Source organism: Nesterenkonia sandarakina, from assembly GCF_003003175.1.
GTDB classification, from domain to species: domain Bacteria; phylum Actinomycetota; class Actinomycetes; order Actinomycetales; family Micrococcaceae; genus Nesterenkonia; species Nesterenkonia sandarakina_A.
Map to the genome: position 1 here is coordinate 1 of NZ_PVTY01000014.1, position 55,820 is coordinate 55,820.

Here is a 55,820-nt window from a genome sequence, read left to right on the forward strand (position 1 = left end):
CGTTCCGGGACTTCCATTCGTGGGGAGTTTGCCAACCGCGGTGGCAACAAGCGGCTGAAATCGAGCCTGTATAACTCAGCGTTCGCTGCCCTGCAGCACCCGCCCTCGAGGGCGTACTACGACCGGAAGATCTCCGAGGGCAAGCGGCATAAGCAGGCCATCATCGCCCTGGCCCGCCGCCGGCTGGACACTCTCTACGCGATGCTGCGCGACGGGACCCTCTACCAAGACCCCGCCGCCCCGATCGCAACTGAGCACTCCCTGGCCGCTTGACGAAAACCATAGAGGCACCCCCCGCCAGCGATGATCACGGCCGAGGACAACAACTGAAGAACCCCGGAGACGACGGCACGTCGCAATCTCGACCAGGGTTTTGCATGCGTGCGAGTCACCCCCTTGGGGCCTTTTAGGTTCGAGTGATCTCCCCGTTCCCCCGTGGAACCAAAGTCGGTTCTGCGCCCCATTCCGGCCCCACCTGACCGAAGGTCCAGCCGAGCCTTCTGCTGTTCTTGGTCGCAGATCTGCTCACTCGGCTATCAGGAAATTGAATTAATTCTGGATGAGCTTGAACGCTGGCCATATTCCTCGAGTAACCACTATTGGTCAGACCTTCTGCATGACTGTTGCGTGCAGAACTCGAGACGAGAGATGAGGCAAATCCTGCCTCCTCCTCGATGAAGCAGCAAGGGGTTGGATATGGCTCAGCGGGTGGAAGTCGTGCTCGTCGATGATCTTGACGGCAGCGAAGCGAAAGAGACCGTGTCTTTCGGTCTAGATGCGCGGTATTACGAGATTGACCTGAGCGAAGAGCACATCAAGGAGCTCCGTGAGACGCTCAGGCAGTACATCCGCAAGGGGCGGGTCACTGCCCCTCCATCGCCGCAGAATGAGGCTCAGCAGGTTCGAGAGTGGGCGATGAACAACGGATACCAGGTCGCCTCGAGGGGCCGGCTGCATCGAGACGTCGTTGATGCGTATCGCAACGCCAAGAAGCGCTAGGCGCCCACGACCGGGTCGCTGGGTGGAGCCTGCACCGAGGCACGCAGGCTCCACCCAGCTTCCATGGAGTCGTCATTCCAGCCGATGAACCGAACGCGGCGCGGCCCGGTCAGAGCGGAGCCCGCGTGGACCTGGCGTCACGTTCCCGCGAGTTCAACAGCTCGGCGAGGTGCATGGCGGGGACGTCGGCAAGGTCATCGAGCTGGATCCGGCAGGACATCCCGTCCGCGAGCACCACGGTGTCCCCGCCACGCTGCCGCTGGTCACGCACGGCCGGCATCAGGTAGGTCTCGGCCACCGCGACGGACGTCTCGTAGTGACCCTTCTCCACTCCGAAGTTCCCGGCGAGTCCGCAGCATCCGGCGACCTTGGTCACTGTGGCGCCGGCGCTCTCCAGCAGCATCCGGTCGGGCTCCCACCCGATGATCGCGGACTGGTGGCAGTGCGGCTGAGCGACGACGTCGACCCCGCTCAGGTCCGGCAGCCGCACCCGACCCTCGCGCTCCAGACGAGTCAGCAGCTCGGCGAAGCTGAGCACCCCCGCGGCCACGATTCTCGCTTCCTCGGTGTCGGAGAGCTCGAGCGCGTCGCTGCGCAGCGTGGCCAGGCAGCTGGGCTCCAGTCCGATCACCGGCACCCCTGAGCTGACATAGGGGGCGAGCACCTCGACGGCCTGGGTGATCCGTCGCCGGGCCTGGTCCAGCTGGCCGGTCGAGATCCACGGCAGCCCGCAGCACCCCTCCTTCTGGATCAGCCGCACGTCAAGCCCCTGCGACTGCAGGTATTCGATTGCGGCCAGCCCGGACTCAGGGAAGAAGTGGTTGGTGAACGAATCCGCCCAGACCCATACATCGGGCTGTCCGGCCCCGGTGGCGCGGGTTGCACTGGTCGCACGGCTGGCTCCGGGGACGTGGGTAGCACTCCGCGGCCTCGCCGAGCTGCCGGTGGCGTCGAGGGGGCTCAGCTGCTGCGCTGCGCGTCGCAGCGTGCGGCGCGCGAACCTCGGCACCGACCGGCGCTGATCGATGCCGGCGACCCATTTCGCCGCCGCGGCGAGCGGGGTCAGCTGCATCATCAGGTTCGCCAGCGGCGCCACGGGGGCGGCGAGCTTCGCCCAGACCGGGAGCCGCCCCAGGACGTAGTGGCTGCGCGGCCGCAGCCGGCGCCGCGGGAGGCCCTCGGCGTCGCGGTCGTACTTCTGGTGCAGCGCCTCGGCCTTATATGCGGCCATGTCCACCCCGGCGGGGCAGTCCGAGGCGCAGCCCTTGCAGGACAGGCACAGATCCAAGGCTTCGTGCACCGCAGGGTCGCTCAGCCCATGCACCAGCGTGCCGTCCATGGCTTCCTGGAGGATGCGGGCCCTCCCCCGGGTGGAGTCCTTCTCCTGGGTGGTCGCCAGGTAGGACGGGCACATGACCCCGGTCGTCCTCGGCGCCACACAGCGTCCGACGCCGGAGCACCGGTGCACGGCGGCACCATAGTCGCCGGCGTCGTGCGCCATCAGGAGTCCGGGCCAGGGCAGCGTCTGCTTCGGCCGGGTCGGCCGGATGTCCTCGGTGTTGACCCGCGCGCCGGTGCCGCCGGGCTGACCGGCGCGGGCGCCCTCGAGCTGCGGACCGATGATGATCCCGGGATTCAGCAGGTTCTGCGGGTCGCAGATCCGCTTGGCCTGCGCGAAGAGGTCGAGGGAGGTCTCGTCGTACATGAAGGGCAGCAGCTCGGAGCGCACCCGGCCGTCGCCGTGCTCGCCGGAGAGCGATCCGCCGTAGACCGCCAGGCGTTCGGCACAGGCCAGCATGAAGTCCCGGAACACCCCGGTGCTGGATGGGTCTCCATGTTTGAAGGGGAAGTCGATCCGGCAATGGATGCAGCCGTCGCCGAAGTGGCCATAGGGGTAGCCCTGCAGGCCGAACTCCTTCAGCAGGGACTCGAAGTCGCGCATCCAGGCGCCGAGGTGCTTCGGCGGCACAGCCGAGTCCTCCCACCCGGAGTGCGCCGGAGTCTGCAGGCTTATCCCGGCCAGCCCGGCTCCGTCCTCTCTGATCTTCCACAGCGCGGCGGCCTCGGCGGAGCTCTCGATGAATCGGGTGTCCACTGCGGAGGAAGCCGTCTTGACCCGCTCGATGACCGCGTCCGCCGCGTCTCCGGCGGCCTCCACGAACAACCAGCTCTGACCCTCGGGGAGCTGCGGGACCGGCTTGCCGGCCGAGCGGACCAGGGCCACCAGCCGGGAGTCCATTCCTTCGCACGCGATGAGGCTGTTGGGGCCGAATTCACCGTGCGCCGCGTCGAGGATGTGCGGGACGGCGTCCGCGGCCTCACTGACCGTGTCGTATCCGAGCACCAGCAGGAGCCTGCGGGGGTCGTCCACGACGAGGCGGACCTCGGCTTCGAGCACGGTGGCCAGCGTGCCCTCGCTGCCCACCAGGAAACGCTCGATGCGTCCGCGGTTCTCCGGCAGCAGGTGCTCGAAGCTGTAGCCCGAGACCTGGCGGCTGAACTGACCGAATCGGGTCCGGACATGGGCCAGGTCGCCCTGGGCGAGTCCAAGCAGCTGCCTCGCCGTCGCACCCTGTGCGGCGCCGCTGCGGGAGTCGAAGCTGCCGACCTCCCCGTTGCCGAAGAGCACGGTGGCCGCCTCGACGTTGTCCGCCGTGCGTCCGTAGCCCAGGGCGCGGGAGCCGCAGGCGTTGTTGCCGATCATTCCGCCGATGGTGCACCGCGAGTGGGTCGACGGGTCCGGTCCGAAGCGCAGCCCGTGAGGCGCCGCCGCCCGCTGCAGGTCCGCGTGCACCACGCCTGGTTCCACCGTGGCGGTCCGGGCGTCCACGTCGATGGCGATGATCCGCTTCAGATCCCGAGTGTCGACGACGATCCCCTCGCCCACGGCGTTGCCGGCGATCGAGGTGCCGGCCCCGCGCATCGTGACCGGAACGGCCGAGAATCGGGAGACCGCATGCACCGCGTGGAGCTCGTCGACGTGCTGCGGGCGCACGACCACCTCCGGCACCACCCGGTAGAGGCTCGCGTCGGAGGAGTACATGCCTCTGGCAAGCACAGAGGAATCGACCTGGGAGACGCCCGCGCGGAGCAGCTCCTGCACCAGGTCCTGAGCGGCGTCGGTCGTCAGCGTCACTGCGTCCCCTTCCGTCCCACGAATCATCCGGCGCGCATCGACAAGGCAGTTGCCCGTTTCAACCGGGTACCTGCATTGTGTCCGACGAATCCGCCACCGTCACCCCCTGAGGAGAACTTGCTGTGAAGTCGGCAGGCCATGGCGCCTGAAGGGGCCTGCCGCGCCTTCCGGTGATTCCCCTGGCCTGTCCGGCCCCTGCGTGGTTCGATACAGCATGACTCTCACCACGGGACGCGTCTATGCGGTCACGGGCACGCTGCTGACCCTCACCGGGATGGTCTGCGGCTTCACGATGTTCCTGAAGCCCTGGCGATCCTGCCCGGAGATCGATGACGGCTCCGCGGGCTGCCCGGGAACGTCTGCGGAGGCGGCGCTGCTCGCAGGTGCATTCGTCGTCTTCGCCGTCGGGACGGCGGTTCTCCTGATCGCACTGAAAAGCAGCACCGCTCTATTCGATATTCATGACGCCCCGATTAAACCCAACCGAATAACAATGGGTAGCGGCAGTCTATTGCAATCATTAGACTCCGCCAATGGGAGAGACCAGCAAGAAATTCTGGACGGCCGCGGTGCTCGTGCTCGGGATGACCGGATTCACCCTGAGCATCCTGGGCGCAGATGACCAGACGGTGACCACCTTCGCCGTGGTCGCCGCACTTCTGGGCATCATGGTCGGCGCGCGGAGCAGGTTCGACAAGCCCGCAGCTCAGCCGCTGGCCAGCGAGAATGCCGCTCATCTGGAGGATCGCCGCAGCGAGGTCACCGCGGGAGACCCCTATGGCCGCTGGTGGCGCCAGGGCCGAGGCTAGTCCTCCCGCCCTGGGCACACCCTCGAGAACCTGCCACTGCCGGGCTGAGGAGCTCAGTTGCTAATCTTGGCGCATGCCTTGGATCGCGTGGGTCGCCATTATCGCCATCATTGTGTTCGGCCTCACCCAGATCGTGAGCATGGCCACCGGAAGGCCCCTGCCCTGGGGCTCGGATTCGGAGGAAGAGATCGAGGCGCTGCGCAAACGGCTGAAGAAGCTGGAGAAGCGGGGCAACCCCGAGCTCGAGGGCCCGACGATCCCCACCAAGTCCGAGGAGAACATGTCTGCCGAAGACCGGTGGCGCCTGGACATGCTCGAGGCCCGTCTCGAGGAGCTGGAGAAGCGCAGACGGGATGAGCAGGACACGAAGGACGACGGCGGCAGCTGAGGTGCCAGAGACCACCTCCCCGACCGACACCTGGGTCCCCGCGGCACTCTCCGCGCTCCACACCGTCCTGGGCCCGGCCCCGGACCCCGCGGCGAACCCACGCACCTCCGCCGAGCGAACCTCCGACGCTGCGGCCCCGCTGGAATTTCATCCAGCCGACGCCACCGGCATTCCCACCTGGACCTCCCGGCACGAGGTCCCTGCGGAGACCGCGGCAGTGATCGTGCGCACCTCCGGCTCCACCGGCACTCCGAAGCAGACCCTGCTGCCCGCCGCGGCCATCCACGCCTCGGTGGCCGCCACCGCGCAGGCGCTGGGTGGGCACGGTCAATGGCTGCTCACCCTGCAGCCCAGCTACGTGGCGGGCCTCGCCGTGCTCGCGCGGAGCCTCGGCGCCGGCACGACTCCGGTGCCCCTGCTGCACCACGCCACCGACCCCCGGACCTTCACCGAGGCCGCGCAGCGGCTCACCGCAGACCGCCGCTTCGTCTCCCTGGTGCCCACCCAGCTGCAGCGGCTTCTGGACCACGTTCCGCAGGATCAGGCCCTGAAGGCGGCCCTCGCGCGGTTCGACGCGATCCTTCTGGGCGGCGGCGCCTCCTCTGGCGAGCTGCTGGACCTCGCGGCGGCCCATGGGCTGCAGGTGGTGCGCACCTACGGGATGAGCGAGACCTGCGGCGGCTGCGTCTATGACGGACGACCGCTGCCGGGCGTGCGCCTGGAGACCGTGAGCACCGATGGCGGATCCTCCGGGCGGGTACGGATCACCGGACCGATGGTCGCCCGCGGATACCTCAACGATCCGGACCTGACCGCCGCGCACTTCAGCCAAGATCCCGACTCTGGGGAGCGACGCTTCCTGACCGATGATCTCGGTGAGGTCCAGACCGACGCCGGGGGCCAGCTGCTGGGCATCGCCGGTCGTGCCGATGACGTGATCAACACCGGAGGTGTCAAGGTCTCCGCCGAGAGCGTCCGCTCCGTTCTGCTGGACCACCCGCAGGTCAGGGACGCCTTCGTGGGCCCGGTCCCGGACCCGGAATGGGGACAGAAGGTCTGTGCCGCCGTCGTGCTCACCACGGCGACCGATCCCGGTCGCCGCGGGCAGACATCGGGCGCGGACCCCGACCAACCGGGCGCAGCCGCGGAGGAACCCGATGCCGAAGGAATCGAGCGGGAGCTGCAACGGCTGGTCCGTGGCTCGCTGGGCCGCGCAGCTGCGCCCAAGCGCCTGCTGATTCTCCCCGAGCTCCCGGCGCTGACCAGCGGAAAGCCTGATCGTCAGCGGCTGTTGCAGCTGCTCGGGGCTCCGGTGCCGCCGAGCGGCCAGTCCTAGAGCCTGCCACCGGGCAGGGTGAAGCTGGTGCACCCTGCCCGACACGGGGCCGCTCAAGATGAAATACCGACATACTCACGCATGACGCGTAAGAAGACAGTAACGAGAGGACACGACGTGGCAACTGTGAAGGAATGGGTCGCTGGTGCGCGACCCCGGACCCTGCCGCTGGCTGTGGCCCCGGTGATCATCGGCGCTGCCGCGGCATATGCGCTTGAGCGCTTCGACCTGCTGATCGCCCTGCTCGCGCTTGTCGTGGCGCTGGCCCTGCAGGTCGGGGTGAACTACGCCAATGACTACTCCGACGGCATCCGAGGCACCGACGACGTGCGGGTGGGTCCGATGCGGCTGACCGGGTCCAAGGCGGCGAAGCCTCGGCAGGTCAAGGATGCCGCCTTCGTCAGCTTCGGGCTCGCCTCACTGGCCGGGCTGATCATCGTGATCCTCACCGGCATGTGGTGGATGCTCGCCGTCGGCGCGGCCTGCGTGCTCGCCGCCTGGTGGTACACCGGAGGATCCAAGCCCTACGGCTACCGCGGCCTGGGCGAGATCATGGTCTTCGTCTTCTTCGGGCTGGTGGCCACGCTCGGCACCACCTGGGCCATGGCGGCCGAGCTCAGCACAGGTGCAGGCATCGGCGCGGTGGGCTCGGGACTGATCGCGTCCGCGCTGCTGATGGCGAACAACGTGCGCGACATCCCCACCGACCGCGAGGCGGGGAAGGTGACGCTGGCGGTCCGGCTCGGTGAACGCCGTGCCCGGTTCAGCTATGTGGCGATGGTGGGCGTCGCCCTGGTGCTGCCGCTGGCGCTGCTGGTGCACAGCTGGTGGTTCCTGCTGGTCCTGCTGGCCTGGCCGCTGGCCCTGGGACCGGCGCGGATCATGCTCTCCCCCGAGAAGAAGGGCCCCGCGCTGATCAAGGTGCTGCAGCTGACCAGCCTGATCGGCCTGGCCTTCGCACTGACCTATTCGGCGGCGCTGATCCTCAGCTGATCCCGTTGATCCTCAGGTGACTCTCGGGAAGTCCCGGGGCGGGCCGTCTGGTGCGACCGGCTCAGCTCCGAGGTGCCGGCGCAGCGCCGTCGTCGTCGTCATCTGAGGACTTCTTATGGGTCTCCCCGGCGTCCTCCCCTGCGGGCCGGCCGTTGCTCGGCGAGCCACCCTTGGGCTCGACGGGGTCGGCGTCCTGCGCCGCGGAGTCACCGGAGACCGCCGCGTCGGCGGCGTCGCCGAGCTCCTTCTCCCGTTCGTCCCGGGTGCGGGCATCGAGCTCGCGCTCCTTGCGGCGTGCCTCGGCGTCGCGCTGGCGCTGTTCCTCCGCGCGCTGCCGCTGGCGGCGCTGGATCTCGACCTGACGCAGGAAATCGGGGTCATCATCGGGTGAGCGGGGCCGGCGCGAGGCTGCGGCGCCCTTCTTCGGGGCGCGGACACGTCCAAAGCCCAGCCAGAGGCTGGCGCCGATGATCGGCAGCAGCACGATCACCGCGATCCATGCCACCTTCGGCATCACGCGGATCCGATGGCGCGGGGTCTGCAGGCATTCGACCAGGCTGTAGATCAACAGCCCCAGCCCCACGATTCCCAAGCCGATAATGATCCTCAACATCCCTCCAGCGTAGTTGATTCGTCAGCTCGGATTCACCAGCGGGCAGACCTACACTGGGGGCATGTCTGTGCTGAAATACTCGTTGCTCCGCCTGGGTGCCTTCTTCATCGTGTTCGCCGCCTGCCTGATGCTCGATCTGGGCCAATACACGATCTTCTTCGCGCTGATCGTGGGCCTGATCGTGTCCTGGGCGATGGGCTACCTGTTCTTCAATCGGCTGCGCCTCGAGGCCGGCCAGGAGCTCGCCCGGCGCTTCCGCGGAGACCGCAGGCTGGGCAGCTCGGAGCTCGACGACAACGCGGCAGAAGACGCCCTCGCCGAGGACTTCCACCTCACCCAGGAGCAGCTTCGCGCGCAGCAGCGCGGCGCCGAGGGCAGCGGACCGCAGACCGAGTCCCCCCGCTAGCCGGGCGGCCCGCTCACGGCCGGCCGCAGGAGCCTACTCCGGCAGACCTGCGTAGGAGTGCAGTCCGGGGAAGTAGATGTTGACCACGGCGTAGTTGAAGATGATGCAGCCGTAGCCGATGATCGAGAGCCAGGCGGCGCGGTTGCCGGTCCAGCCGCGGGTGGCGCGGGCGTGGAGGTAGCCGGCGTAGACGACCCAGATCACGAAGGTCCAGACCTCCTTGACGTCCCAGCCCCAGTACCGGCCCCAGGTCTCTTCGGCCCAGATCGCGCCGGTGATCAGCGGGCCGAGGGTCCAGAACACGAAGCCGACGGCGTTCATCCGGTAGGCCCAGTTCTCTAGCGAGGTCGCCGAGGGCGCCAGCCGCAGGAACTGCCAGCCGCTGCGCCGGGTGGTCTCCCCGGCTGCCTGGGAGAGCTCGCGCCGGTGCTGGATCAGCTGCAGCACGTTCATCGCGAAGGTCAGTGTGAACAGCGAGATCGCCAGCACGGCGAGCGAGACGTGGATCGCGATCCAGGGGCTCTGCAGGGCAGGCTGGACGTGGGCCACCGGGGTCGGGAACCCCATGGTAGCGGCGGCCATCATTGTGACCACGAGACCGAGCGCGAAGGTGCCCAGGAACCGGACGTCCTTGCGGGTGAGCACCAGCAGGTAGACCGCGGCGACCACCAGCGCACTGGTGGTCAGGAATTCGTACATGTTCGCCCAGGGCACCCGGTTCGCGGCGATCCCTCGGGCCGCCACGGCGAAGGTGTGCGCGGCGACGCCCAGCACTGTTAGTGCGACCGCGACATTCGCGAATGGGCGCCGGGTTCCCAGGTAGGCCATCTCCTCGTCGACCAGCTCCTCCGCCGGGGCGGCCTCAGGCTCTCCTGTCCCGGGGTTGTCTGCAGGCGCGCCGTAGCTTACCAGCGTGCGTTCTGCGGCGTTCTCCGCGGCCAGCTCAGCCTCCACCCTGCGGATGGTCGCCGAGCTGCGGATCATGTCGACCGCGAAGAGCATGAAGGCGCCGGTGTAGATGAACCCGGCGATGAGCATGAACAGTTCGCTGTACTGTGCCAGCTCCATATTGATGGATTGCATCAGGATTCCTTTTCTGGGGCGCGCACCGGCCACTTCTTCTCGAACTGGGTGCGAAGGGCTATGTTCTCATCTCGGATCTTGAAGTCTTCTCCGCGGGAAAGCAGGCCGTAGCGTACCAGGGTGCGTCCGGCCGGTGTGGTCTCCACGGTGACCCAGGCGCGACGACGGCGCAGGAAGAGCGAGAGCACCAGACCGCCGAGTGCGGTCAGGGCGAAGATCAGCACTCCCTGCTGCGCCGGGTTGTAGTGGATGTCGATGGCGATGTAGTCCTTGACCCCGTCGAAACTGATCGAGCCCATGCCTTCGGGCAGGTCGTAGGTCTCGCCTGGGGAGAGCACGATGCCGCCGGCGTCGAGCTCTCGGGAGTTCAGCGTCTCGAGGGATTCGGTGTCGAGCACGTAGACGTTCTGGGCGAGCCCGTCGTCGAGTCCGAGGTCGCCGTAGTAGGAGTTCAGCTGCAGCTCCGGGTTGCCCAGCTCGGGGTCCACCGAGACGGCCAGACCGTCGCCGGCGTCCTGGGAGGTGGGCAGGAACAGGCCCACGAAGCCGAGCTGCTCGGGTGAGGCGTCGGGCGCCTTGATCACCGCCATGGAGGTATAGACACCGTCATCTGGACGAGTGATTACGGGTCCGGAGAAGGCGACCTCGCCGTCGCCGTCGCGCACCGTGACCTCCGGGGCGTAGCCGTTGCCGACGAGGAAGACCCGTGCGCCGTCCATGGTCAGCGGCTGGTTGACCTTCAGCTCCTCGGTCTGCGGCTCCCCGTCGGCGCCGAGCCGGGTGGTGACGTCAGCGGTGAAGTCCAGGGCCTGGCCGAAGTGGGTGGTCGACTCCCGGTCGAAGACCCGCTCGAAGGCGTCCAGGCTGACAGAGAAGGGCTGCATCTGGTCCTCGTTGAAGTACGCCCCGGGGTAGAAGTTGTCATAGGCGACCAGGGCGTTGACGAAGCTCTCGTCCTCGACCAGGATCTTCTGTCCGCGGTAGCTGAACATCGAGCCCAGCGCCACGCAGATCAGCACCCCGACCAGGGAGATGTGGAAGAGCAGGTTGCCGGTCTCCTTGAGGTAGCCGCGCTCGGCTCCCACGGAGGTCTCCCGGACCTCGACCCGGTAGCGCCGGGCCTTCAGGATCGCCGCGGCGTCTTGCAGCGCCGTCTCCGCGTCGGGCCCGTCCTGGGCGTCGCCGGCGGAGGAGGACTGCAGCTCCAGGGCGCCGGATTCCGGCAGCCGCTCGAGTCGGCGCGGGGTGCGCGGCGGGGCGGAGGTGATCTGCTGCCAGTGCTTCTTCGCGCGCGGCAGGATGCAGCCGATCAGCGAGATGAAGAGCAGCAGGTAGATCGCGGAGAACCAGATGGAGGAGTAGACGTCGAAGAACTGCAGGAAGTCCAGCACCTCGCCGGCTCCGGGGTTGTCCTCGATCCAGGTGGCCACCGCGAAGGAGTCCTGGACGCGCTGCGGGAAGATCGATCCGGGCACGGCGGCCACGGCCAGCAGAAGCAGCAGCATCAGCGCGGTGCGCATGGAGGTCAGCTGGGTCCAGGCCCAGCGCAGCATGCCCTTGACGCCCAGCGCCGGGGTGGCGACCTCGGGCTTGCCGCCGGCAGTGCGCGGGTCGTTCTCGGCGGCTTCGGGTGCGTCACGGTGCCCGGCCGGCATATAGGTGTTCTCGCGTTTTTCGGCCATCAGATGGGCAGCCTCACTTCATTGGCGAACCAGTCCTGCAGAGCATAGACCCAGATGTTCCAGACCCCGGAGAGCATCAGCAGTCCGACGACGATCAGCACCGCACCGCCGAAGCGCATCACGGCGACCTTATGCCGCGTGAAGAAGGCCAAGGTGATCATCCCGCGCTTGAGTCCCAGGCTGATCAGGATGAACGGGATGCCGAGTCCCAGGCAGTAGATGAACATCAGGAAGACCCCGCGGCCCGGGTCTCCGCCCATCGGGGTGGCCAGGGCGAGCACGGCGGCCAGCGTCGGGCCGATGCACGGCGCCCAGCCGATGCCGAAGGTCGCGCCCAGCAGCGGCGCACCGAGCAGACCGTCGGGCGGACGGCGCTCGATCTTGCGTTCGCGCTGGAAGAAGGTGAAGGCGCCCATGAAGACCAGACCCATCACGACCACGACGCCGCCCAGCACCTGGGTCAGCCAGCCCCCCTCCACGCGGAGCCAGACCATGGCCTGGGTGAAGACCACTCCGATGAGCACGAAGACCACGGAGAAGCCCAGCACGAAGAGCGAGGCGCCGAGGACCATCCGGGAGCGGCGCCGCTCGTGCAGCTCCACGCCGGAGAGTCCGGTGACGTAGCCCAGGTAGCCGGGCACCAGCGGCAGCACACAGGGTGAGAGGAAGGAGACCAGCCCGGCGAGCAGCGCCACCGGGGCGGAGATCAGCAGCGAGCCGTCGAAGACGATCTCGGCGAAGCGGTTGTCGGCGACGCCTGCCAGCGGCGCCGCGAGGACCATCGTGTCCATCACCGCTTTGCTGGCTCCGCGGCGGGAGCGCCGAGGCCCGAGGCTGACGCGGCGTCGTCGTCCGTGTCCGAGCCTGCCTCCGAGGCGGCGGCATCCTCGTCCAGGGCGGTGTTGATCAGGGCGCGCAGGGTGCCGGGCTCGGCGATCCCCAGGATCCGCGCGGAGACCCGACCCTGCTTGTCCAGCACCAGCGTGGTGGGCACGGCGGAGGGCGGGACGTAATCGGTCATGGCGAGCATCACCTCACCGCTGCGGTCCTCCATGGAGGGGTACTCGATCCCGAAGGTGCGCTCGAAGGCCTCGGCGGTGGGCTGGGTGTCGCGGGTGTTGACCCCATAGAACTGCACGCCCTCCCCCTCGAACTCAGCGTGGAGGTCGGCAAGGTCGGGTGCCTCCACACGACAGGGGGCGCAGGCGGCGTACCAGAAGTTGATCACGGTGACCTCGCCCTCCCAGCGCTCGGGACCCACCGCGGATCCGTCGAAGAGCGTGGATTCGAACTGCACCGGCTCGCCGCGCTCCTCGGCGGCCAGCTCCTGGACCGATCCGTCGCCGGCGACGTAGTTGGTGCCGTCGTTCTGCGCACGCTGACTCAGCTCATCGTTGGCGGAGCTGCATCCGGTGAGCGCGAGGGCAGAGGCCAGGCCCACCGCTGCCAGGGCGCGGAGGCGGGATGTCCGGGAGGTTCGCTTGTCGAAGACGGTCATGCGCTGCGGTGTCCAGATCTGAAGAGGGAGTAAGGGTCAGCCGAGCACCAATTCTACAGTCCGTAGAAGTGCTGCCGGAGCCAGAAGTCACACAACGGCTGCTGCGGGACCTGACGGCGGCTGAGCGGCCACAGGAGACCTCGCGGGCTCGAGCCGAGAACAGGCGTGGAACAAGGGGTGGCCAGGTGCCGGGTCAGGCGCCGGGAAGGTTGGTGGCGACCTTGAGGAGCTCGTGGTTGGGCTCGGCGTAGCTCACCGATTCCACGCCCTCGGGCCCGATGTGCAGAGAGGTCACCGAGGTCAGTGAACACTCGCGGTCGCGCGGGTCGTGGAAGAGCGGGCGGCCCTCGGCCCAGAGCCGGGTCACCCAGATCGGCAGCTGGTGGGAGACGACGACGACCTCGGCGCCGTCGCCGTGGGTGGCGAGGGCCTCGTCGGAGAGGTCCTTCACCGCGGCGAGCACCCGGGCGACCTGGGACTTGTACGGCTCGCCCCAGGAGGGGCGCATCGGGTTGATCAGCAGCGGCCACCGGCGGGGGTTCTTCAGCTGCCGCTTCACATCGGAGAGGCCCTCGAATGCATTCTCGGCCTCGAGCACCCGATTCTCCTCGGTGACCGGCAGTCCCAGGCGGGCGGAGATCGGAGCCGCGGTCTCCTGCGCGCGCTGCAGCGGGGAGGCGGCCAGCATGTGCACCGGCCGGCCCGCCTCGGTGCGCTCCTGGAAGTAGTCGGCGACGCCGACGGCCATCTGCTGGCCCAGCTCGGAGAGTCCGAATCCGGGCAGCCGTCCATAGAGCACCCGCTGTGGATTGTGGACCTCGCCGTGGCGCACCAGGTGCACGGTGGAGCCTGCCTGCGGCGCGCTGAGTCGATCCGTGATGTCCCGAGGTTTCATGGGGCACAGTCTTGCAGAGATCTGCGCGGCGGCCCCACTCTCTGTGCGGACTCCTTGCGCCGAAGCAGGGTGGGGCGCGAACGTGCACGCCGATACAGTAGTGCTGAGATCGGACCGTGGCAGCGCTGCGGGTCTTGGAGGCGCTCCGTGTGCCGAGAGGGCCCATGCGCAGAGGAGGGACACATGAGCAGCACACCCGAAGAGAACCGCTCCCCGGAGCAGCCCCGATGGGGGCAGCGCCGGCCAGAGGGCTCGGCCCCGAATCAGCAGCCCGGGCAGGAGACGCCGCAGGACCCGTCGCCGGGCTACGGCCGCTCGGCCAGCTATGGCGAGTCTGCCGGCTATGGACAGCCTCCCAGCTCCAGCCAGCCGTATGGCTCTGGTCAGCCCCATGGCTCAGGACAGGGATACGGCTCCAGCCAGGGATACGGCCAGCAGCCGCGCCAGGGCCAGCACGGTGGCGGCCAGTACGGCTACGGGACGCCGCAGGGCCAGGTGCAGGGCCACGCGCCGTCCGGCTACGGGCAGCAGGGCGGCTACGCACCAGGCGCTGCCCCGACCCAGAAGCCGAAACGACCGATGACGTTGATCCTGGCCATGGTGCTGATGCTGCTCGCCGGCGCCGCGGCGCTCACGCTGAGCATCCTGAGCTTCGGCAGCTTCGCCTCGGTCGACCCGCAGGACGTCGATCCGTTCTGGACCGAGGTGGCAGCGGAGTCCCAGGCGCAGCAGCCCCCGGGCGCTGAGGAGCTCTCGGTCCAGGAGCTGATGCTCGGACTCGGGGTCTTGGTGCTGTTGGGCGGGATCATCCTGGCGGCGCTCTACGCGGTCTTCGCCTTCGTGGGCACCATGACCGGCAATGTCGGGCGGATCCTGGCCACCATCTTCCTGGCAGGCAGCGTGTTCATGATCTTCTTCGGCGTCGAGAACCTGATCGTGACCGGGCTGAGCCTCGCCGCGATCGTGGCGCTCTGGCTGCCCGCCAGCAACACCTATGTGCGCGATCGCAAGGCCTGGAAGGAGCTCTCCCGATCCGGGAACCCCTACGGCGGCAGCCCCTATCAGGGTCCAGGGCAGTCAGGCCCGCAGGGCTGGGCGCAGAAGCAGAGCCCCTACCACTCGGGTCCCTACCAGTCAGGTCAGCCGCAGAATCCGTACCCGTCGGACAACCCCTACGGCGGATCTAGCCCACGCTGATCGCGCCGGAGCTGATGCCTGCGAGCGTGTTCACCAGCAGGCGACGCTCCTCAACCTTGATCCGCTCATGCAGCGAGTCCTGATCGTCGTCCTCGCGGACGCGCACGGCCTCCTGGGCGAGGATCGGACCGGTGTCCACCCCCGCGTCGACCTGGTGCACCGTGCAGCCGCTGATCTTGACCCCATGGGCCAGAGCGTCGCGCACCGCGTGGGCGCCGGGGAAGCTCGGCAGCAGCGCCGGGTGCGTGTTGATGATCGCCGCACCCACGTGCTCGAGGAACTCGACCCCCAGGATCCGCATGAATCCGCTGGAGACCACCAGGTCCGGGGCGTGGGCGCGCACCGCGTCGGCCAGCGCGAGGTTCCACGCCGAGCGGTCCCCGCCCTTGACCAGGGGCACCGCGAAGGTCGGGATCCCCGCCGCGGTCGCCCGCGCGATTCCGCCGCAGTCGGGGACGTCGGAGCCCACCGCGGCGATCTCCAGGTCCAGCTCACCGCCCTGCACAGCATCGATGACGGCTTGGAGATTCGTCCCCGAACCGGAGACCAGGACCACTGTTCGCATGACCGCCAGCCTACTGCGGGTTCTGCGACTCAGCAGTCCCGGCCCGGGGAGGCGCCCCGATAGGGTGGTGGACCATGAGCATGTCATCACCAGGCCGCAGCCGCGCCACTGACCTCGATGAGTCGACGTTCCGCTTCTACGGTCGGTTCACCGGATGGCTCGTGCTGGCGCTGCTGCTGAGCTATCTGGGTCTGCAGCTGCCGCTTCCCTGGAGGCTGCTCGCCCTGGTGGCGGGTCTTCTCGGCGTCGTCGGCGCAGTGATCCTGCTGGTCCAGTGCTTCCGCAAGAAGCTCCCGGTGATGATGCACATCAGCGCGATCGCGGCGCTGCTGTGCTGCGGGATCTTCACCTTCACCGCCACCTCGCAGGCGATCTTCTGGCAGGCCACGGTCGACTTCGAAGAATGCCGCGCCAGTGCGCTGACCGAGCGCTCGATGGACCGGTGCCTGCTCGACTACGAGGACGGCATGATGAGCTCGATCCCCGGGCTCGGACGCTGAGGCGTCGCCAGCCCCGGTGCGCCGGGAGCTCCGCTCAGCCCGTGGTGCGACGGCGCAGCCGCTGCGCTCCCAGCGAGACGCTGTAGCCGAGGATCGCACCCAGAGCGACCCAGGCGCCGAGCATCCCCGCGCTGAGCAGCGCGTTCGGACCGACGTCGGTCATCCGCCCGACCCCCAGCGAGATGTGGGAGAGCCACAGCGGCCCCACCGCCAGCAGCGCGGTGACCAGGCCGGTGAACACCCCGAGCGAGAGGGTGGAGAGACCGGCGGCCAACGGACGCCAGGAGATCCGCAGCGTGAACCAGTCGTCCAGGTGGTTCTCCCCCTCCCGCATCAGCCACCAGCCGGCCACCACGCCGGCGAGCACCGGCAGCGCCAGCACCAGGAGCGCGTAGGGATGGGCCTGATCCGGCAGCGCTGCCAGCACCGGCACCGCGGGCACGGCGCCCAGCTCGGTACCCAGCGGGGAGACCACCGTGCCGGTGCCCAGCGCGAAGCCTGACCCGGTGGAGTAGGCCAGCGCCCACAGGATGAGGTTGGGAGCCAGTCCCAGGTGCAGCACGGTCAGCCCCAGGACCCCGATGATCCCCGGGTTCAGCTGCTCATAGACATTGGCGATCTCCATCCACTGCATGCCGAGCTGAGCAGCCAGCAGCAGCGAGGCCAGTCCACAGGCGGCGACGAAGCCGACCAGCCCGGCCCGAGCCACGGCCCAGGCGTAGGACCCGGCCCAGCGCAGCCGCTGCGAGAGCTCATCGATCCGCGCCTCCAGGTCCGTGCCGATCATCCGGGCCGCGCTGCGCGCCTCCGCATAGCAGCCGGCGAGCGCGGCGAGGCTCATCAGCACGGCCGCGCAGAGCGCCGCCAGCCAGGGCATCACCTGGAAGGCTTCGGCCTGAGCCACCCACGCGATCCCGGCCGCGCCGGCGGCATAGGTCAGGACCAGGGGAAGCAGTCCCTGCCAGAGCTGGTCTGAATAGGAGCCGCGGGCGATCCTGCCACCGGCGCGCCAGCCCAGCCACAGCGGGATCAGCGTCAGGCCCAGCGGAACCAGGTGGAACCAACCGCCGCCGGGAACGTCCAGGGCGCCGCCCAGCGCGCCGGCCTCGAGGGTGACCACGAGCTCCACCGGGGTGCCGTGCAGCACCAGCCACACCTGCGCCGCCAGGGAGAGCACGGAGTCCAGGTCGAACGCGGAGACGCCTCCCGCGAGGCTCATCGCGAGCATCGGGATCCCCACCAGCAGCATGGTGATCAGCAGGATCTGCGCGGCCTCGACCAGACCGATGAGCCACAGCGGAGGGGTGGGCAGGCGGAATCGGCGGCGGGTGCGCTCGGGCGCGCCGGCAGCGTCACGCGCGGCGGTGCTGGGTTCAGTCTCGGTGGTGGCCATCGGTCCTATCGTGCCAGCAGGTGCTGGTCTTCGGCTGGAGCAACAGGCCTCAGCCGAGCATCATTCGCAGACCTGTGATCAGAGCCATGATCGAGCCGATGAAGGCGAGGATCAGCACCAGCCGACGGACCAGGGCCTCGTCGATGCGGCGCTGCAGCCATTCCCCGATCACGATGCCGAGCACGATCGCGACGACCGAGCCGGTCCAGGCCCACCAGGGCAGGCCGGGGAGCGCGCCGTCGTCGAAGGACCACTTGATCCCGAAGGAGCCCAGGGAGAGCAGGATCCAGATCGGCTGAAGCGTGGCGATCATGGACATGACCGGCCAGCGCGAGACGACCGCGTAGATCGTCACTGCGGGGCCGCCGACGCCGGCGATGACCGTGCCGGCTCCTGATCCGATCCCTGCGATCACCCGGGTGGTGGCGCCGTCGGCCTCGAAGGTGATCCGGGTCAGCAGCATCGAGGTGATCAGCCCGATGATCACCAGCCCCGCGACGACCACGTAGAGCGGGCCGGGGGACGAGTTCACCGAGATCCACGCCGCGGCGGGCATCACCGCGAGCGCCGGCAGCCCCAGCCAGAGCACCTTGCGCCATTCGATGTCGTTCCAGATCCGCGGGAGCACCAGCATCGGTGCGAAGATGCTCAGGAAGTTCACCAGCATCACGCCCTCGTGCGCGCCGATCAGCACCACGAGGAAGGGGGCCATGACCATGCCGAAGCCGAGCCCCACCAGACGCTGGATGACGGCGGCGAGCAGGACCAGGCCGACGACGGCGAGAGGGATCAGTGACTCCACCTGGTCACCTTATCCGCTGGTGAGGGAAACGTTTGAGCAGCGTTCACAGTGCGGTCACGACGACGACGGCCTGCGCTGGCCCGGGGTGCCTAGCCTGAGGGCGTGAGAGTTGTCGTGGTGACCGAATCATTCCTGCCCCACATGAACGGCGTGACGAACTCCGTGGTTCATGTCCTCGCCCACCTCCGTCGCCGCGGCGATGACGTCACCGTCATCGCCCCCTCCGACACCATGTTCGACGCCGTCCAGTGGGCCGTTCCGCCCAGCCCGGGCGGGGAGCTCTGTGAGGGATTCCCGGTCATCCGGGTTCCCTCGCTGCCGCTGCCGGACTATCCCAAGGTCCGGGTGGCCGCGGGCTTCGTGACCCCGATCCGTCACCTGCTCGAGCTGATCCGCCCCGATGTGGTCCACGTGGCCTCGCCCTTCGTGCTGGGCTGGCGGGCGATCCAGGCGGCAGGCGCACTGGGGCTGCCCACCGTGTCGATCTATCAGACCGAGGTGCCCACCTACGCGGCGCGCTACCGGATCCCCTGGGCCACGGAGCTGCTCTGGCAGCACGTGGACCGGATGCACTCCGCGTCCACGCTGACCCTGGTGCCGTCCTCCTTCTGCCGGGAGCAGCTCACCCGGCGCGGCATCAAGCGGCTCAAGACCTGGCGCCGGGGTGTGGACACCGGGCGATTCACCCCGGCACGGCGCAGCGAGGAGCTGCGCGCCGAGATCCGCCGCAGCGCGGCCGGCGGCCCCGGGGGCGGGGATCCTCAGGAGCTGCTGATCGGCTTCGTCGGTCGGCTGGCCTCGGAGAAGCAGGTGGAAGACCTGGCGGTGCTCGACGCGCTGCCCGGGACCCGGCTGGTGATCATCGGCTCGGGGCCGCAGGAGGACGCGCTGCGCCGGCGGCTGCCCCGCGCGCACTTCGCCGGCTTCCAGTCCGGCGATGACCTGGGCGCCCATGTGGCGAGCCTGGATGTCTTCGTCCACCCCGGGGAGGCCGAGACGTTCTGCCAGACCATTCAGGAGGCCATGGCCGCGGCGGTGCCGGTGGTCGCGGTGGGCCGGGGCGGCCCGCTGGACCTGGTCGACGTCGGCCGCACCGGCTGGCTCTATCGGCCCGGTGACCTGCAGGGCCTGCGCTCCGCGGTGGAGCACCTCGTCGGTGATCCCGCGGCTCGCCGGGACTTCGGGCTGCGCGCGCACGAGAGCGTGCAGGGACGCACCTGGGAGGCGCTGTCGAACGAGCTGATCGGGCACTATTCGCGCGCGGTGGAGGTCAATCGCCGGGTCCGCACCATGCACACCCGGCCGCGCCGTTCCGAGACCTGGGCCGCGGAGGCGACCTCGAACCGCTGAGCATCGAAGCAGCTCGCACAGCTGACCGCCGACCGGTCGGTCCAGGGCCGGTCGGCCTCGGTCCCGGCTGGGCCTCTGGCGCAGACGACCTCTCGGGCTGACCCGACCTCTGGGGCTGGTCGGACCGCTAGAGCAGGCCGTGCTGGGAGAGCTTCGCGGCGATGTCCTTGCCGTCGGGACCGTAGATCCACGGGATCCGTCGGTTCCCGGCGAGCTGGACCGCCTCAGAGGGTTCGGCCGGATCGCCGTAGTTGAACAGATCGTTGCCCACCGGGTCCTCCGCTCGACCACCGGCCAGCATCGCCTCCGAGTAGGTCAGCTCACGGATGATCACCGCGGTGACGTGTTCGGGGTGGCGGCGGACGAAGTCGGCGTAGATGCTCGGGTCGTGCTGGCCGTCGTCGCCGATCAGCACCCAGGACATCTCCGGGAAGTCCTGGGCCAGGCGTTCCAGCTGCTGGACCTTGTGCTCACGTCCGGAGCGGAACCAGCGGTCCGCCGTCGGTCCCCAGTCGGTGAGCAGCAGCGGTCCCTTCGGGTAGAGGTTCCGGGTCAGGAACCGGGTCAGCGCCTGCGCCACGTTCCACGCGCCGGTGGAGATGTAGATGACCGGGGAGCCGGGGAAGCTGACCATCAGCCGCTCCATCATCACGGCCATCCCGGGGGTCGGGGTGCGGGCGTGCTCGTCGAGCACGAAGGAGTTCCAGGCCGCGAGCAGCGGCCGCGGCAGCGTGGTGACCACCACGGTGTCGTCGATGTCGCAGACGACTCCGGTGACCGTGGAGTCATCGATGATGTGCACCTCGGCGGCGGTGGGCTCGCTGCCGGGGGCGTGCAGGGTGACCTGCTGCCAGCCAGGCTCGAGGTCAGTCTCGATGACCGCGTCCACGATCCCGCCGCGGTCGGCGACCACCTCGAACTCGCGACCGCCGATCTCCACCGTGATCTCCGCGAAGGGCACGGGGGCGGAGATGAAGTTGCGCCAGCCGCGGACCCCGTCGGCGATGACCTTGGCCACCCGGAGTCCGTTCTCGAAATCGGAGTCCGGGGCCATGACCACCCGGGAGAACACGCGGACCCAGCGCCGGCAGCCATAGCCGGTCATCGAGAGCATCGTGACGTTGAGCCCGCGCCGACGCGCCAGTCCGAGGCGGAACTGGTGCCAGCCGTCCTCGGTCTTCATCACCCGGTTGCGGGTGCGATCGCTGTAGTGGGACCGCACGGCGGCGTTGTCCTGAATAACCTCAGTGGGCTCTGGGTTCGTCATCGGCTCGATCATACCGGCTTGTGCGCCAGGCCACGGTCCGGTGCCCACGTCGGTAGGGTGAACGTGTGCCGAACACCGCCGCTCCCCGCCCCGACCCTCGACAGCTCCGACGCATCGCTCTGGAGGCCGCCCAGGCGGCCGGGACTCCCCTGGCGCAGGCCTTCCGCGCCGCGGCCGGTATGACCGGGCTGAGCATCGCGACCAAGACCAGCACCCACGACCTGGTCACCATCCATGACGGCGCCACCGAGGACGCTCTGGCCGCGGCACTGACCGGCGCGGTCCCGGATTCCTGGATCACCGGGGAGGAGTCGGGCGCGCGCGGCAGCGGTTCGCTGGAGTGGATCGTGGACCCCATCGACGGGACCAGCAACTTCGCGCACGGCTTTGCGCTGTTCTCGATCTCGATCGCCGCGGTCTTCGCCGGCGAGGTCATCGCCGGAGTGGTGCATGACCCGGTCAACCAGCTCAGCTTCTCCGCCGACGACGACGGCGCCTACCTGTCCTCGCCCCAGCGTCCTGAGACCCGGCTGGGAGCCTCGGCCGAGCCCCCGCGCTCGGGCGCGCAGCTGAATCTGATGACCAGCTACCCCTCCGCAGAGGTGCTCGCCCAGGAGGGCCCGCTCGCGCTGGAGGCCTTCGGGGAAATGGTGACCGGCTTCTCCACGGTGCGCCGGGTGGTGTCCGGGGCGCTGGAGCTCTGCCACGCCGCGGCCGGGTGGAACGACGTGGTGCTCGGAGTGGACACCAAACCGTGGGACATCGCCGCGGGGATGCTGATCCTGCGCCGCGCCGGCGGCACCTACCTCGCCTCCCGCGGGGACGCCGAGGATCTCCAGGAGCGCCCCGATCACCTCGCACCGGACTACCTGGGCCTGGGCCCCGGGGTGGACTCCCCCGAGGCGCGCCGCCTCTTCCGCGAGGCCAGCGACCGGCGTCGTCGGTTTAGCCATTCCTGAACTTCGTCACAGGCCGTCCGGGGGTCCGCGGCGCGCCCAGATCGGGAAGACTGAGCTCAATGAGCTCCCTCGATCCCGCAGACTCCTCGGCTGACCCGAGCGCGTCGAGCACCCAGACCGCCGACCCCACTCCGCGGCAGATCCGCCGCTGGCGCAAGTACCTCGCCGATGAGCAGGCCGAAGGGCGGCTCTACACCGCGCTGGCGGAGCGCAAGCAGGGCGAGGAGCGCCAGATCCTGCTCGGCCTGGCCGCTGCGGAGAAGCGCCACGAGCAGCACTGGCGGGACCTCCTGGGCGCCGACGCCGAGAAGCTGCCCGCCCCCTCGGCCCACCGGGTCCTGCTGGGCTGGATGGCGCGGATCTTCGGCTCGGTGTTCATCCTGGCTCTGGCCCAGCGCGCCGAGGGCGGCTCTCCCTATGACGATGACGACGACGCGACCGCACGGATGGCCGCGGACGAGGCCATCCACGAGGAGGTCGTCCGGGCCCTGGCCACGCGCGGACGGGAGAAGCTCTCGGGCGGGTTCCGCGCCGCGGTCTTCGGCGCCAACGACGGCCTGGTCTCGAACCTTGCCCTGATCGTGGGCATGGGCGGCACCGGCGTCGGGTCCGGGGTGATCCTGCTGACCGGCATCGCCGGGCTGCTCGCCGGGGCGCTGTCGATGGCGGCCGGAGAGTTCGTCTCGGTGCGCAGCCAGCGCGAGCTGCTCGACGCCACTCGACCCACCCAGGTCACCCTGCGCGCCGCACCCGATCTGGACTTCGACCACAACGAGCTGATCCTGGTCTATCGGGCCCGCGGCATGAGCAAGGCCGATGCGGAGCATCGCGCGCTGGAGCGGCTCAACGTCTTCACCTGCGACTGCAGGCCGGAGCTCTCCCACGACCCGGAGGAGCCCGCCGATTCCCACGAGATCGTGGGCTCGGCCTGGACCGCGGCCGGATCCAGCTTCGTGTTCTTCGCCGTCGGCGCGCTGATCCCGGTGCTGCCCTATCTGCTGGGCAGCGAAGGGACCACCGCGATCATCATCGCCAGCTCACTGGTCGGGATCGCGCTGCTGGCCACCGGCGCGGCGGTGGGGCTGCTCTCCGGGGCCTCCCCGCTCAAGCGCGGGCTGCGCCAGCTGGGCATCGGCCTCGGCGCGGCCGCGGTCACCTACATCCTGGGCACGCTGCTCGGCGGCACGGTGGCCTGATCGGTGGTCTCTTCTCGTCGCGAGCAACTCTTCTACACGATGTAGAAAAGGTCTAGACTCGGTGGTGCACAGCGAAGTGCACCACCGACTGAGAGGCGGCGAGCATGTTCGAACACGCTGAGGGCGAACCGGCCCTGGTGCTGAGCCAGGACCAGTGCTGGACCCTGTTGGAAGGCGTCCAGCACGGCCGGCTGGTCACCGTGGTCGGCGGACGGGCCGACATCTTCCCGGTCAACTGCGCGGCCCAGGACCGGTCGATCGTGCTGCGCACGGCTCCGGGCTCCAAGCTGGCCGAGATGGCGGTCAACGAGAGCGTGCTCTTCGAGGCCGACGGAATCCTCTCCGATCAGGCCTGGTCGGTGGTGCTGCGCGGCACGGCCGCCCGGCTGGAGAGCTCCGCCGAGCGCGAGGCCGCCGAGGAGCTCGATCTCAGGCCCTGGGTGCCCACGATCAAGGACTACTTCGTGCGGATCAGCCCCGAGGAGATCAGCGGGCGTCACTTCCGCTTCGGCGAGCACCCGGAGCGAGAGCTGGGCGAGGGATCCGAGGGCGGCTGAGCCCGCAGACGAGGACGGGGCCGCCCCCGATGATCAGGAACGGCCCCGTAGTGCGATTCTCCAGACTGCGGCTGTTCAGACCGCGAGGTGGATCAAGCCTCAGCCCTTGAAGACCTCGCGAAGCAGCGCGGCGGTCTCCGACGGCGTCTTGCCGACCTTCACGCCCGCGGCCTCGAGGGCCTCCTTCTTGCCTTCAGCCGTGCCCGAGCCGCCGGAGACGATGGCGCCGGCGTGGCCCATGGTCTTGCCCTCGGGTGCGGTGAAGCCAGCCACGTAGCCCACGACGGGCTTGGTGACGTGTGCCTTGATGTAGTCGGCCGCGCGCTCTTCAGCGTCGCCGCCGATCTCACCGATCATCACGATGGCCTTGGTCTCCGGATCGTTCTCGAAGGCCTCCAGCGCATCGATGTGCGTGGTCCCGATGATCGGGTCGCCGCCGATGCCGATGGAGGTGGAGAAGCCGATGTCGCGCAGCTCGTACATCATCTGGTAGGTCAGCGTCCCGGACTTCGAGACCAGGCCGATGGGCCCGGCTTCGGTGATGTTGGACGGGGTGATGCCTGCCAGGGCCTGACCCGGGGTGATGATGCCGGGGCAGTTCGGGCCGATGATCCGGGTGACGGGCTTGCCGTCGGCGCCGGTCTTGGTCAGCGAGAGGTTGAAGAACTCTGCGGAGTCCTGCACCGGGATGCCCTCGGTGATGACCACCAGCAGGCCGATGCCGGCCTCGATGGCCTCGACTGCGGCATCCTTGGCAAACTTCGGCGGCACGAAGGCCACCGAGACATCCGCGCCGGTCTTCTCCATGGCCTCGGCCACGGAGGCGAACACGGGCAGCTCGACATCGTTGCCGGCCTTGTCCTTGTGGGACACGGCCGTGCCGGCCTTGCGGGCATTCACGCCGCCGACGATGTTGGTGCCTGCTTTGAGCATCAGGGCGGTGTGCTTGGTGCCCTCGCCGCCGGTGATGCCCTGGACGATGACCTTGGAGTCCTTGTTCAGGTAGATAGACATTGTGTGAGCAGGTCCTTACTTGTCAGTCCGCGCGGAGTGCGCAAGTTCGGCGGCCTTGTCGGCGCCGGCGTCCATGGTGTCAGCGGTGGTGACCAGCGGGTGGTTCGCCGCTTCCAGAATGCGGCGCCCCTCCTCCACATTGTTGCCGTCGAGGCGGACCACGAGCGGCTTGGTGGCGGAGTCCCCGAGGATCTCCAGGGCCTTGACGATGCCGTTGGCCACGGCGTCGCAGGAGGTGATGCCGCCGAAGACGTTGACGAACACGGACTTGACCTGATCGTCGCCGAGGATGACGTCGAGGCCGTTGGCCATGACCTCGGCCGAGGCGCCGCCGCCGATGTCGAGGAAGTTCGCGGGCTTCACGCCGCCGTGGGCCTCGCCGGCATACGCGACGACGTCCAGGGTGGACATGACCAGACCGGCGCCGTTGCCAATGATGCCGACCTGACCGTCGAGCTTGACGTAGTTCAGGTCGTTGGCCTTGGCCTTGGCCTCCAGCGGGTCCTCGGTCTGCTCGTCCACGAGCTCCGAGTGCGCCGGCTGACGGAACTCGGCGTTCTCGTCGATGGTGACCTTGCCGTCGAGAGCAATGATCTGCCCGTCGCCGGTCTTGACCAGCGGGTTCACCTCGACCAGCGTGGCGTCCTCCTTGGAGAACACGTTCCACAGCTGGATGAACGCGTGAGCCAGCTGCTCATGCTGCTCTTCCGGGAATCCGGCCTGCTCGGCGATCTCTTTGGCCTTGGCCGCATCGATGCCGGTGTTCGGATCGACGCTCACCCGTGCCAGCGCCTCGGGCCGCTCGACGGCGAGCTGCTCGATCTCGACGCCGCCCTCCTTGGAGCACATCACGAGGTAGTCGCGGTTGGCGCGGTCCAGCAGGATCGAGAAGTAGTACTCATCTGCAATGTCTGCACCCTGGGCGATCATCACGCGGTGCACGGTGTGCCCCTTGATGTCCATGCCCAGAATGGCTTCAGCATGCTGCTGCGCTTCATCGGCGCTCTTGGCAAGTTTGACGCCGCCGGCTTTGCCGCGGCCTCCGACCTTGACCTGAGCCTTGACGACGACGACGCCACCGATCTTCTCGGCGGCCGCCTTCGCTTCTTCCGGGGTCTGCGCTACGATTCCGGCCAGCACGGGAACGCCGTGTGCCTCGAAGAGATCGCGCGCCTGGTACTCATACAGGTCCACGTGTGTGTCCTTCTACGTCGAAGTCATCTCTACATGTTGAAGGTCAACGGCGCCGCGCGCGTGAACGCGCAGCGCTCAGCTGACCTTCTCCAGTGGAGCATATCGCAGGAGGAGTCGCTTCTCGGACCCGGCGAAGCTCACCTTGGCCACGGTCTTGGCGCCGGATCCTTCGACGGCGAGCACCTCACCGACCCCGAAGCGCTGGTGGCTGACCCGGTCGCCGGGGTTCAGGCTGGGGATCTCGCGATCCGGATCCACCTGGCTCGGTGCCGCGCCGCGGGTGGCCCCGGGCAGCGAGGAGGAGGTCTTCTTGCTGTCCGCCGCACCGTAGATGGTCGCGCCGGAGCGTGGCGCGCCGGAGCCGTAGGAGGTCGAGCCGGAGCCGGCGCCCCAGCCGCCGCTGAGGCTGCCCGCCCCGCCCTGGATGGAGCCGCCGAAGCCGGAGGATCCGAAGCCTGCCGAGCCGAAGCGCGGTCCGCGGGAGGACGTCGAGGACGCGGCGCTGACCTCGATGAGCTCCTCGGGGATCTCGCCGAGGAACTGGCTCGGCGGATTGAACTGGTGCTGCCCCCAGAGGTGGCGGGACTCCGCGCGGGAGAGGTAGAGGCGCTGCCGGGCGCGGGTGAGCCCCACGTAGGCGAGCCGGCGCTCCTCGGCGAGCTCCTCGGGATCAGACATCGAGCGCGAGTGCGGGAAGATGCCGTGCTCCATGCCGGTGAGGAAGACCACCGGGAACTCCAGGCCCTTGGCGGTGTGCAGGGTCATCAGGGTGACCTGTCCCTGCTCCACGGCCAGCCGCTGAGACTCCTCGTCACCGGCCGCCGGGATGGCGTCGGCGTCGGCGACCAGCGAGACCTGCTCCAGGAAGTTCGCCAGCGCGCCGGGGCCCTCCGGCAGGTCCGCTCCGGCGAGACCGGCGTCGGTCTCCAGGAGGTCCTCGCCCTGGACGACTCCCCCGACGCCGGCGCCTCGGGCAGAGTCTGCCGCGGCGGCCTCGGTCTCGTACTCCTTGACCACCGCCACCAGTTCACCGAGGTTGTCGGCGCGGGACTCGTCCTGGAGGTCCTTGGACTGGCGCAGCGCCTCGAGCATGCCGGACTGTTCCAGCACGGCCTCGAGCACGACCGAGGGCCTGCCGTCCTGGTTGAGCTGGATCAGGTCATCGATCATCCGCACGAAGGAGGCGATGGCCTTGAGCGAGCGGGTCGCGATCCCGGGGGCCTGCTCGGCCCGGCGCAGCGCCTCCAGGAAGGTGGTCCGGTCACGGGTGGCCAGGGTGGCCACGGCGCCTTCGGCCCGCTCGCCGATCCCCCGTTTGGGCTCGTTGAGGATCCGGCGCAGGTTGACGTCGTCGTCGGGGTTGTTGACCACCCGCAGGTAGGCCAGCGCGTCCTTGATCTCCTTGCGGTCGTAGAACCGGGTGCCGCCGATGACCCGGTACGGGATGCCCCGGTTGATCAGACGCTCCTCCAGCGAGCGCGACTGGGCGTTGGTCCGGTAGAACACGGCGACGTCGGAGGGCCTGATGCCCTCGGCGTCCCCGAGTGAGTCGATGGTGCGCGCGATCCACTCCGCCTCGTCGTTCTCGGAGGGAGCCACGTGCAGCACCACCGGGGAGCCCTCGCCGAGTGCGGTCCAGAGCTTCTTCTCGGTCCGGTTGGGGTTCTGTGAGATCACCGCGTTCGCGGCGTTGAGGATCGTCTGCGTGGAGCGATAGTTCTGCTCCAGCTTGATCGTGGTGGCATCGGGGTAGTCCCGCGCGAATTCGACGATGTTGCGGATGTCGGCGCCGCGGAAGGCGTAGATGGACTGATCCGAGTCGCCCACCACGGTCAGCTCCGCCCCGGGGGTGGGGACCTGCGTCATCGCGTCCCCGGTGGTCTCGGTGGGGCCGGTCAGCTGGCGGACCAGTCGGTACTGGGCGTGGTTGGTGTCCTGGTACTCATCGACCAGCACGTGCCGGAAGCGCCGCCGGTAGCTGTCCAGGATCCGCGGGAAGGCGTCGAACATGTAGACGGTCTCGGCGAGCAGGTCGTCGAAGTCGTAGGCGTTGGCCGCGCGCAGCCGCTCGGTGTACTCGCGGTAGACGGTCGCGACGGCCTCGGAGAACGGCTCATGGGCGGCGGTGGACTGGAACTGGTCGGCGTCGACGAGTTCGTTCTTCAGCGCCGAGATCTTGTTCTTCAGCGCGCGCGGCGCGAATCGCTTCGGGTCCAGGTCGTGGGACTTCGCGATGGTGGTGATCAGCCGCAGCGAGTCCGCGCTGTCATAGATGGTGAACGTCGAGCGGCGCCCAAGATGGGCGGCCTCGGCGCGCAGGATCCGCACGCAGGAGGAGTGGAAGGTGGAGATCCACATGCGCTCCGCGGAGGGACCGATCATCTCGGCGATGCGGTCCTTCATCTCTCGGGCGGCCTTGTTGGTGAAGGTGATCGCCAGGATCTCGTGCGGGCGGGCGGCGCCGCTGCGCAGCAGGTGCACCACCCGGCGGGTCAGCACCCGGGTCTTGCCGGAGCCCGCCCCGGCCACGATCAGCAGCGGGGAGCCGGTGTGCAGCACTGCCGCCTGCTGCTCGGGGTTCAGCTCGGTGACCGCGTCGGCGGAGGGCTCTGCGGCCGGGGACTGATCCTGCTGCAGGACGGCGGGCCCGCCGTCGTCGTGGTGCCCCGGACGCCCGGCGGCGCTCGCGGGCTTGCGGGACTGCTCGGCGGGTGCGGCTTTCGGCGGGGTGAAGAGGAAATCCATGGTGGGCCCAGTCTAAGCGCCGGAGCTGACACTCACACGGCGCAGCAGCGGCCCGAACCTCTGCCAGACTGGAGGGACTCAGATCTATCCAGGAGGGCCATGTCCAAGCGGCGCAAGAAGGTGCGGGGCAACCCCGCACGCGAGGCCACGGAGCCGGAGTCTTCAGGGATCCCCGGAGCACCGGGCGGGCTCCGGGCGTTCCGTCGCGCGCGCCGAGAAGGCCTGGATCCCTCCACGACGCCCAAGCGCCGCGACGACGTGCGCGACGGATACCTCAGCGCGGCCAGCCAGCGCGCCGGTGAGGGCACCGACTCAAATCCGCACCTGCTGCTCTACGCGCTTCTGGGGCTGATGGCGTTCCTCTTCGCCTATCTGCACCTCTACGCGCTGCCGCAGATGAACTATTTCGCCGGCGGGTTCTCGATGCCGGACAGCCGGCTGCTCGGCTACTCGGTGGAGGACATCGAGCGGCTGCGCAATGTCATGGACGCCGACGGCACCGGCCAGCTCAGCTTCCTGCACCGCACTGCCGGGATCCTGTTCCCGCTGTCCTTCCTGTTCGCGAGCTGGGCGGTGGTCGGGCTGGCGATGCGAGGCAAGGTCTTCCGCTGGATCGTGCTCTCCGGCGCCGTGGCCCTCGCGGCCGTGGACATCACGGAGAACTTCCTGATCGATCGGATCCTCACCATGGAGCCCCTGGATGAGGGACTTGTCGCGGTCTCCTCCGGATTCACCGTCGCCAGCTGGGCGCTGCTGATCGTCCTGGGTGCGGTGGTGATCGGGTCAGTGGTGATGGGCCTGATCCGCCAGGGTGTGGAACGGCCCTAGTCATAGGCACGGTCCCAGGCTGCTGGGTGAAACACCCTCGCCTGCTTCACCCGACGCCTGCCGCCGGCTCCGCAGGTAGGATGGTGCGGTGCCGCGCAGGACGCACGGCATGCCCGGCGATCATCGCCGTCCAACCCTCCGTAGCTCAGGGGATAGAGCACCGCTCTCCTAAAGCGGGTGTCGCAGGTTCGAATCCTGCCGGGGGGACCAGACGAACCGCAGAGCCGCGTCCAGGTCACAGTTTCGCCTGGCCAGGGATCCTCACGGGTGGCACAGCGACCGCTCGGAGACATCGGGCCTGGGGCAGTGTCGCAGAACACATCTACAGTAGACCTAGCCGGCCCGCTTCGGACCGGGGCTACCTAGAGGAGAGTGACATGTCCGAGATCAATTTCCAGGATGAGGTCCTGCGCAAGCTTCGGTCCCTGGAAGAGTCGGTCCAGAGAATCGAGGAGGAGCTGCGTCTCCTCAAGAACGACCGGCCAGGCGTGGAGGACGAACACACGGACTACACGACGCGAGGCTGAGTCGGGCAGAAGCTCTGAGCACCCCGGATCAGAGGCCCAGATGGCGTTGCAGCGACTCGGCCCGCTCCGCGCGTCCCATCAGCCGGTAGGCCTGGCTCCACTCCTCGGGGCGTGCCATCTGCAGGCCCCGCCAGAGATGGCCCGGTCTCGCCGGAATGCTCACGACCCGATCCGTGGATTCCAGCGCGAAGCCGACCAGCACGTCGATGCTGTGGTCACCGGCGTCGACCAGCAACGCCGCGGCGGTGTGGAAGATCCCGGAGCGTTCGCGCCTCCGGTGCGGCAGACCCGACGCGTCGAGCACCTCCTCGACCCGCTGGACCACCCGGTCGCGCGCTGCTGCCGAGCCCTCTCCGGCGATCGGCGCATCGACCACCAGGTCCCAGTCGTGGACCTCCTCGATGAGTCCCAGGCTCGCGAGCAGCCCGGATCCGCCGACCACGCTGTCGATGCCGGCGTCGCTCAGCGAGGCCTGAAGCAGCGTCACGGTATGCAGCGACGGGATCCCAGGGTCGGCAGGCTCGGCAGCGGCATCCATGCAGCCACGATATCCGCCCCGGAGTGTGACATTGGCCCTGATCAGGAATCGAAGCCCACCCCGCGCGGTTGGCCTGTGCAGAACGGAGGGGCGTCTCATCCGTGGACACCCCGACCACCTCGCAGAAAAGGACCTCTTCCATGACTTCTTCCGCCCAGGCCAGCCAGCTGCAGGACAAGCTCTTCTCACCGCTCTCCCTCGGTGCCATCGAGATGCGCAATCGACTCGTGATGGCCCCGCTGACCCGCATCCGCGCAGGAGAGGACGGAGTGCCCAACCAGATGATGGTCGAGTACTACACCCAGCGCGCGTCGCTCGGACTGATCGTCACCGAGGGCACCTTCCCGGTGATGGAGGGGCGCACCTGGATCGGCCAGCCCGGCCTGCAGACCGCCGAGCAGGTCGCCGGCTGGCGCAGGGTCACCGATTCCGTGCACGCCGCCGGCGGCAAGATCGTCGCCCAGCTCATGCACGGCGGCCGCATCGGTCATGAGCTGATCTCCGGCACCGGCCGCGTCGTCGCCCCCAGTGCGCTCGCCGCCCCTGGCGAGATCCGCACCCCTGAGGGCAAGTCCGCCCACCCGGTGCCGCATGCGCTGACCATCGAGGAGGTCGCGCAGACCATCACCGACTTCACCCAGGCCTCGCGCAACGCGATCGAGGCGGGCTTCGACGGCGTTCAGCTCCACGGCGCCAACGGCTACCTGCTCCACGAGTTCACCGCCCCGGGCTCGAACACCCGCACCGACGGCTACGGCGGCTCGCCGGAGAACCGGGCTCGGCTCTCGGTGGAGGTCGCGGCGTCGGTGTCCGAGGCGATCGGCGCTGACCGCACCGGCATCCGGCTCTCCCCGCAGCACAACATCCAGGGCGCGATGGAAGCGGACCACGACGACGCGCTGGCCACCTACCGCGCGATGGCGGAGGGCTTCGCGCCGCTGGGGCTCGGCCACATCGATGTGCTCAACGCGGACCCCGCGAGCGAGATCGTGCAGATGATCCGCACCGTCTCCGGCGCCCCGCTGGTCGCCAACTCCGGCTTCGGCGTGCAGACCACCCGTGAGGAGGCCGTGCGGCTGGTCGAGCAGGACCTGGCCGAAGCCGTGGGTGTGGGCCGCTCGGTCATCGCCAACCCGGACCTGGCTCTGCGCTGGGAGCAGGGACTCGAGGAGAACCAGCCCGATCCCTCGACGTTCTACGTCGGTGGCGAGCGCGGCTACACCGATTACCCGGCGCTGCGGAACTGAACACCGCGGATCAGTCCTGAGGAACGCGCAGCTCCAGATGGACCGCTCCGGGCGCATCGAGGTGGAACTCGGCGGTGACGCCGTCGAGTTCCACCTCGTAGCCGCCGAGGAATCCCTCGAGGTTCAGGCTGCCTGACTCGTCGGTGCGCAGCGGCGTCTCCGGAGTCCACCATTCGCCCTTGATGAGCTCGTGCAGCCGGTCGTAGGCAGGCTTGGGGCTGCCGTCGCGGCGCAGCAGTCCGCCGGGGGCGTTGAGCCACATGCCCTTGTCCGGCAGGCCCCAGTAGGTCAGGGACTCCACCGCGGGGTGACCGAGCAGCCGCCGGTAGTGCGCCTCGACCTCTTCGGCCTGGCGCGCCTCGCCCTCCTCGGTGGAGGGCCACTGCTCGGCTGAGACCTGCCAGTCGTTGAGGTCTGAGATGTGTTCGGGCACCGGGGTGCCGGAGAGGATCGTGGTCTCGGTGAAGTGGATCGGGATGTTGTAGCGCGAGAAGCGCTCGAGCACGGTCAGCGTCTTCTCCTCGCCCCACGCGCCCTGGTGCATGTGGGACTGCAGGCCCAGCCGGTCGATCTGGATCCCCGCCTCCAGTGCTGCCTCGATGAGGCATTCGTAGGCGGTGGACATGTCAAAGTCGTTGAGCAGCAGCGTGATGTTCGGGTTCGCCGCCCGCGCCTCCTCGAAGGCCAGCCGCATCATGGCGATCCGCCCCTTCTCCCGGGCCAGCGTGGTGACCCCGTTGGGCTCCGCCGTGAACACCGGCATGATGACGACCTCGTTGATGGCGTCCCAGGTGTCGATCACCCCGGCGAAGTCCTGCACGTCGCGGCGGATCCGCGCGCGCAGCGCCCGGTCGATCTCCTCGACCTCCATGCCGCGCAGCCACGGCGCGGTCAGCGTGTGCCACAGCAGCGGGTGTCCCTTCACGCCCACCCCGCGGTCCTTGAACCAGTGCGCGGCGGCGAGCAGCTCCGCGGTCTTCGGCTCGCCGCGGACCGGTTCGAACTGGCCCCAGTAGAAGGGCAGCGTGGCCTTGTTGAACAGCGCCGTCCAGCGCTGCGCGAACTCGGCGTCGGCAGCCTCGTCCTGTGAGCGTCCGTTGATCCAGTCGATGAGCTCGAACCCGATGCACCCGAATCCGAAGGCATGATCCCGCTGCCGCACCAGGACGTCACGACCGGCGAGCGGGGCGCCGTCTGCCCCGGTCAGGGTGACCGTCGCCTGGGCCCGACGGTGGGAGAGGCTGGGGTCATGGCCGAGGGAGGATCCTGGCGGGCTGAAGAGCGAGGTCATGGCTGAAGTCTGCCATGTCCCTGTGATCCAGCGCACAGCGTCTCATCGGATCCGCCTGAACCCCTCGGTCTTCTTCGCGGGCCCGGAGACCAGGATGATGTCGTCGGCGGCCAGCACCGTCTGAGCCGTCGCCGGCTCCCAGCCGCCACGGGCGTGCTTCACGGCGGTGATCGTGACCCCGTGGCGCCGGCGCACGTCGAGCGCGCCCAGCTCCCGGCCCAGGATGCCCTGGTGCGGGGTGGTCTTGGCCAGGGCGTAGTCCTCGTCGATCAGGATGTAGTCCTGCAGGCTGCCGCGCACCATATGCGCCACCCGGCGGCCCATGTCCTGCTCCGGGAAGACGATGTGGCGCACCCCGAGCTGCTCCAGGATCGCCCGGTGCGGCTCGCTGACCGCCTTGGCCCACAGCTCGGGGATGTCGAACTGCAGCATCAGGGAGGTGGCCAGGATGCTGGCCTCGAGGTTGGAGGCGATGGCGACGACGACGTGGTCGAACTCGTCCACGGCGAGCTGTCGCATCGCCTCCTCGCTGGTCACATCGGCGGCGGCCACGTGGGTGAGCCGCCCGTTGAGCGACTGCACCACGGATTCGTCGCGGTCGACCCCGAGCACCTCGGTGCCGTGGGCCATCAGCTCCAGCGCCAGCGCCCGGCCGAACCGGCCCAGCCCGATCACTGCGACCGAGTCGGGACCGGCGACATCACCGGGGTCGGTTCCTCCGAAGAGCTTGAAATTAGCCAATGATCGGCCTTTCCTTGGGAAGTTCATACATGGTGCGGCGCTCACGCAGCGCGAGCGCCGAGGCGAAGGTGATCGGTCCGACACGTCCGATGAACATCAGCAGCACCAGCAGCAGCTGTCCGGTCACCGGAAGCTCGGCGGTGATCCCGGTGGACAGGCCCACGGTGGCGAACGCCGAGACGGTCTCGAAGAGCACCTGATCCAGGGGCAGCCCGCTCAGGTGCATCAGCGCGCCGGTGACCACACCGATCAGTCCCCCGGCGAGCACGACGACGGCGATGGCCTGCCGGTGCACGGCCCGTGAGAGCCGCTTGCCGAAGATGTTCACGGCGGTGTCTCCGCGCAGTTCGGTGTAGACGATGAAGAGCAGCACCGCAAAGGTGGTGACCTTGATCCCGCCCGCGGTCCCGGCAGGTGCGCCGCCGATGAACATCAGCAGGTCCATTCCCAGCCAGGTGGTCGGCTCCATCGCCGAGATGTCGAGGCTGTTGAACCCGGCTGTGCGCGTCTGCACCGACTGGAAGAAGCTGGCGAGCAGCTTCTCCGGCGCCGAGAGCGGACCCAGGGTCGCGGGATTGGACCATTCCAGCACCAGGACCATCCCGGTGCCCAGCACCAGCAGCACGCTGGTGGCCCAGAGCACGATCCGGGTGTGCATCGACCACAGTCGCGGGGTCCGGAATCGGCGCCGCAGCTGCAGGATCACCGGGAAGCCGAGTCCGCCGAGGATGATCGCCGCGGAGAGGCCCAGTCCGACGACGGGGTCGGCGACGAACCCCATCATGGAGTCGCTGTAGAGCGCGAAACCGGCGTTGTTGAAGGCTGAGACGGAGTGGAAGACGCCGTGCCAGATCGCCTCTCCCGGGCTCATCTCGTAGCTGAGGTGGAACCGCAGCGACAGGATGATCGCAAGCGCGATCTCGATGATCAGGGAGATCTTGATGATGCCCAGGATCAGGGAGCGCAGGTCTGCCAGCCCGAGGCTCTTGGCCTCGGCGGCGGCCAGGAGCTTCGAGCGCAGCGAGAGCCGGCCCAGCACGATCAGTCCCACCACGGTCGCGAAGGTCATCACGCCGAATCCGCCGAGCTGGATCAGCACCAGGATGATGATCTGCCCGAACGTGGAGAAGTGGGTGCCGGTGTCCACCACGGTCAGCCCGGTGACGCACAGGGCCGAGGTCGCGGTGAAGAGCGCGTGGATGAGGTCGGTCTCCTGCCCCGGCGCGGTGGCGGCGGGGAGGAGCAGAAGCCCGGTTCCAGCGGCGGTCGCCAGCAGGAAGCCGAGAAAGATGAGCTGCACCGGTCGGATCCGGCGGAGCAGCACCCGCTGACCAGCGGGCCCAGGTTGATTCACAAAGCTGAACTGTAGACCCGGGGTGGCCCGACGACAAGCACTGACAGCAAGTGATGCTTGTCATCCGCGCAGATCACCAGGAGTGCATACAGAAAGACCGGCCCCCCGGTCTCGCCGAAACGATTCCAGGGGGCCGGTCTTTTGAGGTTCTGTTCATCGAACCCGAGATGCTCAGCGTCCGAAGGCTATGCAGCCGTCGTCGGCGAACTCAGTGAAGCTCAGAGAGGGTTGACGTTCTCAGCCTGAAGACCCTTGGGGCCGCGGGCGGTCTCGAACTCAACCTTCTGGTTCTCCTCGAGGGAACGGAAGCCGGAAGTGGTGATCGCGCTGAAGTGCACGAAGACATCGTCTGAACCGTCTTCGGGGGCAATGAAGCCGTAGCCCTTTTCAGCGTTGAACCATTTAACTGTGCCTGTAGCCATGATGTTTCCTTAATATACTTGCTCTTGCTACGCATCGATCTCACGATGCATGTGCCGCGACCAACCTGGCAGGCCGATCGCGGTGACCACTGGACGACAACATAAGTGTCGAAGCCCGTGTGGTACTCCGCCAGCCTACGCTAATAATCCGCTGGGGTCACTACTGGTCTCGATGGCGCGTCATTCGGCGCCGTCTGAGCCGGCCGATCCGTGCTGCCCCGCGCCCGATTCGGCAGCTGCTGCAGCGGGTGCCGGGGTGTGCGCCTCGAATCGGACCATCATCGCCTTGAACCCGGGGGTGTTGGACTCCCGGGCGACGAGATTGCGGTGGGTCAGCGCGTTCGCCTCCGGGTAGTAGGCCGCCACACAGCCGCGGGCAGTCGGGTACGCCACCAGATGGAACCGCTCCGCGCGTCGCTCCTCGCCTTGGAACACCGAGACCACGTCGACCAGCTCCCGGTCCGCGAACCCGGTCGCGGCGAGGTCCTCCGGGTGGATCAGGATCACGCGGCGACCACCGGAGACTCCGCGGTAGCGGTCATCGAGGCCGTAGAAGGTGGTGTTGTACTGGTCGTGGGAGCGCATCGTCTGCAGCACCAGGTGCCCTTCAGGCGGGGTCAGGTACTCCAGGGCCCGCACCGTGAATCCGGCCAGGCCGTCAGCGGTGGCGAAGGAGCGGTGATCCCGGGGCGGGTTCGGCAGCACGAATCCGTGCTTGTCCCGGATCCTTCGATTGAAGTCCTCGGTCCCCTCGACCACCCGCGAGGCGTGGTCCCGGATGACGTCGTAGTCCTCGGCCATGGCCTGCCAGTCGACCACGTGCTCGGGTCCGAAGATCGCCTCGGCCATCCGGGCGATGATCACCGGCTCCGCCAGCAGGTGATCCGACACCGGCTCGAGCCGCCCCCGGGTGGAGCTGACCACCGACATGGAGTTCTCCACCGAGAGGAACTGGGCGCCGCCGGGGTGTTTGTCGTCCCGGTCGGAGCGGCCGAGCGTGGGCAGGATGAGCGAGGTCTGACCGTGGACCACATGGGAGCGGTTGGGCTTTGTGGAGATGTGCACGGTGAGCCCGGTGCGCTTGAGCCCGGCCTCCATCACCGCGGTGTCGGAGTTCGCCGCGGCGAGGTTTCCTCCCATGGAGACGAACACGTCGACGTCTCCGGCGTCCATCGCGGACATGCCGTTGGTGGAGTCGAAGCCGTGGGCGCGCGGGGAGCGGATGCCGAACTCGGCGTCGAGCCGGCGCAGGAAGGGTTCCGTGGGCCGCTCCCAGATGCCGAAGGTCCGGTCGCCCTGGACGTTGGAGTGCCCCCGCACCGGGCAGGCGCCCGCCCCCGGTTTGCCGAAGTTGCCCTGGAGCAGCAGCAGGTTGACGATCTCCTTGATGGTGTCCACCGAGTGGGGCTGCTGGGTCAGACCCAGCGCCCAGCAGAAGATCGTCGCCTTCGATGCCGCCATCAGGTCGGCGATGTGCTCGATCTCGGCGCGCTGCAGCCCGGTGGCGGCTTCGATCTCGGCCCAGTCCAGGGTTGCGCGGGCCTGGCTGTACTCGGTGAAGCCCCTGGTCTTGGACTCCACGAACTCCCGGTCCACCACGGAGCCTGGATTCTCCTGCTCCTTGCGCAGCAGCAGGTGGCCCAGCGCCTGGAACAGCGCCTGGTCTCCGCCGACCTTGATCTGCAGGAACTCATCGCTGATCTGCTCCCCGTCCCCGATGAGCCCCTTCGCGGTCTGCGGATCCTTGAACCGGAGCAGCCCCGCCTCGGGCAGCGGGTTCACCGAGACCACCTTGCCGCCGTTCTTCCGTGCCTGCGCCAGGGAGCCGAGCATCCGCGGGTGATTGGTGCCGGGGTTCTGCCCGACCACGAAGATCAGCTCGGAGTGCTCGAGGTCCTTCAGCGAGACCGTGCCCTTGCCGATGCCGATGGTGGGGTTCAGCGCCGTCCCTGAGGATTCGTGGCACATGTTCGAGCAGTCTGGCAGGTTGTTGGTGCCCAGCGAGCGGGCGAGCAGCTGATACAGGAACGCCGTCTCGTTCGCGGTGCGCCCGGAGGTGTAGAACATGCACCGATCCGGGGTCGTCGCCCGGACGTGGTCGCCGATGGTCTCGAAGGCCTCGGCCCAGCTGATCGGCCGGTAGTGGGTCTCTCCGGCGTGGATCATCATGGGATGGGTGATCCGCCCCGACTGGCCGAGCCAGTATTCGGTCTTGGTCTCAAGCTCCGCGATGGAGTGCTCGGCCCACCACTGCGGGGTGACCACCCGGGTGGTGGACTCCTCGGCGAGCGCCTTGGCGCCGTTCTCGCAGAACTCCACCGGCTTGCGCTTGGTCTCGGTCGGTTCGGGCCAGGCACAGCCGGGGCAGTCCACGCCGCCGGACTGGTTGACCCGGTACATGGCGCGCACGGTGCGCGAGAGCCCGCCCTGGGCCATCCCGCGAGAGAAGGACACCTCTACCGCCTTGAGTCCGGCCGCGTGGGTCTTCGGCTCGCTCACCTGCAACGAGTCCTCATCGATGTCCTCGAACTGCGCGGCATGGCCGCGGACTGATTCGTCGCGCATCTTGGTCATGACTGTTCGTCCTCCGTCTCGACGCGTTGGAAGTGGGTGTAGAGGTTGATGGAGCCGCCGCGGGAGAATCCGGCCAGGGTGAGCCCCGAGCGTTCGGCGAGGTCCACCGCCAACGACGACGGCGCCCCGACCGCGCTGAGCATCTCGATCCCCGCCAGGGCGGCCTTCTGCACGAGCTCGAAGGAGGCGCGGCCGGAGACCTGCAGCACGGTGCCGCTCAGCGGGAGCCGACCCTGGGTCAGCGCCCACCCGACCACCTTGTCCACCGCGTTGTGCCGGCCGACGTCTTCACGCAGACACAGCAGCTCGCCGTCGGCGTCGAAGAGTCCGGCGGCGTGGACTCCCCCGGTCTTGGCGAACAGCGTCTGCCGCTCGCGCATCAGCTCTGGAAGCTGCAGCAGCACGTCCGAGGTCAGGCGCAGCAGATCGGTCCGCTGCACCGGCAGGGTCTTCTCCACCGCGTCGATGGAGGTGGTGCCACAGATCCCGCAGGCCGAGGTGGTGAGCACGTTGCGGGTGCGCAGCAGCGAGGTCGGCGGCAGCGCGGGGTCCAGCTCGGCGTCGATGACGTTATAGGTCTGGTTTCCGTGCTCGTCCGTGCCGGCGCAGTAGCGCAGGCTGCGCAGGTGCTCCTGGGAGCTGATGATGCCCTCGGCGACCAGGAAGCCGGCGACGAGCTCGAAGTCGTGCCCCGGGGTCCGCATGGTCACGGTGAAGGACTCCCCCGCCAGACGCAGCTCCAGCGGCTCTTCGACGGCGAGCAGATCGCCCTTGCTCCGTGACCCGTCCCGGCGCAGGGTGACCACGCGACGACGTTCGGTCAGACGTCCCATGCCAAGCCCTCCTGGTGCTGCCCGGGCACCGGGAGACAGTCCACCGGCTCGCCGGGGGCGATTCCGGCGGCGGGCACGATCGCGAGCGCGTCGGCTTCAGCGAGTCCCCGCATCATGTGGGAGCGGCTGTGACCAGCGGGGATGACTCCCTGAGCTCCCTGACGCACGGGCAGCAGCCGGGTGCCGCGGCGAGCCCCGCTCAGCTGCGCCCCGGCCGTGCGACGCAGCGTGGGGGTGCGGGATCCATGGTCGATCCCGCGCAGCGCGCGCAGCAGCGGCACTCCGAGTGCGCTCAGCGCCGAGAACCCTGCGAGCGGGTTCCCCGGCAGGCCGAGCAGATACAGCGGCCCCTCGCGGCGGGGCAGCCGGGCCAGGAGCACCGGGTGCCCTGGGCGCATGTCCACGGAATCCACCTCCAGCTCGGCGCCCAGCATCTGAAGGGCAGGTCTGAGCGCATCGGCGCGCGAGTGGGCGGTGCCTCCGCTGGTGATGATCAGGTCCGCCGCGCCGGTGGCCGAGATCTGCCGGAGCGCCTCGGCGAGCTCCTCGGGGTCGTCGCCCAGCCGCTGGGAGTCCACGGTTCCGGCGCCCATCTCGCGGAGCATCGGCGGCAGCGCCAGGCCGAAGACGTCCCGGACCTGGCCCGGCGCGGGGGTTCCGCGGGTGATGACCTCTGCCCCGGTGAGCAGCAGCTGCACCCGGGGCCGTGGGATGACCCGGAGGTGGTCGTGTCCGGCGACGGCGGCCACGGCTGCTCGTGCCGGGGTGAGCACCACCCCTGCCGGGATCAGCTGGTCCTGGGCGCGGCATTCGGCTCCGGCGTGGCGGACGTTGCGCTGGGGTGCGGTGTCCGGGCTGGTGCTGATGGCCTGCAGCTCGGAGCCCGCGGTGATGCCGTGCTCGGTGCGCAGGACCGCATGCGTGCCTTCCGGCACGGGGGATCCGGTGAGCACCTCGGTGGCCTCACCGGGGCGCAGCGGGGCCGGCCGGATCGCGGGGCTGCGGGGGCTCTCGGGCCGGAGCGACCAGCGCGGAGCACCGTCGGGGTGTGGCAGCGGGTCCGCGGCCAGCGCCCATCCGTCCATCGCGGACGTCGAGACATGGGGGATGTCCTGCTGAGCATGCACCGGGTCCACGAGCACGCTCCCGATGGCGTCCGGAACGCGCAGCTGAGCCGGGGGCAGGGCGGTGAGCGCGGCTGCCCGGTGACGGGCCTGGGTCAGTGTCATCATCTCGGCGCGGGTCGTACTCAGCCGACGGCCTCGGACCGGCGCTCGAGCAGCTGTTCGGCGACCCGCGAGGCGGCCCGGGAGGCTGTCTGGAGGTCTGCCTGTCCGCTGGCCTCGGCGAGCCCGGCGACGTAGCCGATGAGGTAGGTGGTCACCGGAGCGGCGGGACGGACCACGGTGTGCGCCGCCTGGCCGGCGAGGGCGAGCACGGCGTCGATGTCGATCTCGACGCCGTCGACCTCGAGATGGTGGGCGAGCTCCTTGATCCACAGCTCGATGGATTCATGCGGGTCCCTCGATGCTGGTTCCTGCGGGTCAGTGGGTTCTGCAGTCATTCCGGCTCCTTCGTTGGCGCTGTCTCCAGAATCTCACAACCGGGCGGATCAGGGCAGACTGATCCCGAGCCGGTGGGCGTCCTGGAGGGTGTCCACGTCGTCGCTGAGTCCGCGTGGCAGCACAGGGTGGCGCAGCGTGGTCGACTCGTCGAGCCCCTGCAGCAGCCAGCGCAGCGGTCGATCTTCTGCCTGCTCTGCGCGCAGCTCTGAGACCCGGCGCCGCAGCCAATCAGTCGGCACGGCCGCGCTCAGGTACTGGTGCCGGCCGCTCTCGTCACGGGGTATCACCGCATCCGGCTGCTCGAGCTCTTCGACCTCGAGCAGCTGCTCGAGGAGCCAGTCAAGCAGGGCGGCGGGCCGGGCCAGGTCCACCGCGAGCAGCAGGGTCCACCTGCTGGGAGCCGCGATGGAGCCGCCGTCAGGATCGCCCTGGAGATCTCTGCGACCCTGGATACCCTGGAGATCCTGGCTGTCCTCAAGCTCCTGGAGGTGACGATCCAGCTCGGCGGCGCCGGAGAGGACGCCGGCGGCGGGTCCGGCGAAGGCGGGGGTTTCTTGGACCAGCGGGACCGACGTCGGGACCTCGGGTCTCAGTGACGCCGGCCCGACCACCACGGTGCGCAGGTCTCGGGCGTGGAGCTCCTGGAGCCAGCGTCGGATCTGGGTCTGCCCGTCTCGGCGGAGCAGCGCCTTCTCCACCCCGCCCATCCTGCTCCCCCGCCCCCCGGCGAGCAGGATCGCGGTGAGCTCGGGGTCAGTGGGAGGAGGCATGAGTCAAGAATGGCATCCAGACGTCGCGGGGCGCATCGAGCTCCACCGGCATCCAGACGTGGTGCGGGGGCGCCTGCGGGGTCATGCCCAGCGTCCAGCCGAGTTCGTCGAGGGTCTTGCTGCCCTTGCGCGCATTGCACGTCCCGCAGCAGGCGACCAGGTTCTCCCAGCTGGAGTCTCCGCCGCGGGCGCGCGGTATGACATGGTCCACGGTGGCGGCGGGCCGGTCGCAGTAGGTGCACAGCCGGCCGTCGCGGCGCAGGATGCTTCGTCTCGACGGGGCGGCGGGGCGTCGCCGGGACACCCGGACGTAGTGGTGGAGCAGGATCACGGCCGGACGCGGGACCAGCGCGGAGGGCGTGGCGATCGGAGTGTGGTCCTCGGCGAGCACGCTGGCCTTGCCGTGCATGACCAGCACGGCGGCGCGGCGTGAGGTGACCACGCTCAGCGGCTCATAGCCTGCGTTGAGCACCAGTGTTCGCATATCGGGGCTCCCGTGCGTTAACCCCTGCTCGTCGAGCTGCCGGGATCCACGCCTCACGGCGCGTCACGGCGCGGTCCTCACAGGGTTCCACAGCGTTCTGCTCTGCCTGTACAGGCTCAATATAGACCGTGCGGACAATCCTGCCCACTTGATGACATGGCGCCCGGGCATGCAGAAGCCGCAGGGCGCGATCCCTGTGAGGATCGCGCCCTGCGGCCGAGGTTTGTTTCACCGCCGAGGCGGCGGAAGCATCAGTTGACGCTGAGGTACATCGTGTTGGACCAGTACGGGGAGTTCAGCGGGTACTGGATGGTGCCGACGCGGGGGTTGCTGGCCCCGATGAGCTGGCCGTTGCCGACGTAGATGGCGGCGTGGCTGCCACCGTTCTGGATGACGATGTCGCCCGGGGACGGCGAGGAGACCTGGCGCAGCGAGCCCATCATGGCGTAGGTGCTGCGGGGCACCGAGATGCCGGCCTGGCCGTAGGCCCAGTTGATGAAGCCGGAGCAGTCCCAGCCTGAAGGTGAGGTGCCGCCGAAGGAGTACGGGTTGCCGAGACCGGCGTAGGCTGCGCCCACGACCGAGCCGTTGCCGCCGCCGCTGGAGGCCGGAGCCTCTTCCTGGGCGGGGGCGGCGGAGGCGACCTGAGTGTTGCCCTGGGCCTGCTGGCCGGCGTCGGCCTGCTGCGTCTGCTGCTGCGGAGCCGGCTCGGGCTCTGGCTGCGGCTCGGGCTCTGCCTGCGGTGCGGGAGTCTCCAGCTGTGCGGGCACTGCCTGCTGCACGGGCTCGGGCTGCGGTGCCGGAGCTGGCTCGACCTCGGGAGCGGCGGGGACGACTTCCTCGACCTCTTCCACGACGGGAGCGGGCTCCGGTGCTGGCTCAGGGGCGGGGGTGGAGGTGACCACTGAGCGCTCGAAGGAGAGCTCGACCTCGGTGGATGCGCTCACGGCGACTGCGGAAGTGCTGCTGGCGCGCTCCACGCTGAGACCTGTTGCGGCCACGTCCAGGGTGGTGACCTCTGGGGTGTCGATGTCGGTGCTGGCGTTCGCGGCGACTCCGGAGGAGATCACGAGGCCGGATGCGGCGACGGCGGCTGCCGCGCCTCGTCCGACGGTGCCGGCGTTGGATGCCACGGCCTTTGCCAGTGATGGCTTGGCCTGGCGGCGCCGGTCACGGCGTGAGACGAAAGTCATGTCTGTCACTTCTCTGGAAACCTCTCCCTGTAGTTGCGGGGCCGCCTCAGTGAAGTGCGAGCCGGGAAGCTCACGTTCTTCAGGTCTGGATCGACCGCGATGCCCCGCACCCTGCCTTGCGGTAGTTTTCGTGAAACAGCTCCGGTCAGCGGCAGGAGAAGATCTGACTGGAGGTGCTGCGACTTCGGACATCGGCCGCGAGCACGACTACGACGTTATAACAGATCGATAAAATTGTCACGCTCAGGTCACGGTCGATGGAAAACGCCCTGGGAGTGAGCTGATCAGGACCCGGCCATCACGCTGGTCAAGCACCGCAAGAACCCATATAACGCCTTGTCAGCGTCATTTGTAGACGATTCTCCACTGCGGGGCAGCAGTCACGGGCGTGTGGATTCTCCGTGGCAATGTGCGTCATCTCACCGTGACATTGACCGGGGAAGGGCCCCCGGGAGGGCGCTCAGGAAGCCGGTGACTCTTCCACGAAGAGGTGCTGGGCGACCTCCAGCGGCAGCTCGACCTCCAGCTGTTCCTCGGCCGTGATCGCGACCTCCAACATCACATAGGCCTGATTCACCCCGCGCAGCCGCAGCGCGCCGCCGGGTCGCAGTCCAGCCTCGAGCAGCTGCTCCAGCACCTCTGGCTCCATCTGGATGGACTCCGCCAGGCGCTTCACGATCCACAGCTGTGAGCTCTGACCCGTCGGGTCCGCCTCTGCGGCCTGGCGCAGGGTGGTCTTCGTCGGGACGGGCGGCTGCTCGGCGAGGACCACGCCGAGCTTGTCCAGACCGGGAATGGGGTTCCCGTAGGGAGATTCCACCGGGGACTGCAGGATCTCCACCAGGCGGCGCTCCACCCGCTCGCTCATCACGTGCTCCCAGCGGCAGGCCTCTTCATGGATGTACTGCCACTCCAGCCCGATGACATCCGAGAGCAGCCGCTCGGCGAGACGATGCTTGCGCATGACCTGCACCGCGAGGTCACGCCCGGACTCGGTGAACTGGAGCCGACGGTCCGAGGTGAGCACCAGGAGGCCGTCTCGTTCCATGCGGGCCACCGTCTGGGACACCGTCGGACCTGAGTGCTCCAGGCGCTCGGCGATGCGCGCACGCAGCGGCACGATCCCTTCCTCTTCCAGATCAAGGATGGTGCGCAGGTACATCTCAGTGGTGTCGATCAGATCGGTCACGTATGACTCACTCTCCTGCGCCGTGCCTTGATAACGTGAGCCTCGGCGCTGTTCGTCCTGGTGGAAGCAGCTGCTGTACAGCATAGTTCCGCACCGGAACCCTTCGGCAACGACGCTGACCGATGCGACCGTGAAGAACCCCGTGGGCACCGCCTCACACCGATCTAGGAGTCCCCATGTCCCAGCGCGTCACCATTCCGCAAGAGCTGCTCCCGCAGGACGGGCGCTTCGGCGCCGGCCCCTCCAAGGTGCGTTCCGCGCAGATCGAGGCGCTCTCTGCCGCGGGAGCCGCGCTGCTGGGCACCTCCCACCGACAGGCCCCGGTGAAGAACCTCGTCGGTGAGGTGCGCGAGGGACTGCACACCTTCTTCGGCGCCCCGGCGGGCTACGAGCTGATCCTCGGCGTGGGCGGCTCCACCGCATTCTGGGACATCGCGTCCTTCTGCCTGGTGGAGAAGAAGGCCCAGCACCTGTCCTTCGGTGAATTCGGCTCGAAGTTCGCCAAGGCCACGGACAAGGCTCCCTTCCTCGACGCCTCCAGCATCTTGACCTCCGACGCGGGCACGCTGCCGGCGCCGTCGGCGGAGGCTGGGGTCGACGCCTACGCCTGGCCGCACAATGAGACCTCCACCGGTGTGGCGGCGCCGGTCAAGCGGGTCGCCGGGGCCGACGACGGCGCGCTTGTCCTCATCGACGGAACCTCCGCGGCCGGCGGGCTCGCCGTGGACGTCACCGAGACCGACGCCTACTACTTCGGTCCGCAGAAGAACTTCGCCTCCGACGGCGGGCTGTGGCTGGCCATGATGTCCCCGGCGGCCCTGGAGCGGGCTGAGAAGCTCGCGCGCGCCCGCTGGGTCCCGGACTTCCTCCAGCTGAGCACGGCGATCGAGAACTCTCGCAAGAACCAGACCTATAACACTCCGGCGCTGGCGACGCTGGTGACGCTCAACGAACAGGTCCGCTGGCTCAACGGAAACGGCGGCATGGACTTCGCCGCGGCACGCACCGCGGACTCCGCGGGGCGGGTCTACGCCTGGGCCGAGGCCCACGAGCTGGCCGCACCGTTCGTCACCGAACCGGCGGAGCGCTCGAATGTGATCACCACGGTGGACTTCGCCGATGAGGTGGATGCCGTTGAACTGGCCAAGACGCTGCGCGCCAACGGGATCGTCGACGTCGAGCCCTACCGCAAGCTCGGCCGCAACCAGCTGCGCATCGCGACGTTCACGGCCATCGAGCCCGAGGACGTCACCCGGCTGCTCAACTGCATCGACTACGTGCTGGGCAGCTGACCGCCGGGGCGGGGCGGGCTCAGCCTTCGTCGGCTTCGGCCTGCTCCGCCTTGTGGGCTTCGCGCTCCTCGTCGTTCATCCGCTCGAGCCACGGCACCCACGGCGGCGCGATGAGCGTGTCCTCGCCCGGGAGCAGGCCGATCTCGCAGACCGTGACCAGCTTGGCCCGGGGCGCGCGGGCGACGGTGACGAACCATTCCCAGCCTCGATAGCCGGGCTTGTCCGCGGCGAATCGGTGCGTGAGCAGCCGGTCCTCCTCCGCGGTGACGCCGAGGTGGTCTCCCACCTGGGCGGGGTCGGCGATCTCGTAGAGCGCATCGTGGGCGAGCGCCACGGCGGCGGCCAGGACCGGGTCCACCTTGGGCTTGCCGGGCCGGCGGGTGCGCGCGACCGGTTCAGCGCGGACCTTCCCGGCGCTGGTCTTCGCGGGGCTGGTCTTCGTCGGGCTGGTCTTCGCCGGGCTGCCGTCGACGGCGGTGGTCTTCTCGGCGCTGGTCTCCACGGAAAGGTCAGCCTGAGGGTCGGCGTTCTCGCCGGAGGTCTGCACGGCCGTCGCTTCGGGGGTCTGTTCAGTCATGATCAGGCGTCGAACTCGTCGGCCACGCGACGCAGCATCGCGGCGATCTTCTTCGACTGCGCCGTCTGCGGGTAGTGCCCGTTGCGCAGCGCCCCGGTGGAGTTGTCCAAGACGTTGACCAGGTCCTGGACCAGCTCTGCCATCTCATCGGCAGGCTTGCGGGTGGCGCGGGCCACCGAGGGTGCTTCCTCGAGCAGCCGGACGGAGAGCGCCTGCTTGCCCCGTCGGCCGTCGGCGATGCCGTATTCCATACGTGTGCCGGCTTTGACGCTGGGCACTCCCGCCGGCAGGGCAGAAGAGTGCAGAAACACTTCCTGGCCGTCATCTGAAGTCAGGAATCCGAAGCCCTTCTCGGCGTCGAACCACTTCACTTTCCCGGTTGGCACGGTGTTCTTACCTCATGAATCGCTGGAGACGGATGCTGATGATCAAGGCCTCTAGAGTACCGCCGTCGACGCCGGAGCCCGAACTCCGACCCCGGACTCCCCAGGCTGCGCGCTAGAATCGCAGCATGTCCCCCACGACGACCGCCGTCCACGGCTCGCCCCGACGCAGCGGCTCGCGTCCTGCGCAGGCGCTGCTGTGGTCAGGAGTGGTGATCACCGCACTGTCCGGGATCGCTCTGCTGGTGATCCTGAGCCTGTACTTCATGGCCACCGATCCACATCCGGCCTTCTACGTCGCCGCCCTCTGGGGCTTTCCGCTCGGATTCGCGCTGCTGATCGCGTTTCTGCTGCTCTCGGTGAACCGGCGTCGCCGCGGCACCGGCATCGGCTGAAGTGTCTCTGCTCAGCCTGGAAGCCCTGCTTGAACGCCTCGAGTCCTGGGACGAGCCCCGCCTGGCCGCGCTGCTGCGGCTGCGCCCCGACCTGTTGCAGCCCACCCCCGCGGACCTGACCACCCTGGCGGTGCGGGTGGGCTCAGAGGCCAGCATCCGTCAGCATCTGCAGCGACTCGACGCCCCGACCCTGCAGGCCGCCACCCGGCTTTCCCTGGCTGCCGCGCAGCCGTCCTCCTCGGCGGATGAGCCGTCGTCGGCGGATGAGCCGTCGTCGGCGGATGACCTGGACCCGCGCGCCCTCGAGTCGCTGCAGGCCGCGGGACTCTTCTTCGCCGAGCCCGGGCCCACCCCGGCCCTCGCTGCGCCCGCTCGTCTCCCGCATATCGTCGATTCGCTCACGGCGCATCTGCCGCAGCTCGCCGATTCGCTGATCATTGAGACTCCGCCGGCTCCGACCCCGGCCGGGGCTTCGCCCGCTGTGCTCGAGAACGCCTCGGTGGCGGCCATCTCAGAGCTGCTCGACGACGTGGCAGAGCTGCTCGCTCTGCTGACCGACTCCCCCGCCGTGACCCTGCGCACCGGCGGGGTGGGCATGCGCGAGCTGCGCCGGATCGCTGCCGCCTCGGCGCGCTGGGGGGCCGCTTCGAGAACCGGTGCTCCGCGCGGGCGCCCCTCCGGCTCCGGCCTCGGCGCAGGAACCGGCTCCGATGCCAGCGTCGGCGAGATCGGGTGGCTCTTGGAGCTCACCGCCGCCAGCGGGCTGATCGAGCTCTCCGACGGCCAGGCCTGGTCGCCGGGCCGCCTGGCTGAGCAGTTCAGCGCCGCGGCGCGTCACCACCAGCACCAGCTGCTGGTCTCCGGGTGGCTCTTGGCGCCCCGCGCCCCGATGCTGCTGCGCGGCCCCCACCCGAGCAGCCGGATCGCCCCGACCCTGGGCCTTGACCGTCAGCGTGGCGATGCGGACAGGCTGCGTCGCACCCTGCTGGACACCGCCGGTGCGCTCAGCACCGAAGCCGGTGAGGAGCGCGTCCAGCTCTATGCGCTGAACCTTCCCGACGAGGATCTCCCCGGGCCCGACGCGCTGACCGGCGCACTGCCGCGCCGGCTCGCCTGGGAACGCCCGCTGATGAGCGCCCGGGTGGTCCACCTGCTGCCCTGGCTGGCGCGCGAAGCCGAACGACTCGGCCTCTTCGCGGTGGGCGCGCTGAGCGCCGCCGGCGCTGCGCTGCTGGAGGGTGCCGACCAGGGCTCCGCCTCAAGCGTCGGGGCGGGCTGGCGGCCGGGCCTGAGCCGCCTCGCCGAGCACCTCGCCTCCTCGATGCCGGCCCAGGTCGACACGATCCTGGTCCAGTCCGACCTCACCGCGATCGCCACCGGCGCGCTCTCCCCCGCCAGTGCTGCAGCCCTTGCGGACTTCGGCCAGCGCGAGGGTCACGGGTCGGTGCCCACCTACCGGTTCAGCCCCGACTCGCTGCACCGCGGACTCACCCGCGGCTGGACCGGACCTTCGATGCTGGCGTGGCTCGAGGCACACAGCCTCACGGACCTTCCGGCGTCCCTCACGACCCAGGTCGAGGATGCCGCGCGCACCTGGCGCGGGGTGCAGATCGGCGAGGCCGGCGCCTGGCTGCGGGTCACCGACGCCGACCAGCGCGACGCGCTGCTCAAGGACCCGGTGCTCAGCGGACTGGGACTGCGGGTGCTGGCCGAAGACATCCTGATCGCGCGAGCTCCGATGGCAGCGCTGGAACAGGCGCTGACCGACGCCGGGTTCAACTCCGCGCGCAGCGCCGAGACTGAGTCGGCCCGCGACCGCCTCCCCGCAGCCGGGCATTCGGCGGAGCACACCGCCTCCTGGTCGTTGGAGTCCTCACCGTGGGAACAGTCCCCGGTGCGGATCACCAGCGCAGAGCCGGCCGACCTGGATGAGACCCTGCTGGCCGACACCGCGTCCGCACTGCGGCAGGCCGGGCGGGCCGCGCCGTCGTCGGCCTCACCCTCCGCCGCGGCCCACGACGTCATCGGCACGCTGCGCTCGGCGCTGGCGGCCCGCCGGGAGGTCACGCTGACCCGGGTCTCCCCGCAGGGCAGCACGCATCAGCTCAGCGGCGTGCCCACCGGGATGAACGCCGGGCGGGTCCGGATCAGGGTGCGCGACGACGACGGGGAGGCTACCGTGATGCTGCACCGCATCGCCGCCGTCGAGGAGACCCCGGCGCGGCAGAGCCCTCCGCACGAGCCCACCGTGCAGGCTCCTGCGGAGCAACCGAGCACCATAGAGGAGAACAATGGCTGATGGACCGCTGATCGTGCAGTCGGACAAGACCGTGCTGTTGGAGGTCGATCACCCGCAGGCCGATGCCGCGCGGCGGGCGGTCGCCGCCTTTGCGGACCTCGAGCGCGCCCCCGAGCACATCCACACGTACCGGATCACGCCGCTGGGGCTCTGGAACGCCCGCGCCGCCGGCTTCGACGCCGAATACGTGGTCGACACCCTGCTCAACCACTCCCGGTTCCCGGTCCCACATTCGCTGCTGGTGGACATCGCCGAGACGATGAGCCGCTACGGGCGGCTGCGCCTGGAGAAGGACCCGGTCCATGGACTGGTGCTGCGCAGCCAGGAGCCCGGGATCCTGAGCGAGGTGCTCCACGCCAAGACGCTGGTCCCGCTGCTCGGCCCCGAGATCGATGAGAACACCGTGGCCGTGCACGGTCAGGCCCGCGGCGAGCTGAAGCAGCAGCTCCTGCGCCTCGGGTGGCCCGCCGATGATCTGGCCGGGTTCGTCGACGGCACCGCCCACCCGATCGCGCTGCGCCAGGACGGCTGGGCCCTGCGTGGATATCAGCAGGAGGCGGTCGACAACTTCTGGCAGGCCGGCTCCGGCGTCGTCGTGCTGCCCTGCGGCGCCGGCAAGACGCTGGTCGGCGCCGCGGCGATGGCCACCTCCGGCACGATCACACTGATCCTGGTGAACTCCACCGTCTCGGCGCGACAGTGGAAGGCGGAGCTGCTCAAGCGCACCTCGCTGACCGAAGAGGAGATCGGCGAATACTCCGGAGCCCGGAAAGAGGTCCGCCCGGTGACCATCGCCACCTACCAGGTGCTCGCCGCACGGCGCAACGAGCTGTTCACCCATCTGGAGCTGCTCAACGGCCACGACTGGGGACTGATCATCTATGACGAGGTCCACCTGCTGCCGGCCCCGATCTTCCGGATGACCGCTGACCTGCAGGCCCGGCGCAGGCTCGGGCTGACCGCGACGCTGGTCCGGGAAGACGGCCGGGAGCGCGAGGTGTTCTCCCTGATCGGACCCAAGCGCTATGACACCCCCTGGAAGCAGATGGAGGCCCAGGGCTGGATCGCTCCGGCGACCTGCATCGAGGTGCGCACCGACATGCCGCGCAGCCTGCGGATGGAGTACGCCTCCGCCGCAGACAAGGAGCGGCACCGGCTCGCCGCCGGGGCCGAGGTCAAGGACGCCGTGGTCGCCAGGCTGGTGGCCCGGCACCGCCACCTGGGAGAACAGGTTCTGGTCATCGGTCAGTTCGTGGACCAGCTGGAACGCCTCGGCGAACAGCTCGGCGCCCCGGTGCTCACCGGCTCGGCCTCCGTCACCGCCCGGCAGAAGCAGTTCGACGCCTTCCGCGCCGGGGAGCTGGAGGTGCTGGTGGTCTCGAAGATCGCGAACTTCTCCATCGACCTGCCCCAGGCCTCGGTGGCGATCCAGGTCTCCGGCACCTTCGGGTCCCGTCAGGAGGAGGCCCAGCGCCTGGGTCGGCTGCTGCGCCCCGGCACCGCCGCCGAGGGTGAGGATCCCAAACGGGCGCACTTCTACTCCGTGGTCACCCGCGACACCGTCGACATGGAGTACGCCGCCCGCCGCCAGCGCTTCCTCTCCGAACAGGGCTACGGCTACTCGATCCTCGACGCCGACGACATCGTCTGAGTCCGTCGCCGCCCGGTCGGTCCACCGAGGATCATCCCACCACCCGATAGACAGGCAACATCCAGGAATCACCCAGAAACGGGGAGCAAGCTGACGGGGTGACTGATAAAACTCCTGAAGCCAAGCTGCTCGTCGTCGACGACGAGCCCAACATCCGAGAGCTGCTGGCCACCTCGCTGCGGTTCGCCGGATTCGAGGTCGCCGCGGCCGGCAACGGTCGCGAAGCGCTGGAGACCGCGGAAGAGTTCCAGCCCGACCTCGCGGTCCTCGATGTGATGCTGCCCGACATGGACGGCTTCACCGTCACCCGCCGGCTGCGCGCCGCCGGCAAGCACTTCCCGGTGCTGTTCCTCACCGCACGCGATGACACCGATGACAAGATCACCGGCCTCACCGTGGGCGGCGACGACTACGTCACCAAGCCCTTCTCGCTGGACGAGGTCGTCGCCCGCATCCGCGCGGTGCTGCGCCGGACCGCACCCTTCGAGGATGAGGACGCCGTCATCGTCGTGGACAACCTGGAGCTCGACGACGACGCCCACGAGGTCCGCCGCGGAGGCGAGATGGTGGAGCTCTCCCCCACCGAGTTCAAGCTGCTGCGCTACCTGATGATGAACCCCAACCGGGTCCTCTCCAAGCAGCAGATCCTCGATCACGTCTGGGAGTACAACTTCAACGGGGACGCCTCCATCGTGGAGTCCTACATCTCCTACCTGCGCCGGAAGATCGACTCCGGATCCGAGGGCGCTCCGATGATCCAGACCAAGCGCGGCGTCGGCTATGTGCTCCAGACCTGGGAGCGCCGTCAGCGCTCGCAGGGCCTGTAACAGACCGGCTGACCCACGAGGAATCTCGCCCCGATCTCCTGCGGCACGTAAGGTCTGCGTATGCGCCCGTTCAGCTCCGTGACCCAGACCTGGCGGAAGGCCTCATTGCGGACCCAGCTGGTGCTGATCATGTCCGGGCTGATGGTCCTGGCGCTGTTCGTGACCACCTTCGTCTCGGCCTCGCTGTTCCGCCAGGAGCTGCTGCGGAACCTGGATGAGGACATCTACGCGAACGCGAACAACGTCTCGATGTTCCTCACCCGGCGCAGCGCCCCCGAGTACGGCGAAGCCCAGTCGATCCTGCGCTTCTACGGAATCCTCATCGACGAGGACGGGGAGCTGATGCAGGCCAGCTCCACGCACCCGGCAGGCTTCGGCGGGGACATCCCGCAGATCCCGAGCATGACCTTCGACGAGGTCTTCGAGCTCTGGCAGGAGGGCGAGCACCTCGACGTCGCCGGCACCCAGGAAGGCTCCCGCGGCTGGCGGGTGCACGTGATGCCGCTGGAGAACGGGGAGGACAGCCTCGCGGTGGCGCTGCCGCTGGAGCAGGTCGAGACCTCGGTGGAGCGCGCCACCTTCCTGGTGGCGACGATCGGGCTGATGGCCACCCTCGGCGCCTCCACCATCGCCTACGCCCTGGTCACCCGGGCCTTCCGCTCGCTCTTCCACGTGGAGAAGACCGCCGCGGAGATCGCCGGCGGGGACTTCTCCAAACGCGTCGAGACCGCGGCACCGCCGGAGACCGAGATCGGCCGGCTCTCCCGCTCGCTCAACGTGATGCTGGAGCAGATCGAGACTGCCTTCCAGGCCAAGAGCACCTCGGAGGAGAACATGCGACGGTTCATCCAGGACGCCTCGCATGAGTTGCGCACTCCCCTGGTGACCATCCGCGGGTTCTCCGAGCTCTACCGCCAGGGCGGGGTCAGCGACAGCCCAGAGGCCGTGGGAATGGCCATGGGCCGGATCGAGTCCGAGGCCAAGCGCATGGGCCAGCTGGTCGAAGACATGCTCACCCTCGCCCGCCTGGACGAACAGCGCCCGCTGCAGAAGGCGCCGCTGGACCTGAACCTGATCGCCCATGACTCGATCATGGACCTGGCCGTCAACGCGCCGGATCGCGAGACCCGAGTGATCGGCCTCGACGGCGGCTCCCCGGTTCCCGCCCCGGCGGTGGGCGATGAGGGCAAGATCCGCCAGATCGTGATGAACCTGGTCACCAATGCGCTGCGCTACACGCCGTCGGGGACTCCGCTGGAGATCGCCGTGGGCACCAGCGAGGGTGCCGACGGGGAGATCGATGCCGTCCTGGAGGTCCGGGACCATGGCGAGGGAATCGCTGCGGAGGACGCCGCGAAGATCTTCGAGCGGTTCTACCGGGCGGACAACTCCCGGCAGCGCGAGACCGGCGGCACCGGCCTGGGCCTGGCCATCTGCGCCGCGATCGCCGCGCAGCATCAGGGCACGGTGCGGCACAGCACCACCGCGGGCGGCGGTGCGACCATGACGCTGCGACTGCCCATGGTGGCCCTCGATGACCAGAGCGACCATGAGGCCGACATCGATGAGGAGGAGCTGGACCAGCTCCGCGCAGCCGCCCGAGAGCACCACACTCCCGAGTAGGTCGGGGTCTTCCCCAGCTTCGCCGCTCGCCGCCGGCAGGTCCCGCTCCTGCACAGCCGCTCGGCTCCGGCGCTGCACCCGCAGCAGGCTCCGTAGTGTTCTGGGCACCGGCGGGACAGCGGATCCCTCCGGGTCAATGATCAGCACCGGCTGCGCCGGTCACCCGAGGAGAGACCATGGCAATTCTTCAGATAGACACTGCGGAGCTGCTCGCCAAGAGCCAGACCGTGGAGGCCACGCTGGGCCGCATCCAGACCGATGTCAGCTCGATGGAGTCTCAGCTGCGCCAGCTCCAGGAGTCGTGGAAGGGCTCGGCCTCCGCGGCGTTCCAGGACGTGCTGACCCAGTGGCGCTCCACCCAGGTCCAGGTGGAACAGTCCCTGGCCAGCGTGCGCCAGGCGATGGCCTCGGCCTCCAGCCAGTACGAGGAGACCGAATCGGCGAACACCAGGATGTTCGGCCACTGAGCCCGGGCCGGTGGACCTCCGGCGGCGGGCATCCGGCGGCGGGCATCCGGCGGCGGGCCGGGCAGAGTGCTCCTACGACAGAGAACCCCGCCGCAGACCAGGTCTGCGACGGGGTTCTCTGGGGTGCGGCGGGGCGCCCGTGATCAGGTGATCACATCATGCCGCCCATGCCGCCCATCGGGTCCATGCCCTCAGCACCGGCGCCGGCGGAGTGCTTCTCCGGCTTGTCGGCGACGACGGCCTCGGTGGTGAGGAACAGCGAAGCGATGGAGGCGGCGTTCTGCAGAGCAGAGCGGGTCACCTTCACCGGATCGTTGACGCCTGCTTCGAGGAGGTTCTCGTAGACGCCGGTGGCGGCGTTGAGGCCGTGACCATCGGGGAGTCCGCGGACCTTCTCTGCCACGACGCCGGCTTCCATGCCGGCGTTGATGGCGATCTGCTTCAGCGGGGCCTCCACGGCGAACTTCACGATGTTCGCGCCGGTGGCCTCGTCTCCGCTGAGCTGCAGGGTGGCGAAGGCGCGGGCGCCGGCCTGGATCAGGGCCACGCCGCCGCCGGCGACGATTCCCTCATCCACAGCGGCCTTGGCGTTGCGCACGGCATCTTCGATGCGGTGCTTGCGCTCCTTGAGCTCAACCTCGGTGGCGGCGCCGGCCTTGATGACTGCCACGCCTCCGGCGAGCTTGGCCAGGCGCTCCTGGAGCTTCTCCCGATCGTAGTCCGAGTCGGAGTTCTCGATCTCGGCCTTGATCTGGGCCACGCGACCGGTGATCTCGTCGGCCTCGCCGGCACCTTCGACGATCGTGGTCTCGTCCTTGGTCACGACGACCTTGCGGGCGGTGCCGAGCAGCTCGAGGGTGGTGTTCTCCAGCTTCAGGCCGACCTCTTCTGCGATGACCTGACCACCGGTGAGGATGGCGATGTCGGCCAGCATGGCCTTGCGGCGGTCACCGAATCCGGGAGCCTTGACGGCCACGGACTTGAAGGTGCCCTTGAGCTTGTTGACGACCAGTGCGGCCAGTGCCTCACCCTCGACGTCCTCTGCGATGACCAGCAGCGGCTTGCCGGACTGCATGACCTGCTCGAGCACGCCGATGACGTCCTTGACCGAGGAGATCTTGGAGTTCGCGATCAGGATGTAGGGATCCTCCAGGACTGCTTCCTGGCGCTCCGCGTCGGTGACGAAGTAGCCGGAGAGGTAGCCCTTGTCGAAGCGCATGCCCTCGGTGAGCTCGAGCTCGAGACCGAAGGTGTTGGACTCCTCGACGGTGATGACGCCTTCCTTGCCGACCTTGTCCAGCGCCTGAGCGATCAGGGCACCGATCTGGGTGTCACCGGCAGAGATGGAGGCGGTGGCAGCGATCTGCTCCGTGGTCTCGATCTCCTTGGCGGACTTGAACAGCTCGGCGGTGACGGACTCCACGGCGATGTCGATGCCGCGCTTGAGCGCCATCGGATCGGCGCCGGCCGCGACATTGCGCAGACCTTCCTTGACCAGAGCCTGGGCGAGGACGGTGGCGGTGGTGGTGCCGTCGCCAGCGACGTCGTCGGTCTTCTTGGCGACCTCCTTGACCAGCTCAGCGCCGATCTTCTCGTAGGGGTCGTCAAGGGTGATCTCTTTGGCGATCGAGACGCCGTCGTTGGTGATCGTGGGTGCACCCCAGGACTTCTCCAGCACGACGTTGCGGCCGCGGGGACCCAAGGTGACCTTGACGGCATCGGCGAGGACGTTCAGTCCGCGCTCGAGGCCGCGGCGGGCCTCTTCATCGAATGCAATAGTCTTTGCCATAGTGGCGCGTGTCCTTCCTGGACTCGGCTTATCTCAAGCCGTGGTGTGTGACTGTCAGACGTGTTCGCGTCTGCTGGGTCGAACCATTCCAGGTGCCCGCGACGGACGGCCGTTCCCGCGTCACCGGGAACATCTATATGGCCTCACCTGCTCAGGTTCCTCTAGCAGTCTCGACACGAGAGTGCTAAACCAATTTTTAGCACTCTCCCCTACCGAGTGCAAACCTCTGCGCCGACGGCAGATTGTGCCGCCGCAGCGGAACCGGCCCCGAACCTGATCTCCCAGCCGCCCAGGAACCAGACGGTACCCTTGAGGCGTGATTGAGCATAGAGATTCAGGCGTTTCCGCCGTGTACGAGGTCCGCCCGATCAGCCTGGAGGAGCA

At 68.8% G+C, this 55,820-nt stretch carries 54 protein-coding genes, 1 tRNA gene and 1 pseudogene (1 of these 56 running past the window's edge); 25 read left to right on the forward strand and 31 right to left on the reverse strand.

Annotated features, from left to right (window positions below):
- Together BCL67_RS11525 and BCL67_RS11530 are read left to right on the forward strand one after the other, a co-directional pair.
- Positions 1–273 (forward strand): annotated as a pseudogene (locus tag BCL67_RS11525) (IS110 family transposase); the annotation flags it as partial.
- A gap of 423 nt (positions 274–696) precedes the next feature.
- Positions 697–999 carry a histone-like nucleoid-structuring protein Lsr2 gene (locus tag BCL67_RS11530; RefSeq protein ID WP_106123584.1) on the forward strand — a complete coding sequence of 101 codons (303 nt, stop codon included), beginning with the start codon at positions 697–699 and terminating at the stop codon, positions 997–999.
- A gap of 109 nt (positions 1,000–1,108) precedes the next feature.
- Here BCL67_RS11530 and BCL67_RS11535 read toward each other — a convergent pair whose 3' ends face one another.
- Positions 1,109–4,135, reverse strand: coding sequence for an FAD-binding and (Fe-S)-binding domain-containing protein (locus BCL67_RS11535; RefSeq protein WP_258175005.1), 3,027 nt, complete (start codon positions 4,133–4,135; stop codon positions 1,109–1,111).
- A gap of 237 nt (positions 4,136–4,372) precedes the next feature.
- Positions 4,373–4,579: a hypothetical protein gene (locus BCL67_RS11540; RefSeq protein WP_106123586.1), complete on the reverse strand. Its 207-nt coding sequence runs from the start codon at positions 4,577–4,579 to the stop codon at positions 4,373–4,375.
- Positions 4,580–4,668: 89 nt separating this feature from the next.
- Between BCL67_RS11540 and BCL67_RS11545 the strand changes: the two genes are divergently transcribed.
- From BCL67_RS11545 to BCL67_RS11560, 4 genes are all read left to right on the forward strand, one after another.
- The gene (locus BCL67_RS11545; protein ID WP_106123587.1) at positions 4,669–4,944 is read left to right on the forward strand and encodes a hypothetical protein; all 276 of its coding nucleotides are present in this window, start codon (positions 4,669–4,671) and stop codon (positions 4,942–4,944) included.
- 73 nt (positions 4,945–5,017) lie between these two features.
- Positions 5,018–5,332: a hypothetical protein gene (locus BCL67_RS11550; RefSeq protein WP_106123588.1), complete on the forward strand. Its 315-nt coding sequence runs from the start codon at positions 5,018–5,020 to the stop codon at positions 5,330–5,332.
- Positions 5,298–6,668 (forward strand): AMP-binding protein, encoded by a 1,371-nt coding sequence (locus BCL67_RS11555; protein ID WP_106123589.1) that lies wholly within the window; start codon positions 5,298–5,300, stop codon positions 6,666–6,668. Before BCL67_RS11550 ends, BCL67_RS11555 begins: the two co-directional genes overlap by 35 nt.
- 117 nt (positions 6,669–6,785) lie before the next feature.
- Positions 6,786–7,661, forward strand: coding sequence for a 1,4-dihydroxy-2-naphthoate polyprenyltransferase (locus tag BCL67_RS11560; protein WP_106123590.1), 876 nt, complete (start codon positions 6,786–6,788; stop codon positions 7,659–7,661).
- A gap of 61 nt (positions 7,662–7,722) precedes the next feature.
- On the opposite strand, the gene BCL67_RS11565 is transcribed toward BCL67_RS11560, so the two are convergent.
- The gene (locus BCL67_RS11565; RefSeq protein ID WP_258175006.1) at positions 7,723–8,274 is read right to left on the reverse strand and encodes a PLD nuclease N-terminal domain-containing protein; all 552 of its coding nucleotides are present in this window, start codon (positions 8,272–8,274) and stop codon (positions 7,723–7,725) included.
- A gap of 61 nt (positions 8,275–8,335) precedes the next feature.
- Between BCL67_RS11565 and BCL67_RS11570 the strand changes: the two genes are divergently transcribed.
- Positions 8,336–8,680: a DUF4229 domain-containing protein gene (locus BCL67_RS11570; RefSeq protein ID WP_146131145.1), complete on the forward strand. Its 345-nt coding sequence runs from the start codon at positions 8,336–8,338 to the stop codon at positions 8,678–8,680.
- A 33-nt stretch (positions 8,681–8,713) separates the two neighbouring features.
- On the opposite strand, the gene ccsB is transcribed toward BCL67_RS11570, so the two are convergent.
- The 5 genes from ccsB to BCL67_RS11595 all read right to left on the reverse strand — a co-directional run bounded on the left by ccsB (position 8,714) and on the right by BCL67_RS11595 (position 13,838).
- Positions 8,714–9,763: a c-type cytochrome biogenesis protein CcsB gene (gene ccsB, locus BCL67_RS11575; protein ID WP_106123593.1), complete on the reverse strand. Its 1,050-nt coding sequence runs from the start codon at positions 9,761–9,763 to the stop codon at positions 8,714–8,716.
- Positions 9,763–11,445, reverse strand: a complete 1,683-nt coding sequence (resB, locus tag BCL67_RS11580) for a cytochrome c biogenesis protein ResB (protein WP_374955647.1) — start codon at positions 11,443–11,445, stop codon at positions 9,763–9,765. The genes ccsB and resB overlap by 1 nt, the downstream gene beginning before the upstream one ends.
- Entirely contained in the window at positions 11,445–12,227 is a 783-nt protein-coding gene (locus tag BCL67_RS11585) for a cytochrome c biogenesis CcdA family protein (RefSeq protein ID WP_106123663.1), read from the reverse strand. Before BCL67_RS11585 ends, resB begins: the two co-directional genes overlap by 1 nt.
- Before the next feature lie 8 nt (positions 12,228–12,235).
- Positions 12,236–12,943 (reverse strand): TlpA family protein disulfide reductase, encoded by a 708-nt coding sequence (locus tag BCL67_RS11590; RefSeq protein WP_106123594.1) that lies wholly within the window; start codon positions 12,941–12,943, stop codon positions 12,236–12,238.
- 193 nt (positions 12,944–13,136) lie between these two features.
- A complete protein-coding gene (locus BCL67_RS11595) occupies positions 13,137–13,838 on the reverse strand; it encodes a histidine phosphatase family protein (protein WP_106123595.1) in 702 nt (233 codons plus the stop codon).
- A 183-nt stretch (positions 13,839–14,021) separates the two neighbouring features.
- Here BCL67_RS11595 and BCL67_RS11600 point away from each other — a divergent pair, with 183 nt between their 5' ends.
- Positions 14,022–15,035: a TrbC/VirB2 family protein gene (locus tag BCL67_RS11600; RefSeq protein ID WP_106123596.1), complete on the forward strand. Its 1,014-nt coding sequence runs from the start codon at positions 14,022–14,024 to the stop codon at positions 15,033–15,035.
- On the opposite strand, the gene purN is transcribed toward BCL67_RS11600, so the two are convergent.
- Entirely contained in the window at positions 15,022–15,600 is a 579-nt protein-coding gene (purN, locus tag BCL67_RS11605; protein ID WP_106123597.1) for a phosphoribosylglycinamide formyltransferase, read from the reverse strand. The two genes, BCL67_RS11600 and purN, sit on opposite strands and share 14 nt — an antisense overlap.
- A 74-nt stretch (positions 15,601–15,674) precedes the next feature.
- Between purN and BCL67_RS11610 the strand changes: the two genes are divergently transcribed.
- A complete protein-coding gene (locus tag BCL67_RS11610; protein ID WP_146131146.1) occupies positions 15,675–16,100 on the forward strand; it encodes a hypothetical protein in 426 nt (141 codons plus the stop codon).
- A 34-nt stretch (positions 16,101–16,134) separates the two neighbouring features.
- Here the strand turns inward: BCL67_RS11610 and BCL67_RS11615 are convergent, their stop codons facing one another.
- Both BCL67_RS11615 and BCL67_RS11620 read right to left on the reverse strand, forming a co-directional pair.
- On the reverse strand, positions 16,135–17,493 hold the full coding sequence (locus tag BCL67_RS11615) for a cell division protein PerM (RefSeq protein WP_106123599.1): 1,359 nt from the start codon (positions 17,491–17,493) through the stop codon (positions 16,135–16,137).
- 49 nt (positions 17,494–17,542) lie between these two features.
- On the reverse strand, positions 17,543–18,295 hold the full coding sequence (locus tag BCL67_RS11620; RefSeq protein WP_106123600.1) for a sulfite exporter TauE/SafE family protein: 753 nt from the start codon (positions 18,293–18,295) through the stop codon (positions 17,543–17,545).
- Between the two features lie 102 nt (positions 18,296–18,397).
- Between BCL67_RS11620 and BCL67_RS11625 the strand changes: the two genes are divergently transcribed.
- Positions 18,398–19,645 carry a glycosyltransferase family 4 protein gene (locus tag BCL67_RS11625; RefSeq protein ID WP_106123601.1) on the forward strand — a complete coding sequence of 416 codons (1,248 nt, stop codon included), beginning with the start codon at positions 18,398–18,400 and terminating at the stop codon, positions 19,643–19,645.
- A gap of 127 nt (positions 19,646–19,772) precedes the next feature.
- Here BCL67_RS11625 and BCL67_RS11630 read toward each other — a convergent pair whose 3' ends face one another.
- A complete protein-coding gene (locus BCL67_RS11630) occupies positions 19,773–20,912 on the reverse strand; it encodes an App1 family protein (protein WP_106123664.1) in 1,140 nt (379 codons plus the stop codon).
- A gap of 65 nt (positions 20,913–20,977) precedes the next feature.
- On the opposite strand from BCL67_RS11630, the gene BCL67_RS11635 reads away from it, so the two are divergent.
- The 3 genes from BCL67_RS11635 (at position 20,978) to BCL67_RS11645 (ending at position 23,624) form a co-directional block, all read left to right on the forward strand.
- Entirely contained in the window at positions 20,978–21,871 is an 894-nt protein-coding gene (locus tag BCL67_RS11635) for an inositol monophosphatase family protein (protein WP_106123602.1), read from the forward strand.
- A gap of 59 nt (positions 21,872–21,930) precedes the next feature.
- A complete protein-coding gene (locus BCL67_RS11640) occupies positions 21,931–23,067 on the forward strand; it encodes a VIT1/CCC1 transporter family protein (RefSeq protein WP_106123603.1) in 1,137 nt (378 codons plus the stop codon).
- A 104-nt stretch (positions 23,068–23,171) separates the two neighbouring features.
- Positions 23,172–23,624: a pyridoxamine 5'-phosphate oxidase family protein gene (locus BCL67_RS11645; RefSeq protein ID WP_106123604.1), complete on the forward strand. Its 453-nt coding sequence runs from the start codon at positions 23,172–23,174 to the stop codon at positions 23,622–23,624.
- Between the two features lie 99 nt (positions 23,625–23,723).
- Here the strand turns inward: BCL67_RS11645 and sucD are convergent, their stop codons facing one another.
- The 3 genes from sucD to BCL67_RS11660 all read right to left on the reverse strand — a co-directional run bounded on the left by sucD (position 23,724) and on the right by BCL67_RS11660 (position 28,577).
- Positions 23,724–24,638, reverse strand: a complete 915-nt coding sequence (gene sucD, locus BCL67_RS11650; RefSeq protein ID WP_106123605.1) for a succinate--CoA ligase subunit alpha — start codon at positions 24,636–24,638, stop codon at positions 23,724–23,726.
- 15 nt (positions 24,639–24,653) lie between these two features.
- Complete coding sequence (gene sucC / locus BCL67_RS11655) at positions 24,654–25,832, reverse strand: ADP-forming succinate--CoA ligase subunit beta (protein WP_106123606.1); 1,179 nt, start codon at positions 25,830–25,832, stop codon at positions 24,654–24,656.
- A gap of 75 nt (positions 25,833–25,907) precedes the next feature.
- Positions 25,908–28,577, reverse strand: a complete 2,670-nt coding sequence (locus tag BCL67_RS11660) for an ATP-dependent helicase (protein WP_106123607.1) — start codon at positions 28,575–28,577, stop codon at positions 25,908–25,910.
- 99 nt (positions 28,578–28,676) lie between these two features.
- Between BCL67_RS11660 and BCL67_RS11665 the strand changes: the two genes are divergently transcribed.
- The 3 genes from BCL67_RS11665 (at position 28,677) to BCL67_RS15520 (ending at position 29,932) form a co-directional block, all read left to right on the forward strand.
- Positions 28,677–29,405, forward strand: a complete 729-nt coding sequence (locus tag BCL67_RS11665; RefSeq protein WP_106123608.1) for a hypothetical protein — start codon at positions 28,677–28,679, stop codon at positions 29,403–29,405.
- A gap of 134 nt (positions 29,406–29,539) precedes the next feature.
- Positions 29,540–29,615: transfer RNA gene (locus tag BCL67_RS11670), tRNA-Arg, on the forward strand.
- Between the two features lie 167 nt (positions 29,616–29,782).
- On the forward strand, positions 29,783–29,932 hold the full coding sequence (locus tag BCL67_RS15520; RefSeq protein ID WP_181255988.1) for a hypothetical protein: 150 nt from the start codon (positions 29,783–29,785) through the stop codon (positions 29,930–29,932).
- Positions 29,933–29,960: 28 nt separating this feature from the next.
- Here the strand turns inward: BCL67_RS15520 and BCL67_RS11675 are convergent, their stop codons facing one another.
- Positions 29,961–30,470 carry a hypothetical protein gene (locus BCL67_RS11675; RefSeq protein WP_106123609.1) on the reverse strand — a complete coding sequence of 170 codons (510 nt, stop codon included), beginning with the start codon at positions 30,468–30,470 and terminating at the stop codon, positions 29,961–29,963.
- Positions 30,471–30,610: 140 nt separating this feature from the next.
- On the opposite strand from BCL67_RS11675, the gene BCL67_RS11680 reads away from it, so the two are divergent.
- Positions 30,611–31,717: an alkene reductase gene (locus BCL67_RS11680; RefSeq protein ID WP_106123610.1), complete on the forward strand. Its 1,107-nt coding sequence runs from the start codon at positions 30,611–30,613 to the stop codon at positions 31,715–31,717.
- A gap of 10 nt (positions 31,718–31,727) precedes the next feature.
- Here the strand turns inward: BCL67_RS11680 and BCL67_RS11685 are convergent, their stop codons facing one another.
- The 12 genes from BCL67_RS11685 to BCL67_RS11740 form a co-directional block, all read right to left on the reverse strand.
- Positions 31,728–33,008: an endo-1,4-beta-xylanase gene (locus tag BCL67_RS11685; protein WP_106123611.1), complete on the reverse strand. Its 1,281-nt coding sequence runs from the start codon at positions 33,006–33,008 to the stop codon at positions 31,728–31,730.
- A 42-nt stretch (positions 33,009–33,050) separates the two neighbouring features.
- A complete protein-coding gene (locus BCL67_RS11690; protein ID WP_258175010.1) occupies positions 33,051–33,749 on the reverse strand; it encodes a potassium channel family protein in 699 nt (232 codons plus the stop codon).
- On the reverse strand, positions 33,742–35,103 hold the full coding sequence (locus tag BCL67_RS11695; protein WP_258175011.1) for a TrkH family potassium uptake protein: 1,362 nt from the start codon (positions 35,101–35,103) through the stop codon (positions 33,742–33,744). The genes BCL67_RS11690 and BCL67_RS11695 overlap by 8 nt, the downstream gene beginning before the upstream one ends.
- Positions 35,104–35,321: 218 nt before the next feature.
- Positions 35,322–35,525, reverse strand: a complete 204-nt coding sequence (locus BCL67_RS11700; protein ID WP_036473143.1) for a cold-shock protein — start codon at positions 35,523–35,525, stop codon at positions 35,322–35,324.
- Between the two features lie 180 nt (positions 35,526–35,705).
- Positions 35,706–38,099 (reverse strand): FdhF/YdeP family oxidoreductase, encoded by a 2,394-nt coding sequence (locus BCL67_RS11705; protein ID WP_258175013.1) that lies wholly within the window; start codon positions 38,097–38,099, stop codon positions 35,706–35,708.
- Positions 38,096–38,932 (reverse strand): formate dehydrogenase accessory sulfurtransferase FdhD, encoded by an 837-nt coding sequence (gene fdhD, locus BCL67_RS11710; RefSeq protein ID WP_106123613.1) that lies wholly within the window; start codon positions 38,930–38,932, stop codon positions 38,096–38,098. Before fdhD ends, BCL67_RS11705 begins: the two co-directional genes overlap by 4 nt.
- The gene (locus tag BCL67_RS11715; RefSeq protein WP_106123614.1) at positions 38,920–40,164 is read right to left on the reverse strand and encodes a molybdopterin molybdotransferase MoeA; all 1,245 of its coding nucleotides are present in this window, start codon (positions 40,162–40,164) and stop codon (positions 38,920–38,922) included. The genes fdhD and BCL67_RS11715 overlap by 13 nt, the downstream gene beginning before the upstream one ends.
- A 17-nt stretch (positions 40,165–40,181) precedes the next feature.
- Positions 40,182–40,496, reverse strand: a complete 315-nt coding sequence (locus BCL67_RS11720) for a DUF6457 domain-containing protein (protein WP_106123615.1) — start codon at positions 40,494–40,496, stop codon at positions 40,182–40,184.
- Positions 40,497–40,544: 48 nt separating this feature from the next.
- Positions 40,545–41,267, reverse strand: a complete 723-nt coding sequence (mobA, locus tag BCL67_RS11725; protein ID WP_106123616.1) for a molybdenum cofactor guanylyltransferase — start codon at positions 41,265–41,267, stop codon at positions 40,545–40,547.
- Entirely contained in the window at positions 41,251–41,751 is a 501-nt protein-coding gene (locus BCL67_RS11730) for an HNH endonuclease (RefSeq protein ID WP_106123617.1), read from the reverse strand. Before BCL67_RS11730 ends, mobA begins: the two co-directional genes overlap by 17 nt.
- Positions 41,752–42,002: 251 nt before the next feature.
- Positions 42,003–42,944 carry a C40 family peptidase gene (locus BCL67_RS11735; RefSeq protein WP_146131147.1) on the reverse strand — a complete coding sequence of 314 codons (942 nt, stop codon included), beginning with the start codon at positions 42,942–42,944 and terminating at the stop codon, positions 42,003–42,005.
- A gap of 460 nt (positions 42,945–43,404) precedes the next feature.
- Positions 43,405–44,133: a metal-dependent transcriptional regulator gene (locus tag BCL67_RS11740; protein WP_106123619.1), complete on the reverse strand. Its 729-nt coding sequence runs from the start codon at positions 44,131–44,133 to the stop codon at positions 43,405–43,407.
- 176 nt (positions 44,134–44,309) lie between these two features.
- On the opposite strand from BCL67_RS11740, the gene serC reads away from it, so the two are divergent.
- Complete coding sequence (gene serC, locus BCL67_RS11745; protein ID WP_106123620.1) at positions 44,310–45,425, forward strand: phosphoserine transaminase; 1,116 nt, start codon at positions 44,310–44,312, stop codon at positions 45,423–45,425.
- 19 nt (positions 45,426–45,444) lie between these two features.
- Here serC and BCL67_RS15650 read toward each other — a convergent pair whose 3' ends face one another.
- Complete coding sequence (locus tag BCL67_RS15650; RefSeq protein WP_146131148.1) at positions 45,445–46,002, reverse strand: DUF3027 domain-containing protein; 558 nt, start codon at positions 46,000–46,002, stop codon at positions 45,445–45,447.
- Between the two features lie 2 nt (positions 46,003–46,004).
- A complete protein-coding gene (locus BCL67_RS11755) occupies positions 46,005–46,388 on the reverse strand; it encodes a cold-shock protein (RefSeq protein WP_106123621.1) in 384 nt (127 codons plus the stop codon).
- Between the two features lie 125 nt (positions 46,389–46,513).
- On the opposite strand from BCL67_RS11755, the gene BCL67_RS11760 reads away from it, so the two are divergent.
- The 6 genes from BCL67_RS11760 to BCL67_RS11785 all read left to right on the forward strand — a co-directional run bounded on the left by BCL67_RS11760 (position 46,514) and on the right by BCL67_RS11785 (position 53,647).
- Entirely contained in the window at positions 46,514–46,780 is a 267-nt protein-coding gene (locus BCL67_RS11760; RefSeq protein WP_146131149.1) for a hypothetical protein, read from the forward strand.
- 1 nt (position 46,781) lies between these two features.
- Complete coding sequence (locus BCL67_RS11765) at positions 46,782–49,079, forward strand: helicase-associated domain-containing protein (protein ID WP_106123623.1); 2,298 nt, start codon at positions 46,782–46,784, stop codon at positions 49,077–49,079.
- Positions 49,072–50,730: a DNA repair helicase XPB gene (locus tag BCL67_RS11770; protein ID WP_106123624.1), complete on the forward strand. Its 1,659-nt coding sequence runs from the start codon at positions 49,072–49,074 to the stop codon at positions 50,728–50,730. The genes BCL67_RS11765 and BCL67_RS11770 overlap by 8 nt, the downstream gene beginning before the upstream one ends.
- 98 nt (positions 50,731–50,828) lie before the next feature.
- Positions 50,829–51,557 (forward strand): response regulator transcription factor, encoded by a 729-nt coding sequence (locus tag BCL67_RS11775; RefSeq protein ID WP_106123625.1) that lies wholly within the window; start codon positions 50,829–50,831, stop codon positions 51,555–51,557.
- Between the two features lie 60 nt (positions 51,558–51,617).
- On the forward strand, positions 51,618–53,180 hold the full coding sequence (locus tag BCL67_RS11780; RefSeq protein WP_181255989.1) for a sensor histidine kinase: 1,563 nt from the start codon (positions 51,618–51,620) through the stop codon (positions 53,178–53,180).
- 176 nt (positions 53,181–53,356) lie between these two features.
- Complete coding sequence (locus BCL67_RS11785) at positions 53,357–53,647, forward strand: WXG100 family type VII secretion target (protein WP_106123627.1); 291 nt, start codon at positions 53,357–53,359, stop codon at positions 53,645–53,647.
- 151 nt (positions 53,648–53,798) lie between these two features.
- Here BCL67_RS11785 and groL read toward each other — a convergent pair whose 3' ends face one another.
- Entirely contained in the window at positions 53,799–55,436 is a 1,638-nt protein-coding gene (gene groL / locus BCL67_RS11790; RefSeq protein WP_106123628.1) for a chaperonin GroEL, read from the reverse strand.
- A 316-nt stretch (positions 55,437–55,752) separates the two neighbouring features.
- Between groL and BCL67_RS11795 the strand changes: the two genes are divergently transcribed.
- A protein-coding gene (locus tag BCL67_RS11795) for a lipid II:glycine glycyltransferase FemX (protein ID WP_106123629.1) crosses the window boundary here: on the forward strand, positions 55,753–55,820 show its 5' portion. Its footprint extends 1,138 nt past the window's final position; the window shows 68 of its 1,206 coding nt (coding positions 1–68); its start codon is at positions 55,753–55,755; its stop codon lies beyond the right edge, outside the window.

Excerpts from the sequence above, each read along its gene's own strand:
- BCL67_RS11530 (WP_106123584.1), top strand. The coding sequence starts at position 697 with ATGGCTCAGCGGGTGGAAGTCGTGCTCGTCGATGATCTTGACGGCAGC.
- BCL67_RS11545 (WP_106123587.1), top strand. The coding sequence starts at position 4,669 with ATGGGAGAGACCAGCAAGAAATTCTGGACGGCCGCGGTGCTCGTGCTC.
- BCL67_RS11550 (WP_106123588.1), top strand. The coding sequence starts at position 5,018 with ATGCCTTGGATCGCGTGGGTCGCCATTATCGCCATCATTGTGTTCGGC.
- BCL67_RS11555 (WP_106123589.1), top strand. The coding sequence starts at position 5,298 with ATGAGCAGGACACGAAGGACGACGGCGGCAGCTGAGGTGCCAGAGACC.
- BCL67_RS11565 (WP_258175006.1), bottom strand. The coding sequence starts at position 8,274 with ATGTTGAGGATCATTATCGGCTTGGGAATCGTGGGGCTGGGGCTGTTG.
- BCL67_RS11570 (WP_146131145.1), top strand. The coding sequence starts at position 8,336 with ATGTCTGTGCTGAAATACTCGTTGCTCCGCCTGGGTGCCTTCTTCATC.
- ccsB (WP_106123593.1), bottom strand. The coding sequence starts at position 9,763 with ATGCAATCCATCAATATGGAGCTGGCACAGTACAGCGAACTGTTCATG.
- resB (WP_374955647.1), bottom strand. The coding sequence starts at position 11,445 with ATGGCCGAAAAACGCGAGAACACCTATATGCCGGCCGGGCACCGTGAC.
- BCL67_RS11585 (WP_106123663.1), bottom strand. The coding sequence starts at position 12,227 with ATGGTCCTCGCGGCGCCGCTGGCAGGCGTCGCCGACAACCGCTTCGCC.
- BCL67_RS11590 (WP_106123594.1), bottom strand. The coding sequence starts at position 12,943 with ATGACCGTCTTCGACAAGCGAACCTCCCGGACATCCCGCCTCCGCGCC.
- BCL67_RS11595 (WP_106123595.1), bottom strand. The coding sequence starts at position 13,838 with ATGAAACCTCGGGACATCACGGATCGACTCAGCGCGCCGCAGGCAGGC.
- BCL67_RS11600 (WP_106123596.1), top strand. The coding sequence starts at position 14,022 with ATGAGCAGCACACCCGAAGAGAACCGCTCCCCGGAGCAGCCCCGATGG.
- purN (WP_106123597.1), bottom strand. The coding sequence starts at position 15,600 with ATGCGAACAGTGGTCCTGGTCTCCGGTTCGGGGACGAATCTCCAAGCC.
- BCL67_RS11610 (WP_146131146.1), top strand. The coding sequence starts at position 15,675 with ATGAGCATGTCATCACCAGGCCGCAGCCGCGCCACTGACCTCGATGAG.
- BCL67_RS11615 (WP_106123599.1), bottom strand. The coding sequence starts at position 17,493 with ATGGCCACCACCGAGACTGAACCCAGCACCGCCGCGCGTGACGCTGCC.
- BCL67_RS11630 (WP_106123664.1), bottom strand. The coding sequence starts at position 20,912 with ATGACGAACCCAGAGCCCACTGAGGTTATTCAGGACAACGCCGCCGTG.
- BCL67_RS11640 (WP_106123603.1), top strand. The coding sequence starts at position 21,931 with ATGAGCTCCCTCGATCCCGCAGACTCCTCGGCTGACCCGAGCGCGTCG.
- BCL67_RS11645 (WP_106123604.1), top strand. The coding sequence starts at position 23,172 with ATGTTCGAACACGCTGAGGGCGAACCGGCCCTGGTGCTGAGCCAGGAC.
- sucD (WP_106123605.1), bottom strand. The coding sequence starts at position 24,638 with ATGTCTATCTACCTGAACAAGGACTCCAAGGTCATCGTCCAGGGCATC.
- BCL67_RS11660 (WP_106123607.1), bottom strand. The coding sequence starts at position 28,577 with ATGGATTTCCTCTTCACCCCGCCGAAAGCCGCACCCGCCGAGCAGTCC.
- BCL67_RS11665 (WP_106123608.1), top strand. The coding sequence starts at position 28,677 with ATGTCCAAGCGGCGCAAGAAGGTGCGGGGCAACCCCGCACGCGAGGCC.
- BCL67_RS15520 (WP_181255988.1), top strand. The coding sequence starts at position 29,783 with ATGTCCGAGATCAATTTCCAGGATGAGGTCCTGCGCAAGCTTCGGTCC.
- BCL67_RS11675 (WP_106123609.1), bottom strand. The coding sequence starts at position 30,470 with ATGGATGCCGCTGCCGAGCCTGCCGACCCTGGGATCCCGTCGCTGCAT.
- BCL67_RS11680 (WP_106123610.1), top strand. The coding sequence starts at position 30,611 with ATGACTTCTTCCGCCCAGGCCAGCCAGCTGCAGGACAAGCTCTTCTCA.
- BCL67_RS11685 (WP_106123611.1), bottom strand. The coding sequence starts at position 33,008 with ATGACCTCGCTCTTCAGCCCGCCAGGATCCTCCCTCGGCCATGACCCC.
- BCL67_RS11700 (WP_036473143.1), bottom strand. The coding sequence starts at position 35,525 with ATGGCTACAGGCACAGTTAAATGGTTCAACGCTGAAAAGGGCTACGGC.
- BCL67_RS11705 (WP_258175013.1), bottom strand. The coding sequence starts at position 38,099 with ATGACCAAGATGCGCGACGAATCAGTCCGCGGCCATGCCGCGCAGTTC.
- fdhD (WP_106123613.1), bottom strand. The coding sequence starts at position 38,932 with ATGGGACGTCTGACCGAACGTCGTCGCGTGGTCACCCTGCGCCGGGAC.
- BCL67_RS11715 (WP_106123614.1), bottom strand. The coding sequence starts at position 40,164 with ATGATGACACTGACCCAGGCCCGTCACCGGGCAGCCGCGCTCACCGCC.
- BCL67_RS11720 (WP_106123615.1), bottom strand. The coding sequence starts at position 40,496 with ATGACTGCAGAACCCACTGACCCGCAGGAACCAGCATCGAGGGACCCG.
- mobA (WP_106123616.1), bottom strand. The coding sequence starts at position 41,267 with ATGCCTCCTCCCACTGACCCCGAGCTCACCGCGATCCTGCTCGCCGGG.
- BCL67_RS11730 (WP_106123617.1), bottom strand. The coding sequence starts at position 41,751 with ATGCGAACACTGGTGCTCAACGCAGGCTATGAGCCGCTGAGCGTGGTC.
- BCL67_RS11735 (WP_146131147.1), bottom strand. The coding sequence starts at position 42,944 with ATGACTTTCGTCTCACGCCGTGACCGGCGCCGCCAGGCCAAGCCATCA.
- serC (WP_106123620.1), top strand. The coding sequence starts at position 44,310 with ATGTCCCAGCGCGTCACCATTCCGCAAGAGCTGCTCCCGCAGGACGGG.
- BCL67_RS15650 (WP_146131148.1), bottom strand. The coding sequence starts at position 46,002 with ATGACTGAACAGACCCCCGAAGCGACGGCCGTGCAGACCTCCGGCGAG.
- BCL67_RS11760 (WP_146131149.1), top strand. The coding sequence starts at position 46,514 with ATGTCCCCCACGACGACCGCCGTCCACGGCTCGCCCCGACGCAGCGGC.
- BCL67_RS11770 (WP_106123624.1), top strand. The coding sequence starts at position 49,072 with ATGGCTGATGGACCGCTGATCGTGCAGTCGGACAAGACCGTGCTGTTG.
- BCL67_RS11780 (WP_181255989.1), top strand. The coding sequence starts at position 51,618 with ATGCGCCCGTTCAGCTCCGTGACCCAGACCTGGCGGAAGGCCTCATTG.
- BCL67_RS11785 (WP_106123627.1), top strand. The coding sequence starts at position 53,357 with ATGGCAATTCTTCAGATAGACACTGCGGAGCTGCTCGCCAAGAGCCAG.
- groL (WP_106123628.1), bottom strand. The coding sequence starts at position 55,436 with ATGGCAAAGACTATTGCATTCGATGAAGAGGCCCGCCGCGGCCTCGAG.